This window comes from Acidiplasma sp., from assembly GCF_038728925.1.
Classification (GTDB): Archaea; Thermoplasmatota; Thermoplasmata; order Thermoplasmatales; family Thermoplasmataceae; genus Acidiplasma; species Acidiplasma aeolicum.
Genome location: NZ_JAVYSZ010000002.1, coordinates 1 through 57,671 on the forward strand (window position 1 = coordinate 1; position 57,671 = coordinate 57,671).

General features: G+C 34.1%; 57 protein-coding genes (1 of these 57 running past the window's edge). 29 read left to right on the forward strand and 28 right to left on the reverse strand.

The window, feature by feature from the left end; all coding sequences use genetic code 11:
* The first annotated feature begins 144 nt into the window (after window positions 1–144).
* The 5 genes from QXW15_RS01380 (at window position 145) to QXW15_RS01400 (ending at window position 5,508) form a co-directional block, all read left to right on the forward strand.
* The gene (locus QXW15_RS01380) at window positions 145–1,212 is read left to right on the forward strand and encodes a radical SAM protein (protein ID WP_287950874.1); all 1,068 of its coding nucleotides are present in this window, start codon (window positions 145–147) and stop codon (window positions 1,210–1,212) included.
* 438 nt (window positions 1,213–1,650) lie between these two features.
* Window positions 1,651–3,345, forward strand: a complete 1,695-nt coding sequence (locus QXW15_RS01385; protein WP_048101151.1) for a succinate dehydrogenase flavoprotein subunit — start codon at window positions 1,651–1,653, stop codon at window positions 3,343–3,345.
* Complete coding sequence (locus tag QXW15_RS01390; RefSeq protein ID WP_156150280.1) at window positions 3,341–4,291, forward strand: succinate dehydrogenase/fumarate reductase iron-sulfur subunit; 951 nt, start codon at window positions 3,341–3,343, stop codon at window positions 4,289–4,291. The genes QXW15_RS01385 and QXW15_RS01390 overlap by 5 nt, the downstream gene beginning before the upstream one ends.
* On the forward strand, window positions 4,288–5,157 hold the full coding sequence (locus QXW15_RS01395; RefSeq protein WP_048101153.1) for a CoB--CoM heterodisulfide reductase iron-sulfur subunit B family protein: 870 nt from the start codon (window positions 4,288–4,290) through the stop codon (window positions 5,155–5,157). Before QXW15_RS01390 ends, QXW15_RS01395 begins: the two co-directional genes overlap by 4 nt.
* Complete coding sequence (locus tag QXW15_RS01400) at window positions 5,158–5,508, forward strand: hypothetical protein (RefSeq protein ID WP_048101154.1); 351 nt, start codon at window positions 5,158–5,160, stop codon at window positions 5,506–5,508.
* Here the strand turns inward: QXW15_RS01400 and QXW15_RS01405 are convergent.
* From QXW15_RS01405 to QXW15_RS01415, 3 genes are all read right to left on the reverse strand, one after another.
* Window positions 5,498–6,442 (reverse strand): 2-oxoacid:ferredoxin oxidoreductase subunit beta, encoded by a 945-nt coding sequence (locus QXW15_RS01405; RefSeq protein WP_048101363.1) that lies wholly within the window; start codon window positions 6,440–6,442, stop codon window positions 5,498–5,500. The genes QXW15_RS01400 and QXW15_RS01405 overlap by 11 nt on opposite strands.
* Window positions 6,443–6,453: 11 nt before the next feature.
* Entirely contained in the window at window positions 6,454–8,352 is a 1,899-nt protein-coding gene (locus QXW15_RS01410) for a 2-oxoacid:ferredoxin oxidoreductase subunit alpha (protein WP_287961231.1), read from the reverse strand.
* Between the two features lie 121 nt (window positions 8,353–8,473).
* Window positions 8,474–8,758 (reverse strand): hypothetical protein, encoded by a 285-nt coding sequence (locus tag QXW15_RS01415; protein WP_048101155.1) that lies wholly within the window; start codon window positions 8,756–8,758, stop codon window positions 8,474–8,476.
* Window positions 8,759–8,978: 220 nt separating this feature from the next.
* On the opposite strand from QXW15_RS01415, the gene QXW15_RS01420 reads away from it, so the two are divergent.
* Window positions 8,979–9,950 (forward strand): Gfo/Idh/MocA family protein, encoded by a 972-nt coding sequence (locus QXW15_RS01420; protein ID WP_048101156.1) that lies wholly within the window; start codon window positions 8,979–8,981, stop codon window positions 9,948–9,950.
* An 11-nt stretch (window positions 9,951–9,961) separates the two neighbouring features.
* Here QXW15_RS01420 and QXW15_RS01425 read toward each other — a convergent pair whose 3' ends face one another.
* From QXW15_RS01425 to QXW15_RS01440, 4 genes are all read right to left on the reverse strand, one after another.
* The gene (locus QXW15_RS01425; protein ID WP_287950880.1) at window positions 9,962–10,771 is read right to left on the reverse strand and encodes an aldose 1-epimerase; all 810 of its coding nucleotides are present in this window, start codon (window positions 10,769–10,771) and stop codon (window positions 9,962–9,964) included.
* Window positions 10,772–10,822: 51 nt separating this feature from the next.
* Window positions 10,823–11,629: a hypothetical protein gene (locus QXW15_RS01430; RefSeq protein WP_342789825.1), complete on the reverse strand. Its 807-nt coding sequence runs from the start codon at window positions 11,627–11,629 to the stop codon at window positions 10,823–10,825.
* Window positions 11,630–11,694: 65 nt separating this feature from the next.
* On the reverse strand, window positions 11,695–13,695 hold the full coding sequence (locus tag QXW15_RS01435) for a 4Fe-4S dicluster domain-containing protein (RefSeq protein WP_287954790.1): 2,001 nt from the start codon (window positions 13,693–13,695) through the stop codon (window positions 11,695–11,697).
* A gap of 235 nt (window positions 13,696–13,930) precedes the next feature.
* Window positions 13,931–14,689, reverse strand: a complete 759-nt coding sequence (locus QXW15_RS01440; RefSeq protein WP_342789827.1) for a hypothetical protein — start codon at window positions 14,687–14,689, stop codon at window positions 13,931–13,933.
* Between the two features lie 94 nt (window positions 14,690–14,783).
* Here QXW15_RS01440 and sfsA point away from each other — a divergent pair, with 94 nt between their 5' ends.
* From sfsA to ftsY, 4 genes are read left to right on the forward strand one after another with little or no spacing between them, the layout of a single operon-like run.
* Window positions 14,784–15,494: a DNA/RNA nuclease SfsA gene (gene sfsA, locus QXW15_RS01445; RefSeq protein WP_342789829.1), complete on the forward strand. Its 711-nt coding sequence runs from the start codon at window positions 14,784–14,786 to the stop codon at window positions 15,492–15,494.
* Window positions 15,495–15,527: 33 nt separating this feature from the next.
* On the forward strand, window positions 15,528–16,766 hold the full coding sequence (locus tag QXW15_RS01450) for a phosphoglycerate kinase (protein WP_048101161.1): 1,239 nt from the start codon (window positions 15,528–15,530) through the stop codon (window positions 16,764–16,766).
* A 2-nt stretch (window positions 16,767–16,768) separates the two neighbouring features.
* The gene (gene pfdA, locus QXW15_RS01455; RefSeq protein ID WP_048101162.1) at window positions 16,769–17,167 is read left to right on the forward strand and encodes a prefoldin subunit alpha; all 399 of its coding nucleotides are present in this window, start codon (window positions 16,769–16,771) and stop codon (window positions 17,165–17,167) included.
* The gene (gene ftsY / locus QXW15_RS01460) at window positions 17,167–18,120 is read left to right on the forward strand and encodes a signal recognition particle-docking protein FtsY (protein WP_054964435.1); all 954 of its coding nucleotides are present in this window, start codon (window positions 17,167–17,169) and stop codon (window positions 18,118–18,120) included. Before pfdA ends, ftsY begins: the two co-directional genes overlap by 1 nt.
* Here ftsY and QXW15_RS01465 read toward each other — a convergent pair.
* Both QXW15_RS01465 and QXW15_RS01470 read right to left on the reverse strand, forming a co-directional pair.
* A complete protein-coding gene (locus QXW15_RS01465) occupies window positions 18,112–18,786 on the reverse strand; it encodes a helix-turn-helix domain-containing protein (RefSeq protein ID WP_048101164.1) in 675 nt (224 codons plus the stop codon). The two genes, ftsY and QXW15_RS01465, sit on opposite strands and share 9 nt — an antisense overlap.
* Window positions 18,787–18,850: 64 nt before the next feature.
* Window positions 18,851–19,324: a hypothetical protein gene (locus QXW15_RS01470; RefSeq protein ID WP_342789831.1), complete on the reverse strand. Its 474-nt coding sequence runs from the start codon at window positions 19,322–19,324 to the stop codon at window positions 18,851–18,853.
* Between the two features lie 96 nt (window positions 19,325–19,420).
* Here QXW15_RS01470 and QXW15_RS01475 point away from each other — a divergent pair, with 96 nt between their 5' ends.
* Window positions 19,421–20,368 carry a hypothetical protein gene (locus QXW15_RS01475; protein ID WP_342789832.1) on the forward strand — a complete coding sequence of 316 codons (948 nt, stop codon included), beginning with the start codon at window positions 19,421–19,423 and terminating at the stop codon, window positions 20,366–20,368.
* On the opposite strand, the gene QXW15_RS01480 is transcribed toward QXW15_RS01475, so the two are convergent.
* From QXW15_RS01480 to QXW15_RS01495, 4 genes are read right to left on the reverse strand one after another with little or no spacing between them, the layout of a single operon-like run.
* Window positions 20,363–20,812 carry a YbhB/YbcL family Raf kinase inhibitor-like protein gene (locus QXW15_RS01480; protein ID WP_055032400.1) on the reverse strand — a complete coding sequence of 150 codons (450 nt, stop codon included), beginning with the start codon at window positions 20,810–20,812 and terminating at the stop codon, window positions 20,363–20,365. The genes QXW15_RS01475 and QXW15_RS01480 overlap by 6 nt on opposite strands.
* 22 nt (window positions 20,813–20,834) lie before the next feature.
* Window positions 20,835–22,856: a heavy metal translocating P-type ATPase gene (locus tag QXW15_RS01485; RefSeq protein WP_048101168.1), complete on the reverse strand. Its 2,022-nt coding sequence runs from the start codon at window positions 22,854–22,856 to the stop codon at window positions 20,835–20,837.
* A gap of 5 nt (window positions 22,857–22,861) precedes the next feature.
* Complete coding sequence (locus QXW15_RS01490; RefSeq protein WP_082180421.1) at window positions 22,862–22,999, reverse strand: YHS domain-containing protein; 138 nt, start codon at window positions 22,997–22,999, stop codon at window positions 22,862–22,864.
* Window positions 23,000–23,053: 54 nt separating this feature from the next.
* Window positions 23,054–23,572, reverse strand: a complete 519-nt coding sequence (locus QXW15_RS01495; RefSeq protein ID WP_048101169.1) for a TRASH domain-containing protein — start codon at window positions 23,570–23,572, stop codon at window positions 23,054–23,056.
* A gap of 122 nt (window positions 23,573–23,694) precedes the next feature.
* On the opposite strand from QXW15_RS01495, the gene QXW15_RS01500 reads away from it, so the two are divergent.
* A complete protein-coding gene (locus QXW15_RS01500; RefSeq protein WP_048101170.1) occupies window positions 23,695–24,021 on the forward strand; it encodes a hypothetical protein in 327 nt (108 codons plus the stop codon).
* Here QXW15_RS01500 and QXW15_RS01505 read toward each other — a convergent pair.
* Window positions 24,001–24,825 (reverse strand): twin-arginine translocase subunit TatC, encoded by an 825-nt coding sequence (locus tag QXW15_RS01505; protein ID WP_048101171.1) that lies wholly within the window; start codon window positions 24,823–24,825, stop codon window positions 24,001–24,003. The two genes, QXW15_RS01500 and QXW15_RS01505, sit on opposite strands and share 21 nt — an antisense overlap.
* A gap of 1 nt (window position 24,826) precedes the next feature.
* A complete protein-coding gene (locus tag QXW15_RS01510; protein ID WP_287950894.1) occupies window positions 24,827–25,123 on the reverse strand; it encodes a twin-arginine translocase TatA/TatE family subunit in 297 nt (98 codons plus the stop codon).
* Between the two features lie 355 nt (window positions 25,124–25,478).
* Between QXW15_RS01510 and QXW15_RS01515 the strand changes: the two genes are divergently transcribed.
* Genes QXW15_RS01515 through QXW15_RS01535 form a run of 5 tightly spaced genes read left to right on the forward strand, consistent with a single transcriptional unit; the run spans window position 25,479 to window position 28,481 of the window.
* On the forward strand, window positions 25,479–26,513 hold the full coding sequence (locus QXW15_RS01515) for a twin-arginine translocation signal domain-containing protein (protein ID WP_342789835.1): 1,035 nt from the start codon (window positions 25,479–25,481) through the stop codon (window positions 26,511–26,513).
* 14 nt (window positions 26,514–26,527) lie between these two features.
* On the forward strand, window positions 26,528–27,727 hold the full coding sequence (locus QXW15_RS01520; protein WP_287950896.1) for a cytochrome bc complex cytochrome b subunit: 1,200 nt from the start codon (window positions 26,528–26,530) through the stop codon (window positions 27,725–27,727).
* Window positions 27,717–27,911: a hypothetical protein gene (locus QXW15_RS01525; RefSeq protein WP_054963799.1), complete on the forward strand. Its 195-nt coding sequence runs from the start codon at window positions 27,717–27,719 to the stop codon at window positions 27,909–27,911. Before QXW15_RS01520 ends, QXW15_RS01525 begins: the two co-directional genes overlap by 11 nt.
* 1 nt (window position 27,912) lies before the next feature.
* Window positions 27,913–28,251 (forward strand): hypothetical protein, encoded by a 339-nt coding sequence (locus QXW15_RS01530; RefSeq protein ID WP_048101175.1) that lies wholly within the window; start codon window positions 27,913–27,915, stop codon window positions 28,249–28,251.
* Window positions 28,248–28,481, forward strand: coding sequence for a hypothetical protein (locus tag QXW15_RS01535; protein WP_048101176.1), 234 nt, complete (start codon window positions 28,248–28,250; stop codon window positions 28,479–28,481). The genes QXW15_RS01530 and QXW15_RS01535 overlap by 4 nt, the downstream gene beginning before the upstream one ends.
* Before the next feature lie 42 nt (window positions 28,482–28,523).
* Here QXW15_RS01535 and proC read toward each other — a convergent pair whose 3' ends face one another.
* Window positions 28,524–29,312, reverse strand: a complete 789-nt coding sequence (gene proC, locus QXW15_RS01540) for a pyrroline-5-carboxylate reductase (RefSeq protein WP_048101177.1) — start codon at window positions 29,310–29,312, stop codon at window positions 28,524–28,526.
* A gap of 148 nt (window positions 29,313–29,460) precedes the next feature.
* Between proC and QXW15_RS01545 the strand changes: the two genes are divergently transcribed.
* A complete protein-coding gene (locus QXW15_RS01545; protein ID WP_048101178.1) occupies window positions 29,461–29,841 on the forward strand; it encodes a hypothetical protein in 381 nt (126 codons plus the stop codon).
* 28 nt (window positions 29,842–29,869) lie between these two features.
* Here QXW15_RS01545 and QXW15_RS01550 read toward each other — a convergent pair whose 3' ends face one another.
* The 5 genes from QXW15_RS01550 to QXW15_RS01570 all read right to left on the reverse strand — a co-directional run bounded on the left by QXW15_RS01550 (window position 29,870) and on the right by QXW15_RS01570 (window position 36,680).
* The gene (locus QXW15_RS01550; RefSeq protein WP_055032588.1) at window positions 29,870–30,850 is read right to left on the reverse strand and encodes a homoserine dehydrogenase; all 981 of its coding nucleotides are present in this window, start codon (window positions 30,848–30,850) and stop codon (window positions 29,870–29,872) included.
* 104 nt (window positions 30,851–30,954) lie between these two features.
* Complete coding sequence (gene gyrA / locus QXW15_RS01555) at window positions 30,955–33,327, reverse strand: DNA gyrase subunit A (RefSeq protein ID WP_048101180.1); 2,373 nt, start codon at window positions 33,325–33,327, stop codon at window positions 30,955–30,957.
* A gap of 11 nt (window positions 33,328–33,338) precedes the next feature.
* Window positions 33,339–35,270 (reverse strand): DNA topoisomerase (ATP-hydrolyzing) subunit B, encoded by a 1,932-nt coding sequence (gene gyrB / locus QXW15_RS01560; RefSeq protein WP_048101181.1) that lies wholly within the window; start codon window positions 35,268–35,270, stop codon window positions 33,339–33,341.
* A 62-nt stretch (window positions 35,271–35,332) separates the two neighbouring features.
* Window positions 35,333–36,010, reverse strand: coding sequence for a hypothetical protein (locus QXW15_RS01565; RefSeq protein WP_048101182.1), 678 nt, complete (start codon window positions 36,008–36,010; stop codon window positions 35,333–35,335).
* Between the two features lie 88 nt (window positions 36,011–36,098).
* Window positions 36,099–36,680 carry a hypothetical protein gene (locus QXW15_RS01570; RefSeq protein WP_048101183.1) on the reverse strand — a complete coding sequence of 194 codons (582 nt, stop codon included), beginning with the start codon at window positions 36,678–36,680 and terminating at the stop codon, window positions 36,099–36,101.
* A gap of 81 nt (window positions 36,681–36,761) precedes the next feature.
* Here QXW15_RS01570 and QXW15_RS01575 point away from each other — a divergent pair, with 81 nt between their 5' ends.
* Together QXW15_RS01575 and QXW15_RS01580 are read left to right on the forward strand one after the other, a co-directional pair.
* Window positions 36,762–37,190, forward strand: coding sequence for a bis(5'-nucleosyl)-tetraphosphatase (locus tag QXW15_RS01575; RefSeq protein WP_048101184.1), 429 nt, complete (start codon window positions 36,762–36,764; stop codon window positions 37,188–37,190).
* Window positions 37,191–37,271: 81 nt separating this feature from the next.
* Complete coding sequence (locus tag QXW15_RS01580; protein WP_048101185.1) at window positions 37,272–38,363, forward strand: TIGR04053 family radical SAM/SPASM domain-containing protein; 1,092 nt, start codon at window positions 37,272–37,274, stop codon at window positions 38,361–38,363.
* Between the two features lie 152 nt (window positions 38,364–38,515).
* Here QXW15_RS01580 and QXW15_RS01585 read toward each other — a convergent pair whose 3' ends face one another.
* The 3 genes from QXW15_RS01585 to pheA form a co-directional block, all read right to left on the reverse strand.
* A complete protein-coding gene (locus tag QXW15_RS01585; protein ID WP_048101186.1) occupies window positions 38,516–39,040 on the reverse strand; it encodes a hypothetical protein in 525 nt (174 codons plus the stop codon).
* Window positions 39,037–39,303 (reverse strand): DUF211 domain-containing protein, encoded by a 267-nt coding sequence (locus QXW15_RS01590; protein WP_048101187.1) that lies wholly within the window; start codon window positions 39,301–39,303, stop codon window positions 39,037–39,039. Before QXW15_RS01590 ends, QXW15_RS01585 begins: the two co-directional genes overlap by 4 nt.
* 65 nt (window positions 39,304–39,368) lie before the next feature.
* Window positions 39,369–40,181 carry a prephenate dehydratase gene (gene pheA, locus QXW15_RS01595; protein ID WP_048101188.1) on the reverse strand — a complete coding sequence of 271 codons (813 nt, stop codon included), beginning with the start codon at window positions 40,179–40,181 and terminating at the stop codon, window positions 39,369–39,371.
* Window positions 40,182–40,305: 124 nt separating this feature from the next.
* Here pheA and QXW15_RS01600 point away from each other — a divergent pair, with 124 nt between their 5' ends.
* The 4 genes from QXW15_RS01600 to QXW15_RS01615 all read left to right on the forward strand — a co-directional run bounded on the left by QXW15_RS01600 (window position 40,306) and on the right by QXW15_RS01615 (window position 45,391).
* Entirely contained in the window at window positions 40,306–41,286 is a 981-nt protein-coding gene (locus tag QXW15_RS01600) for a hypothetical protein (protein ID WP_342789842.1), read from the forward strand.
* A 275-nt stretch (window positions 41,287–41,561) separates the two neighbouring features.
* Window positions 41,562–42,545 carry a Gfo/Idh/MocA family oxidoreductase gene (locus QXW15_RS01605; protein WP_342789843.1) on the forward strand — a complete coding sequence of 328 codons (984 nt, stop codon included), beginning with the start codon at window positions 41,562–41,564 and terminating at the stop codon, window positions 42,543–42,545.
* A complete protein-coding gene (locus tag QXW15_RS01610; protein WP_342789844.1) occupies window positions 42,484–45,003 on the forward strand; it encodes a hypothetical protein in 2,520 nt (839 codons plus the stop codon). The genes QXW15_RS01605 and QXW15_RS01610 overlap by 62 nt, the downstream gene beginning before the upstream one ends.
* A gap of 193 nt (window positions 45,004–45,196) precedes the next feature.
* A complete protein-coding gene (locus tag QXW15_RS01615; RefSeq protein ID WP_342789888.1) occupies window positions 45,197–45,391 on the forward strand; it encodes a hypothetical protein in 195 nt (64 codons plus the stop codon).
* Window positions 45,392–45,529: 138 nt separating this feature from the next.
* Here the strand turns inward: QXW15_RS01615 and QXW15_RS01620 are convergent, their stop codons facing one another.
* Complete coding sequence (locus tag QXW15_RS01620) at window positions 45,530–46,690, reverse strand: thiolase family protein (protein WP_342789845.1); 1,161 nt, start codon at window positions 46,688–46,690, stop codon at window positions 45,530–45,532.
* A 1,123-nt stretch (window positions 46,691–47,813) separates the two neighbouring features.
* Here QXW15_RS01620 and QXW15_RS01625 point away from each other — a divergent pair.
* From QXW15_RS01625 to QXW15_RS01640, 4 genes are all read left to right on the forward strand, one after another.
* On the forward strand, window positions 47,814–49,580 hold the full coding sequence (locus QXW15_RS01625; RefSeq protein ID WP_342789847.1) for an enoyl-CoA hydratase-related protein: 1,767 nt from the start codon (window positions 47,814–47,816) through the stop codon (window positions 49,578–49,580).
* Window position 49,581: 1 nt separating this feature from the next.
* On the forward strand, window positions 49,582–50,712 hold the full coding sequence (locus QXW15_RS01630; RefSeq protein ID WP_342789850.1) for an acyl-CoA dehydrogenase family protein: 1,131 nt from the start codon (window positions 49,582–49,584) through the stop codon (window positions 50,710–50,712).
* A 93-nt stretch (window positions 50,713–50,805) separates the two neighbouring features.
* The gene (locus QXW15_RS01635; protein WP_342789852.1) at window positions 50,806–51,960 is read left to right on the forward strand and encodes an alpha-hydroxy-acid oxidizing protein; all 1,155 of its coding nucleotides are present in this window, start codon (window positions 50,806–50,808) and stop codon (window positions 51,958–51,960) included.
* Window positions 51,961–52,659: 699 nt separating this feature from the next.
* Window positions 52,660–53,421: a crotonase/enoyl-CoA hydratase family protein gene (locus QXW15_RS01640; RefSeq protein ID WP_342789854.1), complete on the forward strand. Its 762-nt coding sequence runs from the start codon at window positions 52,660–52,662 to the stop codon at window positions 53,419–53,421.
* Window positions 53,422–53,436: 15 nt separating this feature from the next.
* Here the strand turns inward: QXW15_RS01640 and QXW15_RS01645 are convergent, their stop codons facing one another.
* From QXW15_RS01645 to QXW15_RS01655, 3 genes are all read right to left on the reverse strand, one after another.
* Window positions 53,437–54,885: a 4-hydroxyphenylacetate 3-hydroxylase N-terminal domain-containing protein gene (locus QXW15_RS01645; RefSeq protein WP_405021908.1), complete on the reverse strand. Its 1,449-nt coding sequence runs from the start codon at window positions 54,883–54,885 to the stop codon at window positions 53,437–53,439.
* A gap of 120 nt (window positions 54,886–55,005) precedes the next feature.
* The gene (locus QXW15_RS01650) at window positions 55,006–55,299 is read right to left on the reverse strand and encodes an AMP-binding enzyme (protein ID WP_342789858.1); all 294 of its coding nucleotides are present in this window, start codon (window positions 55,297–55,299) and stop codon (window positions 55,006–55,008) included.
* Entirely contained in the window at window positions 55,289–56,671 is a 1,383-nt protein-coding gene (locus tag QXW15_RS01655) for an AMP-binding protein (RefSeq protein ID WP_342789859.1), read from the reverse strand. Before QXW15_RS01655 ends, QXW15_RS01650 begins: the two co-directional genes overlap by 11 nt.
* A 224-nt stretch (window positions 56,672–56,895) precedes the next feature.
* Here QXW15_RS01655 and QXW15_RS01660 point away from each other — a divergent pair, with 224 nt between their 5' ends.
* A protein-coding gene (locus QXW15_RS01660) for an AMP-binding protein (RefSeq protein WP_342789860.1) crosses the window boundary here: on the forward strand, window positions 56,896–57,671 show its beginning. It continues 871 nt past the right edge of the window; the window shows 776 of its 1,647 coding nt (coding positions 1–776); the start codon lies at window positions 56,896–56,898; its stop codon lies off the right edge, out of view.

Sequence of the window (57,671 nt, forward strand, 5' to 3'; positions counted from 1 at the left end):
ATACAGCTCATTTTATATGTGGATTCCAGGTGTATTTTTAATAGCATTTTTAATATACCTTTACAGGCATTTTGATAAGGATGAGTATAAAAGCAAGCATAAGGAATTAATAGATGATATATTTAACAATAGTTAGGCATAAACATGACATATATTCAGGCAGATGGTTCAATAAAAATAGCAGAAAATTCCAGAATAATGGTAATGGATAATAATTACAGAATAATGTTTTATTCATATAATGGATTTACCGTTAGAAGGAGCCTGCAGAATATATTCATTAAGAATTATATTATAAACGGAAGAAGAATGGTGGAGCGGCTTGGGATTAATGAGGCAAAAAAAATAGTCAATGAGTTTTATTCCTATGCGAGAAATTATACATATATACCGGAACATGTAAATTATGAATTTTTACAGGATGACGCAGAGAAATTAATTAAAATATACGGCAATTTTATACCAATAGTGCCACCTGACCAGTATTTATCGATTTATTTAAAGATAACATCTGGATGCCCATGGAATAAATGTACGTTCTGTGATCTTTACCAAAATGATAAATATAATGTTTTACACCTAAAAGACATAGAATCCGAGATAAATGCATTAAAGGAATATTTTGGCAGTTCCATAACGTCCAGAAGATCAATATTCCTTGGTGATGCAAATGCCATAAATATAGGGTCAGACAGGCTTTTCGAATATTTAGATTTAATTCATAGTAATTTTAATCTTGGAATTTACTCTTTTATGGATGTATTCACAACACTTAAGACCAAAAAATTTGAGGATTTTGTCAGAATGAGGGAACTTGGTATGAAAAGAGTTTATGTTGGTCTTGAAAGTGGGGATCCAGATGTACTGAACATTTTAAATAAAAAAATAGACATAAATGAATCCATAAATTTTATAAACACTGTTAAAGATGCCGGGATAAATATTGGAATTATAATTTTAATAGGCGCCGGAGGTAAAAAACATTCTCAGGGTCATATAAATAATACTGTTAATTATCTTAAAAAAATTAATTTTACACATGGTGATATGATTTATTTATCTGAACTTTCAGAAAATGAACGCTTCCTGAGTGCGCTTAAAGATAAGCCAATGACACCGCAAGAAAAATATGATGAGATGTTTAAATTTAAAAGTTTATCCAGTTTTGGAGTGCCTGTTGTTGATTATAATCTAACAGAGGCTGTGTATTAGCAATGACCTCATTATTTATAAAAATAATGAACATTATAATGTAAATTATATAAATATAATTTTATGGAGCACAACAATAATAATTATTCAAAGGTTAATATTAAGTTTCATAAGTTGTTATAAATTATAACATTTATTGAATATTCAAGCAGTTTGTTCTTGAATTTAGATTTAAAATTTGTTATATAATAATATAAATTTATAAAAGTATGATATTAACAATTATTTTATAATAAAACACCCTGCATAAAAATTTTGGTTTTTTATATTTTTCTTTCATTGTCCTAAACATTTATATTCAATACGGTTACGTTGAAACGTTTTTCTTCATAATTTTATGCTTTAAATCCTAAAATTGTTTTTTCTAAGGTTTAAAAACAAAATCTTATATTTTATGTAATTATACCATAGTATAAACTATATATAGGTGATTATTTAATGGAAAAAAAAGAATATGATGCTGTAATTCTAGGAGGCGGTTTGGCTGGCCTTATGGCGGCAAACACGGTGGCCGAACATGGGTTTACCGTTGCCGTGGTTTCTAAAGTTTTTCCGACAAGGTCTCATTCCGCAGCTGCAGAGGGTGGAATAGCTGCGTACATAAAGGGCAATTCAGACCCAAATGATGACCCTGATTTTATGTCCTATGATGAGGTTAAGGGTGGTGATTATCTTGTGGATCAAAATGCTGCAGAATTACTTTCACAGAAATCTGGGGAAATAATCAATCTTCTTGATCTATGGGGTGCACCATTCAACAGGCAGCCTGATGGCAGAATAGCCCTGAGATATTTTGGTGGGCAGACATATCCAAGAACCAGATTTGTTGCTGATAAAACAGGAATGGCATTATTGCATACTCTCTTTGAGCATGCATCTGGATTTAATAATATAGATTTTTATCCGGAGTATTATGTTTTAGATATTGTAAAAAATGGTAATAATGTAAACGGACTTGTTGCAATGCAGATGAAAAATATGGATCCAATATACCTTAAGGCAAGGGCACTTTTAATAGCCTCTGGCGGTCTTGGCATGATATATAAGCATACAACAAACAGTTATATAAATACCGGTGATGGATACGGCATTGCATTGAGATCGGGCGTTCCATTAAAGGATCCAGAATTCGTGCAGTTTCATCCCACTGGGCTGTATCCCTCTGATATATTAATAAGTGAGGCCGCAAGGGCCGAGGGTGGAATATTAAAGAATAATAAGGGTGAGAGGTTTATGGCCAAATATGCACCCCATAAATTTGACCTCGCACCCAGGGATATTGTATCAAGATCTATGACCATTGAGATGCGTGAGGGCAGGGGTTTTGAGGGTGGCTATCTCGGGCTGGATTTAACACACCTTGGCAAGGAATATATTATGGACAGGTTAAGCCTTGCATATGATGCTGCAAAAACGTTTGCAGGGGTTGACGCAACCGAGGAAATGATACCTGTCAGACCTGCACAGCATTACTTTATGGGAGGTATTGACGTTGATATAACAGGGGCAAATTCAGACCTCAATGGACTTTTTGCTGCAGGCGAGGCTGCATGTGTATCTGTTCACGGTGCAAACAGGCTTGGTTCCAACTCACTTCTTGAAACTCTTGTATATGGCAGGGAAACAGGCAATACAATGGTTGAATTCCTGAAGAATCATAAAAATGTCGAGGCATCAGATGGTACAGATAAAATACTTGATAATGCATATAAATACATTAAGAGGGAAAATGGAGAGCATTTTGGCACGCTCCTGAACGAGCTTAGGGACATTATGTGGGAAAACGTTGGCATATTCAGGGATAAAAATAAGCTTGAGGATGCTGTGAGGAGCATTAAAAAATTAAAGGAAAGGTCATTGAATATGTACGTAACTGATAAAACAACAAATTACAATACAGAGGTCTTCAATGCACTTGAAACAAGAAATATGATAGATGTATCTCTGGCCATAGCGTCTGCAGCTCTTAACAGGACAGAAACCCGGGGTGCACATTTCAGGGATGATTTCCCAGAAAGGGATGATACGAACTGGATGAAGCACACATTGGCATATCTTGCAGATAATGATATAGAAATAAAGTATAAGCCGGTTATAGTAACCAAATGGAAACCGGAACCGAGGGTGTATTGATATGGTGGAGGAAAAGGAAATAACCGTAAATATTAAAAAATACGACGGTAAAAATGATCCTTACTGGAAGACATACAAGGTAAGGGCCGATAGATATACACAGATGACTGAGGTGTTGAGGCGTATAAAAACTGAGCAGGATCCTGCACTTGCATACAGGGCCTCGTGCCATATGGCAGTGTGTGGGAGCTGTGCCATGAAGATTAATGGTTTTCCAAGACTTGCATGCAGAACCATGGCATTTGATGTGATGGACGAAAATAATGAAATTAATCTTGAGGCAATGGATTATTATAAAGGTATTAGGGATTTAATACCGGACATTGACACATTTTATGATAGAATGTATAAGGTAATGCCAAGACTTTATGCAGATGAATCTGTAATAGCAGGTGAAAATGAGCAGAGGATGACCCCATCAGAGCAGAAGGAGGTGTGGAAGTTCCAGGAATGCATATGGTGCGGCCTGTGTGTTTCTGCCTGTCCCTCCGTAAGAATGGATGAAAAATTTCTGGGACCTGCCGCACATGCAAAGGGTTACAGGTTTATTGCTGATGGCAGGGATACAAAGACGGAGGAGAGAATAAATATACTTATGGACAGTGCATGGAGGTGCACATCATGCTATATGTGCTATGAGGTGTGCCCACAGGATGTGCAACCCGTAATTGCAATTAAAAAAACAAAATCATACCTTAATGAATATAAGGGCAATACAGAGGTTACAGAGATGGCGAGAAAGCATGATGACACAGTATTTGATCTTATTAACAATACGGGAAAAATAAAGGAATCAACATTATACCTAAAAACTTTTGGTTTTGGAGAGGCAATTAAGGATATAAATTATATGAGAAAGGAGGGAAAATTAAAATACGCACTTGCAAAGGATAATGATGTAAAAAATATAGATGAAATAAAAAAGATAATGGGTGATAAAAAATGAAGGTGGCATACTATCCGGGATGTGCATCCCATGGAATAGCAAAGGATGTTGATATTGCAACCCAGCTTATTGCAAAGGATTTAAACCTTGAGCTAGTTGAGGTTGAGGACTGGAACTGCTGTGGTGGAGGGTTTATGGATGATAAAAGTGAGGAAATACATACCGCACTTAATCTCAGGAATCTTAACAAGGTAAAAAATATGGGATATGATAAAATGGCAACACCATGCAGTGTATGCCTTAACAGCCACAGAATAGCAGCTGATAAGTATGAAAAGGATCCAGAATTAAGGGAAAATGTTGATGAACGCCTTGGCCGGGCCAACATAAAATATGAAGGTGGGGTGGATTCCGAACATTTTATATGGGTTCTTATTCAGGATGTTGGCATAGATAACATAAAAAGCCATGTAAAGAAACCGCTCACGGGCATTAAGGTTGGAACATACTACGGATGCCAGCTTCTGAGACCCAGCAGTGTGATGGGTTTTGAGCCGGCACACAACCCGCACAGTGTAATGGATCTTGTTGCCGCAACAGGAGCAACACCTGTGGCATTTCCAATGAAGGCTGCATGCTGTGGATTTCCACTCATGGGAAGCAATCCAGATGTTGGATTAAAAATGGCAAATAATATATTCACAAATGCAAAGGGTAACGGAGCTGAAATGCTGGTACACCCCTGCTCACTGTGCCATCTGCAGCTTGATGCCACGCAGCTTAAAATAATGGACAGATTCAATCAGAAATGGACAATGCCAACACTGTATATAACACAGCTTATAGGCCTTTCATTTGGGTACACGCCAGAACAGCTGGGTCTTGGCAAAATAGCCACAAATTACCTGAGGTCGAGGGGATTTTAAATGGATGATCTAAAAAATCTCATGAAGGGTGTTGAGGTAACAGATGTTAAGGACGTTTCAAGAAAACCAGGAGAAAAGCCATTTGCCACCGAAATATTTTATAAAAAAGGAGACCTATTTAATGGAAAGCTGCATGTAAGAAAATCCGACGGCAAAATGTATTTATCTATAATATCCAAAATACCATTTAACTGGAAAAACCTTGTTGGCAATATGAAGTTTGCAGGTCAGGTGGTTGACTCTGCCGGCGGTCTTTTATGGCTTAAGGAAACAGAAAATACATTAAACATTGATCTTGAGTATATAGAAAAATATTTAAATGAATTAAAGGAGAAGAAGGTTAGTCAATAACCTTCTCGTTAAATGTTTTAAATGGATCAACCAGCGTATAGCCATTTTTATCGCATATGTCCTGATTTGCCGGTGGATATTTGAAATAATCCGGAACTATTGATGTTAACCTCTCTGTGAATGGCGGTATTATATTATTCTTATATAATATTCCTATTGGTATTTTATCTCCCCATGTCATTGCAGTTTCATAGGCCCTGCTGAATTTTTCCTCATCCTCCTCAGCGGAATTAACCTCTGGGTCCCACGACTTATCATTTTCAAGCTTGTAAACCCTCTTCCTGTACCAGTCAAGTGTGTTAACATCATTGTATGTTGGGCATGGCTGCAGTACCTCTATCATTGATGAACCCTTATGGTTAAGTGCCTTTATTATTATATCTGAAAGCTGGGCTATTTCAGATGAGAAGGCACGTGCCACAAAGGTATATCCAGATGCCAGTGCAAGCGCGGAAGGATTTATTTTACCTAGTATGCTTGGTCTTGGTATGCTCTTTACCTTTTCTCCAAGCGGCATGGTTGGTGCGGCCTGGCCCTTTGTTAAACCGTAAACAGCATTGTTGTACAGGAGCACAACTATTCCTGAGTTTCTTCTCCCCTCGGCAACGAAATGGCCTGCCCCTATTCCAAGCATATCACCATCACCGCCCATTACCAGTACATTAAGATCTGGATTTGCAAGCTTAACGCCAACTGCATACGGTATCGCCCTTCCATGCAGTGTGTGGGCACCTGCTATATTAAGATAATGCGGTGTTTTTCCGGAACATCCTATACCGGATATGGCAACAACCTTTGTTGGGTCCATATCCATTTTGCTAAGTGCCTGTGTTACTGCGGTAACTATTGCGAAATCACCGCATCCCGGGCACCAGTCTATCGTTACATTATTCCTAAAATTATAACTTCCCTTATTATATACTGTTTTCTGCATTTTTACCACCTTTATGATCCGTTTTTCAGGACCTCCATTTTTGATTTTCCATCAATAATATTCTTTGTGGCAGTTAATACCTCATCTATGGTCATGTGCCTGCCATTATACTTTAAAATATAATTATCTATTTTTATACCGGTATTTAACCTTATTGCCTTTGCCGCCTGTGCTGTCATGTTGCTCTCAACATCTATAACAGTTTTTGATTTACCCAGTATGCTCTCAACAAATTCTGATGGGAACGGCTCAAACATTTTTAAGTAAAGCATGTTTGCATTAATATTCTCCTTCTTTAATTCATCTATTAAATCCATAATCAATGTTTTCTGGCTCCCCCATGTAACAAAAGTTAAATCTGCTTCCTTATTACCGTAGAGCACTGCCTTATCCTCCAATGGTATTTCCATTGCAGCAGTCTCAAGCTTTTTCATCCTCTTCTCCATCATTTTATCCCTGATCTCAGGGTCCTCTGTAACATGGCCAAGTTCATCATGTTCATCGCCGGTCATCCAGAAAACATCCCTGCCAAATACACCGTATGGTGATACACCATTACTGGTATTAAGAGAGTACCTTTTATAGTTATTTTCATCATTATTATACTCTGGAATCTCAATTTTTACCTTTTTAACATCTATTTCTGGGACAAGATCCATGGTATTTGCGAGGGTTTTATCAATTAAATGTATTACTGGTAACTGGTATTTCTGGGCATAATTTAATGCCTTCATTGCATCATATATGCATTCCTCCATATCTCCTGATGATAACACTATTTTCGGAAATTCTCCATGGCCGGTGTTGAGGGCAAAATCCAGATCTGCCTGACCATTTCTTGTTGGGAGGCCTGTTGATGGGCCACCACGCTGATAAAATGTTATAACCACTGGAATTTCTGTCATGCCAGCAAATGATATACCCTCTGCCATTAGGGAGAATCCAGGGCCCGAAGTTGCAGTGGCACTTCTTGCACCGGTGAGTGCCGCGCCATTTGCCATATTTACAGCGGCAAGCTCATCCTCGGTCTGGACAACAACAAGGCCTCCCTTTCTAAGATTTTCCGCCTCCTCTGATAAATACTCTATTTCCTCATGGTTTTCCAGCAGATTGCTTTCATCACTTGCAGGTGTGATTGGATAGTATGTCTGGAATCTTAAACCTCCCATGAGCTTACCTATTGCAACAGAATCATTACCATTTAACAGCATCCGTGGTTTTGCCTCATACGTTTCTAAATTGGCAATATTCTCTCCCAGTTTATCCACAAAGTCATATGCAGCATTTAAAATTTTTACATTGGGTTCTATAACTGCAGGCTTTTTCCTGAATGCATATTTTATTCCGGCGATTGCATGATCCATGTCAAGGCCAAGAAGTGCAAGGGTGACACCTGCACCAAGTGTATTATAATACCTTGTGGATGGCCCTTCCGGAACATTTTCATTTATTACCTTATCAAATGGTATTGAAATGGTTTTTATTCCATGCGAATGATAATATTCGAGAACCCCAGCAGCATTTAACGGAAGATTATTTTTTGATAATTCCTCCTTTATTCTTGCAAGGGTATCTGGTAAAATCATTCTTGCCTGTGATAAATCAAATTTTTCAAATGCTGAATCATATATAACCTTAGAGTTTTTTGAAACATCATGCATATGCTCAAACAATGTATCAGGGTCTAGGGCCACCATAATATCAACCGGGTATTTTAATGATCCGGGCCGCTTTCTCATAATTCTCAAATGAATATAACTGTGCCTTCCCTTTATATTTGAGTGATATTCCCTAACACCAAAAATATAATATCCAGCCAGGGAAAATGCCATATTAATCATATTTGCTGAGCTGTCTATACCCCCTCCCTGGGGACCGCCAACAAGCAGATTTATATCTATTTCGTGCATGCTTATCCCTTAATAAAGGGATTATACACTTAAAAAGATTTCCATCGAATTATAAGTATGAAATTATATATATTATTAAAAGTTGATTGCTATGCGCAATTTTAAAAAATATACTATTTTTTTATATATATTTCATCCATTCCATGACAGGATCATCATCAAGTATTTCGGTTTCTGTTTTTCCCCTGCTGCTAATAGTAACAAATTTATAGAAAACAACATTACCATCTTCAATATTCCCATACATAATATGTTCAACCTGAACTCCGTCAGGAAAGTGCATTGAGGCTTCAGGTGTATTCGGAATAAAATGCAGTTCAACGCTGTTTCCATTTATATATATCCTGAATGATGGGTTTTCCATGACATAATTTTTTAGCTTTTCTATTTCGATTTGTGGCTGCATGAATACACATTTTAAAATTTTATATAAATATTTTAATTGGGCATTAATTATAATGCAATTAATATCAGTAATAATATAATTACAGGTTATTCTGTGGAAGGCCGGTGAATTATGATTTGAATGAATTTCTGGTGTATTGCAAATGGTAAGTCTCATTGTGCTGGCATGAGATATTTCAATGTATAAAAAAATTAATAATCTTTATTATAATTTTATAATTATGAAAATACTTGTGGTGGGCGTAAAGGGATTCGGAAAAATGCATCTATCCGCTCTTAATAGGTTGAATAATCTTGAAATTGATATAGTTGAAAGGGATAATGATGTTATAAATTTTGTAAAATCCAAATATAATATAAATAATGTTTATTCAAATTATGATTCTGCATTGAAAAATAAATATGATATAATAGATTTAATTATTCCACATAACCTTCATCTTGAATTCGGTATCAAGGCATTAAAAACCGGTGCAAATCTTCTAATGGAGAAACCAATATCAACAAATCCATCTGATGGTCTTAAAATCATAAGGGAGGCAAAAAAGAATGGGACTAAATTTATGGTACTAGACCAGTATTTTTTCGATCCTTCAGTTGTTGAGGCAAAAAACATAATAAAAAGCGGAAAACTCGGCAGGATTCACAGCATAATAGTTAGGGACCAGAGATTTTATTCTAAAACCGGCTGGAGGCAGCAGCCAGAATATATAGGTGGTGGATCATTGATAGATGGTGGAATACATTATATTAATACAATGCTTGAATTTGGTGGTAATTATAACAATATAATAGGAAAAAGTATGCATGGGGGATCAAGCCTGAATGGTGAGGATACAACATCTGCGCTATTTCTATTCTCTTCAGGTGCCATGGGATTACTGTATTATTCATGGGCATACATGGAATCACCACAGGTACCTGCATTTGAGGTAATTGGATCTGAGGGATCACTTTATGAGGACCCAAAATCAAGAACAGACTGGGATATAGATACAAAAATAAGGACAGTTTACGGAGATTTATACCTCAATGGCAGAAAAATGAATATTAAAAAATATGATGTTTATACAAGGGAAATAAGTGAATTTATAGACGCTGTAAAGAATAATGAGGAGGTACCATTTAAACCTGAAATGGAATTAAGGGATTTAATTGCCGTCAAAAGAATATACAATAATATGATATCATAAATTTAATAAAATTATTTCAATAATTCTATTTCATATCCGCATTCAAAAATTTCATCCTTTTTAAGATTTATTAATCCAATTTTATTATGGTAAACATCTGGAGCGCCCGTCATTGGTTCTATGGCAATAGATTTTCCTGATGCATACCTTCCATTGTATAAAACAATGTAATCCATATTTTTTCTATGAATTCTAATCTCATGGTCATCATAAATTAACTTTATATCACCATGTAACTTAAAGGCATTATCCAGACTGTAAGATGATAAATCATGATCATTAAGATCAAAATCCGTGTATGTCCCATCAGGAAAGTATGTATCCATGTAATTCATCATTTTTAATTTTCCATTATAATTTAAAGTGTACCTGCCAGAAACCAAAAAATAGGGATGAAAGCCAACCTCAACAGGTATCTGAAGGTCAAGGGATTTTACATAAAAATTTGTTATGAATTTATTCTGTGATATTACATAATTTATTTTTATTTGAGCCCTCCCGGGGTAACCCGGATGCTGAAATATTCCTGAAAAGGTTATTTCATTTTTATTATCTGCATCATATTCAAAATTGAAATCTCTTATCAATCCATGAATGCTATTATTGCCATCGTTTTTAGGCAATTTATACAATTGATTTTTATATTCATATTCCCCATCCCTTATTCTGTTTCCAAATGGAAATAATACTGCAGAACCTCCATGGGTATCAATATTGTCTGTGGATGGCATTAATATTGGCGTGCCATTTAAATACAAATCATGAAGATAGGCACCAGAATTGTTTAATGCTGCATAACTATTATTGTATGATATTTTCATGAATAAATTATATTTCGATAATATTAAAAATTTTGTTTAATAAAATTATATTCAATCGAAGTATCCTAGAACTATTTGAAAGTATAAAAACATGGAAATAAGCATGCTCACAGCAAGCAATAACCATGAGAGCCCAAAAGGTTCGGTAATAATGAATGGTTCTATTATTCCGGCAACGGATATTGATATTAAAATTATTGTATATTTAATCATTTTATGGGCATTTAAATTTAGGGATTGCCTGTGCTTATATACATAACTTACAAGAAGGTAAAGCACAGCAAACATGATAATTGAATAAGCAATTAATAACGGTATTTCAAGATAACCATTAAACATTGCAGGGTCTGCAACCTGCATTAAAAGTAAGAGGGACCCTATTAATCTTTTTATGCCGGATAAATTATAAAAAACAAAGAAAATCATCTCAGAAACCATTGGTATCAGGAAAAGTATGTAAGTAACAGATGCCCCAAAATATGAGAAATAGTCTATAATTCCAGAAAAAATAAACTCTCCATTAATTGCCAGGGATTTTAAAAAAATCGCCATTGAAACCTCTGACCATGTAATCAGTGTTGTTGTATTTACAATTGTTTTTTTAGAAAAATTAACAGATTTTGACCTTGCTATTTTTATAAATGCATACAGAAGAACAATAGTGGATGGATCCATTACAATGTTTACCGCAATAATAACACTAAGAAACGACCTGCTGCTAATATCATAATAAAATAGGGCATCCAGCATGCTGGCCATCATTACCAAAAATATTAATGAAATTACATACGCGGTTACCGTAAATTCTGATGATTTTTTGGTAATATAATCAACTATCCATATAATAAGTGGTGTCATTATTATTTCGGTTAAAATAATATAAATTAAATTATACATAAATCACCGTATATCTTAAAGATATTTTAAATTAGTTTATCCTTTTTAGAACCAGAGGTATCTTTCTTTTTTTCACCGCCAAGCCTTTCCCTTAAATAATTTCTAACATCGTATACAAATATATTATCATGTGGGCATGCCTCTATGCAGTCGCCTATTCCTACACACCTTGAATCCTTGTACGCACCAGTTTTTATAAAACTGCCGGGCATGGAGGAATTTCCAACAGGGCATGCTGTTGCACAATCCCTTGTTTTACATGTAAGGCAGGTATCTGAATCCCTGACCTTTAACTTAAAAAATCCGAATCTGGAAACAAACCTGTTAAAGTTACCCCAGTGACAGTATCCTGTGTTTATGCACGCATAGGATCCAAGAAGGGGCATGGTTATAAAAACTATATACCAGACAACACCGAAATAAAACAGGTAAAGCATGTATTCCGGATCCGTACCATAGAAATAAAATGATGTTATGTGTATTGAATCCAGAAATGATAAAACCGCTGTAATTCCAATTGAGGCATAAACAATCAAGGAAACAGTTTTATAAAGTCTCTGGCCCGATTTATTATTTAGTGTAATTGCCCTGCTTGTTTTTGTCTGCCTGTTGAATTTTTTCATTGAATCATAAAATGTACCCTGATACATAACAGGTGCGGAACAAAATACCGAACATAGCTGTCTTGACCCAAACAATAATGATAATATGCCACTTATAACATATGTTAAAACCATTGGTATGATTAATAATGGAGCAACTGGACCACCAGAACCTATTCCCATGGTCCAACCAATAAATGGAATCATTGAATTGTTTGGAATTAAAAATGATGGAACAATTACAGTGTAAAGTGCATAGGCAAGAAGCATCAGAATTAACCTGATTTTATTTTCAATCTGTTTTGTTGTCCTTATTTTAAATACCACAAGTGACCCCATTTCTATTCCCATCATTATTAAAAACCATGGAGAAAGTGCAACATCAGCGAAAAAGACGATAAAATCATAAAGTGAGGCACTGATAATGTTTATGATGCTTCCGCCTATTGAGGCAAGTCCCATTGAGATTAGATACGTGCCGGCACCATAGTACTGGGCATCAAATGTTAATCCCATGAAAAATTCTGATGTAAAAACCATGGTCATATACAAAACTGACCATCTTCTGGCTGTAATCCAGAAAAATTGTTTATCGTCAAAATTGTATCTTAAAAGACCATTAAGATAAACAATCATATCAATAATCATTGAGGCTGAAATCAGGTAAACGTTTTTACTGTACTGCCATATAAATACCCCCGCCATCATTAATGTATATGCTGCCAAAAGCTGTAGAATGTATTTTCCCTCTGTTTTATGAAGGGATTGCTTTCTATAAAGATATTCAAAAATGTAAATAAAAAAGCCGGTCATTATGGCACCGGAAAGATAAACTGCAATCCCGGCATATAAAGAATTATTTATCGCAGTTGGCATTAATAGCATTACCAGAGACTGCATTGCAAAAATAATAAATACTAATTTTTTCAGAGAATTTTTTAAAATTAAAGACGTTATGAGCATCTCAAATGCCATTGGGAATACAAACCAGTACGTTGATACGGCCTGAAATACTGCATTTAAAGGTTGTAAAAATAAAAAATGCAGGTAACTGTTTGCAGTAATTAGATTAAAATCTATACTCATAATTAATTCATCAAACATAACAAAAAATATTGTATAATAAAATAAAAACGATTTTTTTACAGAACCTGAATTCTGCATAAGATCTGATAAAAATTTAAATAAAAATGGAAGCACCTCCAGCATCATTATTATTACTGAAAACTCAATTGTCTTTAACAGCGATAATATAAATATAAAATAAAATACTGGGGCAATGAGCATGCTGTTCATCATACCCAGAATTAAATAAACAAAAAATTTATTCATGATGTTATCTGCCCTTCTGGATAGGTTGATTGCATAGGCCATTGCCACAGCCATAAGGGCTGTAATTAACCATAATAAATATATTGGATTCATAAAGACTATTAAAGCATTGAATAAAAACTAATAATGATAATTATAGTAAATGTTCTATAAGAAATAAGGATGAATATTAAAGAATAAAGAGTCTTTTAATATTTGATAATTTAATTTTTCTAAAATATACAAGGAGGCATAAACACTTCAAAGAACTAATTTTCTATACAAAATAAAATTAAAAACCTTATTGACAGCTTTTGTTAAACAATATAAAGAAAAAATAAAACACAAATTATAATAATGGATGTGCTGGACGATTATTTGGGGTATTTATGGGATTTATGGGAGGTAATGGTATTACCGGTTGAGGACCATTACCTATCTTAACCGGGCCTGTGGGTGATTTAACAGGTGTTGACGGCTGATTATTAACCTGATTAAAAAAGTTATTAAAATTAATTACAAAGGTAAAATCATTTAAATTCACTGTTGCCTTTGTTAGATTTACACTAACCAGAATGCTATATGATGCTGTACCATTATTAAAGGTGGAGTTTAAAAGAACCGAGGCAATCAGACTTGCATGATTAATAGTTGCATTTCTTATATAAGAATTTACAGCACTGGTATTTATAATGCTAACATTGTATATGGTTACATTATTAAGTGAAACATCTATTAACGTTGCATTATAAATTACTGTATTGTTAATACCATCATTCATAATTGTAACATTATTTAACCTTGAGTTATTTATATATGAATACTTTATCATTGCATTGCTAACATATGTATTATTTAAGGATGCATTTGTTATATATGCATGGTTTATTTTTGAGGAATTTATAGAATAGTTTTTTATATATGCATGGGTAACCGTACCATTTTGAATTGTACCGTTAATGAGATAACCATTATTGGACCCCACTGCCTTTTCGTTTATATAATTTGAATTATTATTTACAGCTGGATTAAATGCCATTTCCACAAATATGGCTGCTATTATTATCGCAATGATTGCAATAATTAATTTCCTGGTTCTATTAATCATATCAATTATATATATCACAAGGTTGTATATAAATTTGCTTATTTATATATGTATAAAATAAAATAATTAAAATGCTTTTAATTATTGTCATATTATGGATGGCACAGGTCCATTTATCGGCATTCATGAAAATACTGTTATTATGAGTTTTGAGAAGATTTATAAAGCAATATTTGTAAAAAGAATAAATAGATTTCTAATGGAATTAAATATGAATAATACTAATATTCTTGCCCACCTGCATGATCCAGGAAGGCTTGAGGAGTTATTATATCCCGGAAATGAAATTTTTATCCGTGAGGCCCACGGGAAAAAAACAGATTACTCGGTAACTTTTATAAAAAATGGTGATGTATACACATTTAATGATTCAAGATTCCATAATAAAATCGCATCCAATTTTATAAGGCCGGGATACATTTCAGAGGTTGTTGTTGGAAATCGCCGTATTGACTTTAAATACAATAATGCATACATAGAGGTTAAATCATGCACCCTTGTGAATTATGGTGTTGCAATGTTTCCTGATGCGGTAAGTGAGAGGGCATCACATCATCTGGATGTACTAATAAATCTTATTAATAAAGGATATGATGCATATGTTTTATTTTTGATATTTAATAGCAATGCCAAATCCTTCGCACCAAATTTTGATCGTGATATAAAATTCTCGAATAAATTTATCGATGCTTTAAAGAGTGGGGTAAAAATGAGATTTTTGGTTTTTGATACAGATCTTAAAAACATATATTATAAAAAAGAAATCTATCTGGATAATAGCTTCATAAATACGTTTATTAAATAAAAAAATTTTATTACAACATGGGAATTACGATTCATGAATAATTACCCATTCTTTACCATGGACGACTTTGATTTTGATAATAAATGCGTGTACCTAAGGATTGATATTAATTCACCCATAAACCCAATTACGCAGGAAATTATGGACGATTCACGGCTCAACTCATATTCTGAAACGATAAATGAATTATCAGATTCAAAACTCGTCATAACCGCACACCAGGGAAGACCCGGGGATGATGATTTTACCTCATTAAAATATCATAGCAGGTATCTATCAAAATTAATGGGCAGGGAAATACTTTTCATAGACTCACTCTTTGGGAGTTCTGTTGATTATGCAGTTTCAAGAATGAAGAAGGGCGATATAATAATGCTTGAAAATACAAGATTTTACAGTGAGGAGGTTTCAATAAATTTCAACAATTTTAACATAATAGAGAATACGCATATTGTAAAAAATCTTTCAAAACTCTTTGATTATTATATAATAGATGCATTTGGTGCAGTTCACAGGCCACATACAAGCCTTATAGGTTTTAAAAAATCCGGCCCAATGATTGCGGGAAGATTAATGGAAAGAGAAATATCAATGCTTGATAAGTTTAAGTATTCAAATCAAAGGCCAAAAATTGCAATTCTTGGCGGTTCAAAGGTATCAGATGCTGTTAAGGTTTCAAGGTCATTTTTTGAAAAGGGCATAGTTGATTACATTCTTTACGGTGGTGTGGCAGCCAATTTATTTTTGCTTGCATCAGGAAAAAACATAGGCAAACGGAATATTGACTTTATAAAAAATAATAATAAAAATTATTTGGAATTAATAGACATGGCTAGAAATTTAATTGAAAAATATCCTGAAAAAATAATATTGCCTGATGATTTTATACTAAATCCATCTCAAAAAAATATCACATTGAAAGATAATGTACCTGATAATGAGCTTCTGGCAGATATAGGTTTTAACAGCATTGAAAAGTTTAAGGATTATATTAAAAGGGCCAAAAATATATTTATAAACGGCCCAATGGGAATGTATGAAATAAATGAATATTCCATAGGAACAAGGGAGATCCTTGATGAGATTTCAAACAGCAGTGCAATGAAAATAGTGGGTGGGGGACATACCATTAGTGCAGTAAATAGATTTGGATTTAGAAAATATATGGATTATGTATCAACAGGTGGTGGTGCATTGATAAATTATTTATCCGGTGATTCAATCCCAGTTATAGATGCATTAATAGAGAATAAAAAAATGTTTGGTGATTAAAAATGGCAGATCAGGAAAATGTTTTGGACCAGCTTGAGTATTTAAAAAATCTCATCGAAAATATAAATGGCCGGATTGAAATAATTGCAAAGACACTTCAGGAAACCTCTGAAACCGCCTCCTTACTGGAAAATAATGAGTATCAAAAGTCAGAGGATGTTAAAATATCAATAGGGTCAGGCCTCTTTGCAAGGGCAACACTAAATACAGATAAAATTCTTGTTCCTGTTGGATCAAATGTTTATATAGAAAAGGATAGGGCGGATGCACTTGAGGATTTGAAGGCAAATATAAAAAATCTAAATGATTCCTATAATAGCCTGATAGAACAGAAGGAGAAGGTTCAAAACAATTATGATGCACTTGTATATGCAATACAAAATGCAAGGGGAAGCAATTAATGTTTGACAAGTTAAAGAAAAAGTTTTCTGAAATATTTTCGAAACAGAATGATAATAATTCAGTTGTTGAAAACGATGTTTCATCAGAAAAACAGGTAAATGAAGAAAATACTGGAAAGGAAGGTAACCAGAGGGTTATTAAAAGATCTGAAATTGATAATCAAATAATGGAAATCCTGCTTGAATCAGATGTTTCCCTGGATTCCGCGGATCTGATTACTGAAAAATTAAAGGAACGTATGGGGAAATTAAAAAGAAGGGTTGACTTTTATTCGGTTGAGGATGAGTTAAAGAATGTTATTAAGGAAATAATATCTGAAAATCAAAATAGATTCGATATACTTAACCCGGGTAAAAAACCATATATAATTTTGTTTCTTGGTATAAATGGAACCGGAAAGACAACAACCATAGCAAAGCTTGCATATTACCTGAAAAATAATGGAAAAAAGGTTGTTATCTCGGCATCCGATACATTCAGGGCAGGTGCCATAGAGCAGATCTCAATACTGGGTAAGAATATAGGTGTGGAGGTAATAAAACATGATTTTAAGAGTGACCCCGCATCTGTTGCATTTGATGCCATAGAGCACGCAAGGGCAAGGTCGCTTGATTATGTTTTAATAGACTCTGCAGGTAGAATGCAGACCAATAAAAATCTCCTTGATGAAATGAAGAAGATAAAGAGGGTTTCAAAGCCGGATTTAACCCTTCTTGTGCTTGATGCAATGATCGGCCAGGACGTTATAGAACAGGCAAATACATTTGCCAGAGAAATTAACTTTGATGGTATTATACTTACAAAACTGGACACTGATGCAAAGGGTGGCGCTGTAATTAGCGTATCTACAGAAATAAAAAAACCAATATTATTCGTTGGCACGGGCCAGAATATGGATGATATTATGCCATTTGACCCTGACTGGTATATAAATAAAATTTTCTCATCTTAACAAATTCATTACCCCGGATATAGATTTATAATCCATATCAGTTTTAATTAATGGTATATTTTCTATTTCAGATAATTTAATTGCGAGCTCATCAACATTTTCCGGTTTTATATAAACCACTGCCGCCGGTTTGAGTGGGTGAGCCCTTATGGCTATCATTGGGCTTCTCCCTATTGAAACATCGGTTATAAAGATTATTCTCTGGCTTGACCACCCATAAAGTTTGGTATACTCAGCATATGAGAACTGAAGTATGGCCTTTATGCCGTCAATCATTGTATAACCCCTTATATTTCTTTTTAAATCCGCCTTTGAGCATGATTTGCCCCTTATCTTGGGAAGAATATATTCTAATGAAATATCATGGTCATAGTCCTTTATATCGAGAAGGGCATCTGATGGTATTCCGCTGTTATACCTTCTTAGTATGTGCCCACCGCGCTTTTCCTCTATGCTTATCATGGCGTTTACAATTTTTTTTATTGATGATGCACCTGGTGATTTTCTTCTGCCTGATTCATAATCGCTGATAACTGATGGGGAAACATTCATAAACCTTGATAGCTCCATCTGTGATATGTTAAATTCCTCACGCCATTTTCTTATTGTTATTCCAGGATTGTCGGAAATTGTAATCTCACCGGCAATTTTTTCAACTATATCCATGCTTATTTAATGACAAACTCAAATAAAAATATATCCATTCGATTATAATTATAATTTATATCGCTTATTTGTGAAAATATTTTTTATTTATTAATCCCAGAAATATTCCCCAGACCATGCCAAAAAATATATGCATGGAATAATAAAACAGTGTGGATGCCTTATGATAATTTTCATAAACATATAGATGCAATAAAAATATATTTACCGGAAGGCTGAAAAGAATAAGTATTAAAAATCCGGCCAGCAAGCCTATTAAAAATCCTTTGCGACTGTTAAAAATATTAAAGGGTTTAATATAAAATGATATTAATGCTGCAAAAAATCCAACAACTGTGCCAACAAGAAAATGCATTAATAATCCAGATGCCTGGGCTGTGATACCATAAAAATGGAAGAGTTTAATTCCTATATCGGTAAACTGTATTCCGATACTAATTCCAGATAATGCATCAAAAATATAAAATGCAGAGGCCTCAAAAATTGCGGCTATGAATCCGGAAACCAAACCAAATAGCAGGTAATTTCTAACTCCCATTTTTAGATATAATTGCATCATTGCTTAAACATATTATGCATAAAAATTTAAAATCATCTTCAATAAAAATATATATGCCATTGGTAATATCAGATAATGGCGTTTGATACAGGTTTATGGCTGGATTCACATCATGCAGGGTATAATTTAAGCAACAGTGGCATGTCTGGTGTTCTTGACATAAAGAAATATTTTAACATCAATGACCATTATACGGAAAAGGATTTTATAAATGAAATAGCCAGCTTGCATGATGTTGACCCTGATAGAATAGTTATTACGCATGGTGCAACAGAGGCCTTTGGATTAATAATGCTTGATTTAATGAGAAAGGGTTTTAAAACCTGTAATGTAAATGTTCCAGAATATGAATTAATATATAAAACACCTGAAATTTATGGTTATAAAAAGGGTGAAGATGGGATATATGCATTAAGCCTTCCAAACAATCCAACAGGTACCATGCCTGAATTAAAAGGCGGTTATAAAACTGCCGTTATAGATGAAACATTTTATGAATTTTATTCTGACCTGAATAAATTTAGGCATGACTCAGGTTATTTAATAAATACATTTACAAAGTTTTATGCCGGGGATGACCTTAAGCTTGGTTACATTATTGCCCCTGATAGGCAATCAGCACTTGACATATATGGTTATAAGGGCCTTGTGGTGGAGAATGTTTCATATATAAATGTGTCTGCAGGCGTTAAGATCTTGAGGGATCATGATAAAATTGCATCATTTGTCAGGGGTATTGTAAGTTCAAATCACAGGATATTAATTAATAACATTGGGAAATTAAAATTCTATAAAAATATAAAGCCACTAAATGTTCCAGTATCCTTCGTTGATTATTCAGAATATACAAAAATGGATTCAGATAAATTAAGCGATATCCTTGCGAAAAATGGGGTTAGTGCTGTTCCCGCAAGATTATTTGGAGTTAATGGAACATATCTAAGGGTATGCATTACAAGACCAGATTTCCCTGAGGCATTTGATAAATTAAAGGAGATTCTTGAAAATATTGAAAAATTATAATCTTTCATATACACCCATATATGTTGTCTTCTCCTTATTTTTTACAGTATTATATGCCTCAGCCACAGAGATTTTGTCCCTGTCTATTCTTTTATCCTGAACATAAAGGTTGAAAAAATATCTGTGCGGGCCATTGCCCTTTGGTGGGCATGGTCCTCCATAACCAGTTTTTCCAAAATCGTTTTTACCCTGATAAAACCCATCCTCGGTTATTGAATTTTTATCAATATCCTCATGCAGTATATTCACAGATGCCGGTATATTGTATATTATCCAGTGGGTAAATAGTCCTACAGGAGCATCAGGGTCATTCATAATAATCATATAATGCTTCCCCTCCGGTATACCTGAAACATGTATTTCCGGGGATATGTCATCGCCATCACACGTAAACCTTACCGGTATCCTTTTACCATTTTCAAATGCATTTATGCTTATCTTCATGTATAAGTTAATTATTTTGTTTTTATAAACTTATTGACCTTCTAATTGATTTCTTTATTCTTAGGGAATTTAAAACAACCGTTGTGGAACTCATACCCATTGCAAGTGCTGCAAGTATTGGAAGCACAAAGTATATGGAAAGCCCGAAGAGTGGAACAAGTATGCCGGCCGCAACAGGTATAAGTGCCGAGTTATATCCAATTGCCCATCCTATGTTCTGCCTTACCTTTTTAATTGTTTTTCTTCCAATGATAATCATATTATAAACGTTTTTTAGGTCATCCTTTAATAGTATAATATCACCATTTTCTTTTGTTATGTCAGAACCTGAGGACATTGATACACCAACGTCGGCAGCCTCCATTGCAATTGTATCATTTATGCCATCGCCAACGAACATTACATATTTTCCATCCCTCTGCATCTTCTTTACTATTTCTGCCTTCTGGTCTGGTTTGATATTATAATAATATTTATTGATATCAAGATCATGTGCAATGTTTACTGTATTCTCCTTGCTGTCGCCGGTTACAATTGCAACATCAATTCCATTTTTAATAAGCTTTTTAACAGCGATTTTTGCACTATCCCTTAATTTATATTCTATTTTTATTTCGGCAAGTTTTTCGTTATTGTAATTTAGCACGGTAAAATTGCCATCCCTGGTAACAGAGATTTCACGGCCATTAAAAGCACCCTTAATGCCAAATCCCGGTATCTCCTTTATATCATTAATTGTATAGGTGTCATGTGGGAGTTCCTTAATGTAATTAACAATTGCACGTGCAGCCGGATGATTCGATGCCTGTTCTATAGAAATTAACATGGAGTTGACAAGCATCTTATCGCCATAATACCTCATGTATGACACATTTGGGCTGTTATTTGTTAGGGTTCCAGTTTTATCAAAGATTACCATGTTTATGTGCGATAAACGATCCATGGAACTTGAATTTTTAATTATTATTCCATTTTCAAGTGATTCATTTGATGATATTAGCAACGTAATTGGTGCAGCAAGTCCTATGGCACATGGACACGCTATAACTATAACTGAAACAAAAACAAGGACAGATATTATTAAGGATATGGGGTCCCCCTCATGATTTAAATAAATAAACCAGAATATTGAAGAGCCAAGTGCTGCTGATATAACAACCGGAACAAAATACGATGAAAATACATCGGCAATGCGCTGAATTTTTGCCCTTCCCATTGCTGCCATCTGTATTAATGAATACAGTTTATTAACAGTTGAATTTGGGCCCACCGCGTTAACTTTTACAATTATGCTACCATTTATATTTTTTGTGCCTGAATAAACATTGTCATTTTCGTGCTTTAGTACCGGCATCTGTTCACCGGTTATCATTGATTCGTCCACCTCTGTTGTACCCTTTATTATTGTTCCGTCCACTGCAATATTCTCTCCGGGTCTTATTAGAATGGCATCCCCTGTTTTAATATTTTCATAGGCCACATCATGTACATTACCATTGCTATACATATGGACACTTTCTGGTATTAATTCCAAAAGCCTGTGGGCAGATGAGTTTGCTGCCCTCTTTGTCAGGCTTTCTATATAACCACCTGTTAGTATCAATGTGATAATAAAAACTGATGCATCATAATATGTGTATTTAACTGGAAAAACATTACCATCAAATGTAATGAATAATGAAAAAATAAATGCCGTTAATGTTCCGAGAGTTATCAGCAAATCCATGTTTCCTGATCTATTTTTAATGGCCCCATACGCACCATGATAGAAGCCAAGTCCGGAATAAAACTGTACTGGCAGTGCCAGCAAAAGCAGTATGTAATTCCTGTACGGTGATACTAGAGCATAATTTAGTATTAATATGGGAATTGAAAATGACCAGGCTACAATTAACCTAATTTTTAACGATTTTTCCTCCCTTTCTGGCTCCCTAAATTTTTCAAGACAGCCAGTTGAGCAGAAGTAATATCTTGTTCCATCCTTATCAAGATAGAGATCAGTATCCTCTGAAACGTACATCCCACAAACAGGGTCTATTGCCATTAAAATTACCTTGTATACTTTACTGGATTCTTAAGGAATTCATCCTTGCAGTGTTCACAGCAAAAGTAATAAGATTTCCCATTATATTCTGCCTCTATCTTTTTATCAACCTTCATTCCGCATACAGGATCTATATTTGCCATAATCTAATTATATATATAGAGTATAAATCGATTTATATTGCATAATGCTAAAATTTAATATTTTTCCAGTGCATTTTGTCTTTTAATAAATGTTGACTTGCATGTATCACAGCAAAAGTAATATTTTTTTCTGTTTATCTCATACGTTTTTGGAATGGATACTATTTTGCCACCGCAGAAATCGCAGTAAAGATCAATATTAAAATTTTCAGACCCCCTCTCTCTATGCCTGGCAATATGTATTTCATCATAATTCAGGTTATTTAAAAAATTTGAATCCGATGAAATGACCATATATTTTCCATTGGTTAGCTCAAAATATTCTGTTAATAATTCCTTTTTTATGCCGTCAAGGCTTTTCACAATGGCAATAATATAATTGCTTTCTGTATTCTGTTTTATATTTACAGTGTAGTTTTCTATCACACTATTTTCCAGTTTTTTTATTATTAATGCAACAGTATTTCTGCTTAAATTTAAATTCCTTGATATTTCTGAAATATTCTGTCTTGAATTTTTAATCAACTCCCTGAGAATTCTCGACTCATTTATTGTAAGATTTTTTGATTCCATGACATATAATTAATTATAATGTATATATTTTTGCCCTATATTGTGCACAATGCATTAAAATATTTGGTACAACACTTCAATATAAATAAAAATGTATTTATAATGTAAAAATATGCTAATATATGTTTGAGTATGATGCAGGAAACGGCAAAATAATGGTAAGTGAGGGTATTAAAAAAATTTTACAGAATAATGTGTTATTATTAAAAATTACACTTGAACAGGGACCATGCACTGACAATATGTGCCAGCTTATAAAAAAACCATCATATGAAATAAATAGTGATTTTAAGTACAAGGATTCGTTTAAAATAGATAAGGATATAAAAATAGAGATTCCTAAGGATATTTATAACTCAATAAGTCATGAAAGGGACAGAGTTGTTATAAAGGATGGAATATCTGGAAAAATTGTAATTAGGGGTCTTTCACTGGTCGGCACTGCCTGATGGATTTTCCGAGCTCTCAAATTTCTTTTCAGCCTTTTCTGCGAAGTATATTCCACCAAAATATAGTGCAATCATTGGTATTGCTATGATTACCATTGTAAATCCTGTTACCCCTGGAGAAAATATCATACCATAAACCAAAGCTCCTATGACAGCATATCTCCAGTTTTCCCTCCAGGTTTTTGCTGTAACTATTCCAAACCTGCTTAAACCTGTCATAAAAACAGGTATCTCAAAGGATAATCCAAAGGCAATTATGTACATGAATAAAAATGATGTAAAGCTTGAAACACTTACTGTTGGCGATGCACCAAGGCCAACATCAAATGCGGTAAATATTCTGAAGAGTTCAGGTGCAATGAAATACACACCAACAAATGCACCTGCGAAAAATAATAATGATGCAGGAATTATTATGGATTTTAAAAGGGCAACCTCGCTTTCCTTTAATGCGGGGGTTACAAATTTAGCCACATGATAAATAATGACCGGCATTGATATCATAACTGCAAGTGCAATACATGTGTAAAAATCAGCCATCACACCATCCACCGGCTTTATTATAAGCAGCTTTGTACCGCTTGGAAGTATATGGTCACGTAACAGTAATAGGGCCTGTGCACCAATATTATCATACGGATCAGGATATATGAAAAGGAATCTGTGGCCCAAAAAAATTATATATTTTACTTGAAATACCACAAAAATTACAAAAAATACGCCAAAAACAGCAAGGATTCTTATTAACCTGTATCTTATCTCATCGGAATATTTTAAGAAATACTGAATTAACTCGTTGTCCATATTAATTTGTCTTTGTTTCGGGTGTTCTGTTTAATTTCTCATTTATCTCCTTTATTATCTGGTCTATTGTCTTATTGTTTGTGTCTATGTTAAGGTCCTGTGCAATTTTCATGTAGTCAACCTGGCCCTCGGGCTTTGGTGCAGAGGAATTCATGCTATTTTTTAATTCGTTTTCTATCTCCATCTGTCCTCTTTTATATTCCCCTGTGGCCTTTCCAAGATTTCTGGCCATTTCAGGTATCTTTTTTGTGCCGCCGAAAATGATAAGGGCAACAACTATAATTATCAACCAATCCATTGGTGCATCAAACATTAATGATCACTAATACTGTATTTAATGGATAATATTTAAATATTTCTAAACGCCAAAACCATTAAAAATGCCTGATTTTATTGATTTTCAAAAATATTTTTTATTCATTTTTATTTAAAATACCGTGAAAAATATGATGAAAATTCTGTTATGTACTACATATAAAAATTATATAATGATATTAAAATTATATAGAAAAAGTAAAAGTTAAGAGCAAATACAGGTAATAATAAGAAGGAAATAAATATAATAAGATGAAAAACGTAATTTTTATTTTATATATTGATAATTTGATTTTTTTAATGACAAAATATTTATATAAACAATAATTAAACTGATCATGAACAAAGGTAATAATGCAGTTCCAGAGCCTGAAAGAAGGGCCTTTCTTAAGGGTGCCGGTCTCTCAGTGGCCGCGCTTCTTGTTGGTGGGCTTTCCTTTGAGAGATATGTTGTTCCAAAGGACCGTGGAATTCCTGTGATGGATAATTATCCACTTGCCATACTCGAGGACCCGCAGGGAAATCCAATTACGGTTGCGAATGTTGAACAGTACGCCGTGTCTTCCACGGCAACCAGTGCAAATATTTTGGTTTTTAATTATCCACTTCAGGATGAGCCGACATTTCTGATAGCTATTAAGGGTGTTAAAATAACAACACCTGAGGATAGCATAGTGCCCACAAGCGGTTTTGCCCCAGTGTCCCCATCCTCAAAGGCTCCAATGACAGGTGTTATTTATGATCCAGTTAATGATATATCTATAATAGCATTAAGTGGGATATGCCAGCATCTTGGGTGTGTGCCACCATTTCTTGATTATCATCCAGGAAAAAGCATACCATTTGAGGCCCAGCTTGTTGGATATAAGACCAACGGCACTGGTGTTTTTGAGTGGCCAACCAATGGCCTTATATATTGCAAATGCCATGGAAGCCAGTATAACCCTGTATGGGGTGGCAGCAATTTATATAATAATGGAGCAGCACCAAGTCCGGCAAACCACTCATTACCGCAGATAATGCTTGCCACAAATAAAGAACCTAGTGCTAGTGATTTTACCGAAAGTTATATTTTCGCCTACGGTATAAACTCCAAAAATGCAGTAATAAGAACTCACCTGCAGTATCCCGGAGGCCAGACCTATGGCCCGCAGGTTAAAAAGGAAAACCTAACAGGCGGAACCGCAATACCAACATCAACACAATCAATTCCCAGCACAATTTATACATACAAGGATACACCTTCAAATATTGAGACCGGTGCTCCAAGCAGCTTTGATGTAAATCAGGTAAATGGCTCTGTGGTTTTATATAAAACAGTGGTTGTAAGCAATTCCGGACCATGGAAGGGTAATTTCCACAGGCTTCCATAAAGGGTGAGTAAAAAATGGAAAAAGCTGAATATGAAAAAAATGAGTATGATTTAACGAAAATAATGGAAGAAGAAAAAGATCTGCCGGAAGGTACATATAAAATAGGATTCAGGTCAGTTACAACCAAAGGTTACAGAATAGATGAGTGGACCGGTGCATGGGTTGCAACGGCTTTAATATATCAGATAGTAACAGGAATTATTATATTCTTTTATTACAGCCAGGTTGACCCCTACAGGGCAACAGAATACATAATAGATGATGTTCCGTTTGGCCATATTATATTAACATCACATCTGTACATGGCATACGCGATGATAGGCCTTGTATACTTCCATATGATGAGGCAGTGGTTTGTGGGATCATACCGTGGAAAATGGAGATGGCTGCAGTGGATTCTCGGTGTCGTTTTATTTTTGCTCACAATACTTACTGCCATACTCGGTTATATGCTGGCAAACACTGCAATAGCAATGGCAGCCCTGCATATAGGAATGCTGTTTATGCAGAGGAGTGTTCTTGGCAGAATACTCCCTGGTGCATTTATAAACTGGCTTGAGGGGATACTTGTTGGTAATTATACAACCACAGCCACATTCTCACATCTATTGGCATTACACGTTGCAGTTTTTTCCACGCTAATGCTTGCAATATTCGCGGTGCATTTCATGCTCTTTGAAAGGTCCGGCCTTGCAAATGACGATAAAACAGAAAAGGGAAAAATGATACCATGGTACCCAACAAATCTTTTATATGCAGTATTCTCTGCAATAATAATCATAGGTGTAATCATAATATTCGCAGCTGCATTCCCACAGAAACTCACACTGGGATACGGTTCCCTTGCATATGGTACTTTTCCAGTTCCTGACTGGTACATTACACCTGTATATAAGCTAATGGATGTCGCAGGTTACGGGTTAAGCACCGGTGGTGTACCATTAATTATTGGCATATTAATTTTCATGCTGATAATACCATTCATAGACAGGTACCATAAAAAAGGTGTCCTTGAAAGGCCATGGATAACAGCATTCGGTGTCTATTTAGTTTTAGGACTTGCAGTTATGACAATATGGGGATACTCACAGCCAGGTCTTACCCAGACAAGGCTTCTAACAGAATACCTGTGGTGGTCACTAACATTGATTTCATTCCTGCCAGTATATGCCATGAGATTTGCAAAGAAGGACGGTGATGCAAATGCAAACTAAGAACATAATTTATTTAATTGGTGTAATCCAGCTTGTGGTCGTTGATCCTCTAATGTGGTATTTCACCCAGGTGAAGCCATACGCATATGAGAGGTACTGGGCCATAACGCTGGTAATAAATTTATTTTTGTTCGCTGCCATAATATTTATGATAATGCAGAGAACCATAAAGGAGAGGGTGTAAAATGGATAAAAAATCATTATATTTATATTATTATGCGATGATTGCCTACTGGATTGGAAGTGTGCCATTTGTACTGTATGCCATACTCATAAAGCCTGTGGGAAAACTTTACCATGAGCAGCCTTACACCATGATATCGCCCGTATTTGGCAATTTCGGTGTATATGAGGAGGGACTTCTGGTAATAGCCCTGGTATTCATCTTCATATCCATTATACTTCTGGGTATATCCATAGCCCATAATAAATCAACCAATGGAAAGATATCAAGAAGGACAATTATAACGCCGATACTGCTTTACATATTTACCTTTGCGGCTTTAGGGGGTGCAATATTATGACGGAATCACCAATGGAATGGTTTAAAAAGATGAAAAAGAGATCAAAATACCTGATGTACACTGGGATAGTATTTCTTATAATTTCAATTCCGACATTTCTGGACTATGACATGTTCCCAAGAATCAATGCCAATGATGGTCCTCATCAGATTGGCAGCTGGGTATCATTCTTCTTTACCTTCGTGGGCTTTATACTCCTAATACTTGCCTTTGGTGAGGAGGATTTATAACCCAAAAAAATTTTTATTTAAAAATTTTTATTAAATTTATTTTTATTTATAATTTTTTGAAAAATCCTCAGATTTTTTATATGCACCCTCAACAGCATCCGCTATGGCGGTTCTTATGTTTCCTTTTTCAAGATAATAAAGGCCAGCAACGGTTGTCCCCCCCGGTGTCATTACCTCATCCCTTAAGTCTGAAGGTGAAATTTTTAATTCCCTGATCAGACTTGCCGTTCCAATAAATGTTTCCAGTGTAAGATATTTAGCAGTATCCTTTGGAATGCCAAGCCTGACTCCAGCAGATATCATTGCATCTATCATTACAGAGATAAAACCAGGGCCACTGCCACTCAAACCTGTCACTGCATCTATATAATCTTCCTTAATTTCAACAGGTGTGCCAAAGGACGATAATATTTCAAGTACTATTTTTTTGTTTTCATCATCTAAATTATAATAACAAAAGGCATTTACTGATTTCTGGACAAGCATGGGAATGTTTGGCATAACCCTGATAACAGGCGATTTATCTAGATATTTATTTATTAAATTAATGGTTATTCCTGCCATAACTGAAATTATAACCTTGCCATTTGCCACATCTTTAATTTCCTCCAGAATTTTTACCGCATTTGATGGTTTTACTGATAATATTATAATATCCCCATTTTTCGCATTTTCATAATTGGATTGAAAAATATTATATCTGCCGTTATTCCATGATTTTAGCCTTTCATATGATCCAGAGCTAAGAAAAATCTCATAATTTTTTAATTTGGCAACTCCAGTTACTATTGATCTACCAACTGTGCCGACACCTATAATTGAAACTTTCATAACTTATAATTGTTATAAAATATATTATTTTGATGATTTTTAACAGGCGTTTTTATCAAATAATAACATTAAATATTTCAGGATAAAAATAATAATTTTAATATAAATCTGACAAAGTCTTAAATAATAACATTATGATATCCAATTAATGATTATATTTAGCCTGATACTTGCATTAATAGCGGTCTTAATAATGATAGTAATAATATCCATTCCAATGTATATAGCCTCAAAAATAGTGGCCAGGAGATCCACCGCGACACTGGGCAATGCGGTTATTTCAACAATTATGACAGCAATTATAATAATAGTGGTTTATGCAGGACTTCGCCTTTTATTCTTTCCAATTCCCATTCTTGGGACATTGCTTGCCTTTCTAATAACATTTATTATTCTTTTATATGTTTATTCGCAGATTTATAGAATAAGCATGGAGAGGGGACTGCTTTTGGTAATAATGCAGGTATTTATATGGTTTGTGCTATTATTTATAACAGGTGTATTCGCTGCAATGGCTGCGGCAATTTAGATTGCCTTTTTTAATCAATATAAAAAATTTATATTATGAGAAGGTCATTAACAACCTGCGCCGCCGTTTCAAGCGGGCCGTCATGCTTTTCAAAGATTGTTATATCATCATTGTTATCTGTTTTTTCCAGATACCCCATTGACAATGAATCCAGGCATGCAAGTGTTTCTTTTCTGTCCAGCTCAAAAATTTTTGATTCTATTGTAATTTCATTCTCATTTTTAATATGTGATAAAACACGGTATATTTTTCCTGATTCCTTCATGTAATTAATATCTTTTAGGTTTTCAATGCCATCATATTTCACATCATTCAATGTGTAATCCTTATTTAGCAGTGCATTGGCTATTATAACCGTTTTTCTGGCACCGTCAAGGCCATTGGTATCGTCATGGTAATCGGTTTCTGCAATCCCCATGTTCTGTGCAGTTTTTACAGCATCATTAAAATCCAGGCCGGCCAGTAACTGTGATAATACAAAATTTATTGTTGAACTTACCTGACCCTTAAATTCAAGTATATTTGATGATTTTAAACAGTATGAATTTAAATTAAATAGTGGTGTGCCACCACCAACAGAAGATTCAAAAAGTATTCTTTTCTTGTTTTTATATGCACCCTCCATAATCTCCTTCCAGTGAAGTGCCAGAGGGGCCTTATTTGAGGTCACAATATTTTTGCCCGATTCAAAGGCTGATGTGTACAATTTCATTCCTGCAATTCCGTCCTTTGTGGCCGGTGACATATCAACAATAACATCTGATTCAAGTGAATAAATCTCATCGAATTTTATATTTTCTGCCAGTTCCCCAAGCTGGTTCCTTTGCTTGTACATTAGAACCTTTTCCAGATCGAGACCATTTTTATCATATACTGTATTTTTTGAATCAGATACAGAGATAACCTCAATGCTTTTGCCATACCTTTCCATAAATAATTTTTTGTTTTCATTTAAAATACCAAGAACTGCCTTTCCAATATGGCCAAGACCTATAATAGAAACTTTCATTGGTGGTTATTGTAACTAATTTTATAAATATTTCTGGTTTATTTTTTATAAAGATGGTAAAATGCACAATTAAAAGGTTAATAATAAATTTATTAAAATATAAATTATAGAACAGATGCGGCTATGACTGAGTCATCATCATCCAGATTTATTAATCTTACACCTGATGTAACCCTTGATAGTATTCTAATTTCATCCGCACTAATTCTTATTGTTTTGCTCTTCTTTGTTATAATTAATATCTCATCCCCATCCCTAACAGGCAGCGCTGTAACTATAGACCCGGTACGGTCACTTTCCCTAAATATAAGATTACCACTGGATCCACGGTGATGTACTGTAAATTCAGATACCTGTGTTCTCTTGCCCATTCCATTTTCAGTAATTGTTAGTACAGTGTCATCATCGTTTACGAGAAATGCATTTATTACCTCGGCACCGTTTAACTTCATTGATTTAACGCCCCTTGATGTTCTTCCTGTGGATGAAACCTCATCACTTAAAAATATTGCAGCCTTGCTGTTTGATGCAACTATAAATATTTTGGAGGGTTTAACAAGATCTGAAACTGAAACCACCTCATCATCCCTGTCAAGATTAATGATTTTTACACCAGATTCCCGCATGTTAAGTATCTCCCTGACAGGTGTTTTTTTAATAAAACCATTTTTTGTAACTATTATAAGGAATGATTTTTTATCCTCAGGAGACCTCATTATCTGCCTTACTATCTCCCCGTCAAGCAGCTTAAGGAATGTTGAACCGGAAACCCCAACTGCCGTCCTGGATTTTTTCTCTATAGTATATGCCTTTGCACTGAGCACCCTTCCGGTGTTTGTAAAGAAATAAAGGAGGTCATGCGACATGCATGACAGTATGCTTCTCACACTATCCTCACGCCTTGTTACAGTCACAATGCCCCTGCCACCACGCTTTTGTGTATTATACTCCTCAGATGACACCCTTTTAATTAGTCCGTTATTGCTTAATATTAAAATTGACTCCTCGTTTGGAATCAGATCCTCATCATTTCTTTCAACAAGTTCACGGTCAAGTATTTTTGTCCTTCTTTTGTCCCCATAAAGCCTTTTTAGTTCAATCATTTCATTTTTTAGGACCTCCCTTCTTTTGTTCTCATTATTTATTATTTCATTTAATTTTATGATGTTCTCCCTTATTGATTTTAATTCATCCTCTATCTTCTTAATTTCAAGACCTGTTAATCTCTGCAATCTCATTTCCAGTATTGCCACAGCCTGTTTCTCTGAAAGATTTATTTCTGACATCAGCCTGTTCCGTGCCGTATCAACATTTTCGGAACCGCGAATTATTCCTATGACTTTATCTATGTTCTGAAGTGCAATGCTTAATCCAGTCAGTATGTGTTCCCTTTCCCTTAACCTATTTAAATCAAATATTGACCTTTTTTTAATTATTTCCAGCCTGAAGTTTATAAAAGTGTCTATCATTTCCTTCAGGTTCATTGTAACCGGCTGGTTATCCAAAAGCACGAGATTGTTAACTCCTATTGATGTTTCAAGCTGTGTGTGTTCCAGCAGCTGGTTTATTGTTAATTTTTTCTCATCATCGTCCTTAACCTTAATAACTATCCTTATGCCATGCCTGTCGCTTTCATCCTTAATATCCAATATATTGCTGATAACATCATTTTTAACAAGATCCGCCACATTCTGAATATAAACTGCCTTATTCACACCATATGGCAGGCTTGTGATTATTATCTTCTTTTTCTCCTCTGAAATCTCTCCCTGGCACAGGACCTTTCCGTGGCCGGTTCTGTATATGTCAAGCATGTCACTGCTTTTGTAAACAATGCCACCGCCGGGAAAATCCGGACCCTTAATAAAACCTAAAAGTTCATTAACAGAACATTGTGGATTATCAACAGAATATATAATTGCATCTGCAACCTCGTTAAAATTATGTGGTACCATGTTTGTGGCCATTCCCACCGCTATTCCAGATGTACCATTAATCAGCAGCTGTGGTATCTTTGATGGAAAATATAATGGTTCCCTTAATGAACCGTCAAAATTCGGCATGAATTCTACAGTATCCTTATCTATGTCCTGCATCATATCCTCTGCAATTCTCTGGAGCCTTGCCTCTGTATACCTCATGGCAGCCGGGGAATCGCCGTCTATTGATCCAAAGTTACCCTGCCCATCAATTAATGTGTATCTTAATGAAAAATCCTGTGCCATTCGAGCCAGTGCATCATATATTGCCATATCGCCATGTGGATGATACTTACCCATGGTTTCTCCAACAATACGTGCAGATTTTTTGAATGGTTTATCGTGGGTCACATTCAGCTCGTACATGGAATAAAGTATTCTACGCTGTACAGGCTTCAACCCATCCCTGAAATCAGGTATTGCCCTGCTGACTATGACACTCATTGCATAATCTAAATATGATGTTTTAATTTCTTCCTCTATAGGTTTTACAAGCATTTATCTCACCCTCATATGTCAAGATTCTTTACGTACTTTGCGTTTTCCTCAATGAATTTTCTTCTGGGCTCCACCTTTTCACCCATTAATATGCTAAATAATTGATCTGCATAATAGGCATCCTCTATTGTAACCTGCACAAGCTTCCTCGTTTCAGGGTTCATCGTGGTATCCCAGAGCTGTTCCGGGTTCATCTCACCCAGACCCTTAAATCTCTGTATTATTACATTGCCACCAAGCTTTTTAATCAAATCATCCTTTTCATCCTCGAAGAAAACATAGTGTATGTCATTCCCCTTTTGAATTCTGTATAATGGAGGCTGGGCAAAATATACATGGCCCTGATCAATAAGATCCTTCATAAATCTGTAAAAGAATGTTAGCAGGAGTGTCCTTATATGTGCACCATCCACATCCGCATCGGTCATTATTATGATTTTATTATACCTTAAATTCCTTATATCAAATTTATCCTTTATATTCGTTCCTATGGCTGTTATTAAATTTTTTATTTCCTCATTTTCAAGAGCCTTATTGTCATTTGCCTTTTCGACATTAAGTATTTTACCCCTCAATGGGAGTATTGCCTGGAATTCCCTGTTTCTTGCCTGCTTTGCAGATCCACCTGCAGAGTCACCCTCAACTATGTATATTTCCGTTATTTTTGAATCGTCTGATGAGCAGTCTGCAAGCTTACCGGGAAGGCTTCCGCTCTCAAGTGCAGTTTTTCTCCTTACAAGGTCCTTGGCCTTTCTTGATGCCTCCCTTGCAGCTGATGCAGCAAGAACCCTTCTTATAATGGCCTCAGCAACAAGGGGAAATGATTCAAAGTATTCCTTAAGGTATTTTTCTGTTATTGATGAAACAATATTTTTAACTGCACTGTTCCCAAGCTTTTCCTTGGTCTGTCCCTCAAACTGTGGATTGTACATCTTTACATGCAGCACTGATACAAGACCCTCCCTGGTATCATCTCCGGTAATCGCTGAAACCCCCTTTATTAAATTTTTATTCTTTGCATAGTCTATAATTGCCCTTGAGACGCCGGTATGAAAACCTGTAAGATGCGTGCCGCCCTCCGGTGTTTTTATGTTATTTACAAAGCTTTCTGATATTTCAGGGACATCGTTATTATACTGCATGGCGAATTCAACGGTGTAATCTTTATATTCTTCATAGCAGTGTATTGGATCCTTATTTATTACCTCCTTTCCCTGATTTAAATACTGCACATATTCTACCAGGCCACCATCGAAATGAAATGATTCTGATTTGTTTGTTCTAAAATCTGATAAATTAATTGTAATTTTTGGATTAAGAAATGCAAGGTCCATTATCCTTTCACTTATGACGCTGTATGAAAAATCTGTGCTGTCAAATATTTCCTTATCAGGATAAAATTTTATTATTGTTCCATGTTCTGGATATTTTATAACAATATCTTTAATATTTTCATCATTTTTTGCCTCATCAGGGGTTAATGTAACCAGACCTGACACAGGAATGCCCCTCTCAAATCTTTCATAGTATATCTTACCATCTTTTTTTACAAGGGCAATTAAGTATTCTGAAAGTGCATTAACCACATGAACTCCCACACCGTGAAGGCCGCCGGTAACCTTATATACCTTTTTATCAAATTTTGCACCGCTATGAAGCTCTGTCATAACGATTTCCAGGCCCGGCCTGTTATACTTAGGATGTATATCTACAGGAATTCCCCTTCCATCATCCTCCACAGATATTGATCCATCCCTATATATTACAATATTTATATTGGATGCAAATCCTGCCATGGATTCGTCTATACAGTTATCTACTACCTCATAAACCATGTGGTGCAGGCCCTCTGTCCCAGTTGAACCTATATACATGCCAGGAACCTTTCTGACAGCCTTTAAACCTTCCAGTATTTGTATCTGTGATGAATCATATTTATCCATACTAAATCCTATAATAGATGCAATCTATACTTATAAAGTTTATACAGAATCAATGTTTATAATTATTGTACCTCATTTAAAATTTTTATGAGCCCCTTTTTGTCACCCGGGGTGGATAAAATAACCGCTTTTATTCCATAAGATTCAAGTGCATCACAGTAATCCTTTAATGAATTTTCATTTATGTATGGCTGTTTTATTGATCCTATGGTTTCTGAATTTCTTTCTGTTTTTATGATAATATAAGGAATTATTTTAGATGCATCTAAATTTTCAAGCATTTCCGGTTTTTTAAGATTAAGGGCAAGATAAAATGATGCATTTGATTTCATTCTTTCCTTTATTTTTGCATAACTGTAGGAAAAACTTATTATCAATCCCGCATTAACATTACTTTCAGCAGCAATTGATGCGGCGGTTTCAGATGATATCTCATTTAATCTTTTTCCATATTTTGGTTCATCACCCATGGTAAAAACAATTGATGATTTAATCATTTTTGCAGCTTTTATAATTGAATGTACATAAAGTTCACCAACGCTGTTAAGAGCTTGATTTATAATTATATCCTTTTTAAAATATTTTTCCCGTATCATGTATCCTATTAGAATCGGCGGTATTTTTGGATAACCAAGTGGATTATCAGGTATGTTAAATCCATCAAAGCCCTCCATGTTTTCTATTTCTGATTTTAAATTATGTTCTTTTACGAATGGATAAATTTCTGCCAGAAGTCTCATTATTTTGTATAAACATAACCAAATATAGATTTTTGGAATTTATATAAATAAATTAATACTTTTATTTTAAAATGATTCCAGGTAATATTTATTTTGAAAATTCCAGTAATTTCGTTGATTTTTTTGATAATATTGCCAGAATTGCATCATTATTTTTTTTATCAAGCTCCTGTAATGCACCCTGTGGCTGTATGCTTACCATATTGTCCTTTAAATCATTGAATGAAATGGAATTCCTTAAAAGTGCGTCTATGTAATATCCGGCCTCGTTAATTCCTGAGGATAAAATTTTTTCAAATGCATTAATTTTAATCTCGCATATATCTCCAAACAGATAAACCTTTGAAAATTGCAATCTTAAGGGTCTAAAATTATCTCCATAATCAGGAATTATATCTGATTTATCCAGAATATATTTACCGGATGCGAATCCAAAGCCAATTATTCCTGTTTTAATTTTATATGGCATATTTATATATTCGGTATGCATCGAATGGAGCAAAAAAACACTTGAATTTACATCTATTTTATTATACATGGATTTTAACCTTGGTTTATCCCTGAACCCCCATGTTCCGGTATAAAGGAAGTTAAGCCAGTCCTCCGGTGGACCTGTTAGTTTAATAAAATTTTTGTCCATTAATAAAGTATTAAGATTCTCATCTGACATTTTTAACTTATTTTGTATGTTTAATTTATATTTAAAATTTAAAAATGCCAAACAATATAAGGGATACAACAATCAGTAATCATGGAGCTTAATGAATACAGTTACGGCATTATACTTTATAAAAAAAATTCCAGTTTAAAGTTTTTGCTTTTAAAAAGATCTGAGGGGTGGCTTGATTTCCCTAAGGGGCATATTGAAAAAAATGAGACAGAAATTGAGGCTGCAATCCGGGAAACATTTGAGGAAACTGGAATTAAAATTAATCCTGATGATATTGATAGGAAATTTTCATATTCAATGTGCTACAAATTTCAAAGGGGAAATGATATGGTAATAAAACATGTAACAATGTTTTTGTCAGAAATAAATGATGATGCCAGTATTAGGATTTCTGCGGAGCATTCAGGATATATGTGGCTTGATTATAATGATTGCATGAAAAATTTAAGCCATGAAAACCAGAGGGAAATGATCAAAAATGTATATGAATATTTAAATACTCGAAAATAAATTATATTAAAACCTATACTTTTTTTAAAATTCTTTCAGTTTTTTCATTCTCATTATATATAAATAATAAATATATTAATTATGTATAATTATAATAACAAGCCAATACTTGTTTTTTATGAAACAACAAAGGCATGTGATCTTGCATGTAAACACTGCAGGGCATCAGCCATTGAGGCAAGGCTTCCAGACGAGATGACTGTTGATCAATCAGTTAATTTTGTTAAATCCATTAGAAATTTTGGAAAACCATATCCAATATTGATTTTAACTGGCGGGGATATGCTTAAAAAGGAGGGGCTTGAGGAGATACTTAGAACAGCATATGAATATAAGATTCCAGTTTCTGCCAGCCCCGCTGCCACTGCAAGGCTTAATGATGAATCATTTGAACTTCTTAAGAAATACAATGTACTTTCAATATCACTAAGCCTTGATGGACTTAGGGAAACACACAACTGGCTGCGCGGGTATGATTGGGTGTTTGATAAAACAATGGAGGCAATTAATACCGCCAGAAATCATAAAATGCCCGTGCAAATAAATACTGTTGTTCTAAAAAAGAATATAATGGAACTCCCGGATATTCTTAAATTATTAATAACTAATAATATAAGGGTGTGGGAGGTATTTTTCCTTATAAAAACCGGCAGATCAATAGATTTCGAGGATTTAACCCCACTGGAATATGAGGATGTAAACCACTGGCTTTACTACATCACATCATACAATATGACTGTAAGAACTGTTGAATCTCCAATATTTAGAAGAATTGCAGACGAAAAGGAAACATATCACGGTACATCACTTTACAGGGAACTAATAAGAAAAACCCATGAGCTTCTGGGCTTGCCTGATGGAAAACCGCACGTGCACATGGAAAAAACCAGGGACGGTAAGGGAATTATTTTTGTATCCCATAACGGTGATGTTTATCCAAGTGGATTTTTACCGGTTGTTCTTGGAAATGTCAAGAGAGAATCAATTGTCCATATTTATCAGAATAATGACATTTTAAGGCGTTTAAGAAATCCCGAAAATTTGGAGGGACTGTGTGGAAGCTGTGGTTATTCTGATGTATGTGGTGGTTCAAGGGCCAGGGCATATGCAACCTTCAACGATATTTTTGCCGAGGATCCTGCATGCATAAATACATATAATTTTATTAAATAAATAATAATATGCACAAAATTATGTAACTTATTAAATGCCTGCCATATTCGATAGTTTTAAGAATCAATAATATATTTAATTAAATTAATATATTTATACATATATTTTGCATGGTGACTCCACGCATGTCTGTACAACATAGTATAAAATGATTAAACTATTAACTTTAAATAAAATCCGGCGACGGTAACTATTATGCCTATTAAAATCATAATTAAAACCCATAATTTTGCACTGCCGGCTGTTGTTTTGCTTATAAACAGTCCAAGAACTCCCAGTGATATGTATGAAAATGCCAAGGGTATAATTATATTATTTTTTATGATTAAAGAGGAAAGAAGTGGAATTAATGCACCTGCAAAACCGCAAAGGGCTGCCATTAACGAACCTGCAATGGATTCAAGAAATATTCTATCACCCAGCTTCCCCTTTAATAAATAAGATGTGGATCTTAAATTAAGCTGCAATGCCGTTCTGTGAAGTTCCTCATTCAAACCTGCATACTGTGCTATAAAATAACTAAAGGTACCTGCGAAGGCAGACCCAAATGAGATCTTGAATGCCAGAAATATGGATATGCCATTATGTGCCAAGATGCCACCAGATGCAAGTATTAGGGCAGTTATTATTCCATCAGATAATCCAATGCTTAATGGAAATAAAAATTTGTTTTTCATTTTACTATGTGCTTCCCGGCAACCACTTCATCAATTGAATGTATGGCACACCCCATATCCTCTATAGTTTTTATTAAATAATTATAATTAATATTCATGCCCTCAACTATTATACTTGTGCCCATTGTTTCCATATCCATCTCGGTAACTGTTATTTTTACGGCCTCCACACCAGGGACCTCCTCTATTGATCCCGCAAGTTCTGTAAGCGTTGGCCTGTTCAAACCCTTGTCAACATCCAGCAAAATTCTCCTAAGATTCATAAGTTTTTCTAACTCCTGTATCTAATTTATTATTAGATATAATATTAATCACACATATTAAAATTTTATGAATTAAAATTAAATGATGCATCCTTATATGTTCCCAAAATCTTTAAAGTTCCTGCAATATTTTTTATTTCATTTATTGCATTTTCTGTATTTTTATTATTTTCTATATCGACAAAGAATATATAATTAAAAGGATTAAATTTAACCGGCCTCGATTCTATTTTTGACATATTTATTGAATACTTATCGAAAATGGAAAGAACCCTGTAAAGGGCACCTGGTGTGTTTGATGTTGAGAACACCATGCTTGTTTTGGTTTTACCATCTGGCTTTTCGGGAGATTTGGATAATAGGAAAAATCTGGTATAGTTATTTTTATTATTTTCAATTTCCCTCTGGATAATATGCATACCATATATGGACGCTGCCAGCTCACTGGCTATTGCCGCCCTGGCTTTATCCTTTAAACCTTTTACAATTTCCACACTTCCTGCGGTATCATACTCACTTACAGGTATAAAATTATGCGAGAAAATGAAATCGGAGCATTGTGCAAGTGCCTGAGGGTGTGAGTGAACGTATCTTATATCATCTATTTCACTATCCGGAAATCCAATCAAACAGTGGCTTATCCTAAGGTAATATTCCTTTACAATAAATAAATTATCCCGGTAAAGATTGTCATACGTCTCACTGACTGCACCCTCAATTGAATTTTCTATAGGAACCACACCTAAATCAATCTCCCCTTTATTTATGCCATCAAAAATTGACCTTATAAATTTGTATGGAACGTATTCGCCCTCAGCCAGTCTTTCTGCGGCTATATTACTGTATGCTCCCTTTTCTCCAAAATACCCAATCTTCAAGCCGACCACTATCTTATATTTATATTTAACTTTTACTTTTAATTAAATAAGTAAACAAAAATAGGGCCAGACTGTCTCTGATTATCTGGCAAAGACTTTAAATATAATAAAATTATTAAATTTTATGAAAAATGTAACATCTACCAAAGGTTCCATAATGTTTTATTTAATTCCCTCTGTAATTTCCCTTGGCTTTTTTTTATATCTTACCATTTTTATTAGCATGAAATTATTTCAGTATATTGCTATATATTTTATAGCCCCAATTTTTTCAATTATAATCACATTACTTGTGCATCATTCAATAAAGAAGAATATTAAAAACAGGTCAACAATCTTAAAATTTTCATTACTGGTATTTGTTTTTTCTTATATATTACTGGAATCTATTTTTCTCATAATAAATATTCATACCCTTTTTTCAATTATTTTGCTCATTCCATTTGACCTAATAATAATTGCCATACCGTTTTACATTAATTACAGGGATAAGATGCCATACAATGGCATTCCGGGAGAATACAGCACTGATTTAACAACCAGATTAAGGGAAGTTACAGGAGATGAGGATATAGAAGTGTATATTTCTGAATTTAGCCGTGCAAATTTATATGGCGCAACCACCAGAGGCAATGACTGGAATTTAATAATTTATAAAAGTGCATTTGATAAATTCAATGAACCTGAACTTTTATTATACATGCTCCAGATTTATTACAGTAAAAAGTTTAATATAAATAAAATCATGCTTCGTGACATCTTTTTATGGTTTGTATTGATTGCAGATATGTTATTTATATCATATATACTTTCAATAGATTTGCCAGATAAATACGGAATTTATTTTCTTCCACTTTTAGCCTTATCTGTTATTCTTATTATCTTAACCCCTCTTATTATTAATAGAAAAATTATTGATTTGAATAATGTTGTGGACAAAAAAATTTTGGAAAAAGCTGAAGACATGGAAACATTAAAATCCATGATTCTGACGCTTGCCGATCGGGAACCTTTAAGGCCGCTACCACAATACCAGTATAACAGATATAAGCAAAGATTGCTCAAGAATGCTTACACCAGGATAAAAAACATAGAAAAATCATAAGTGCTGGAGCTTTAATATAGGCAATGTATACTGTTGCAGGCTGGTAATTGAATATGGCATCTTATTATCACGAAACACCATTTCCATGAATTCATAAGGATAATAATAGAGATTTTATTTTATCTATTCCCGCTTTAGTATTGAATAATTAATTATTATACGTCTTCCTCACACAAATGTTTTCCTTTATGTATTCAGGTAATGCAAAAATTTATTAATATTAATCAGTTGTATTCGTAAAGGAATATTTTAATTCCTATATAATAATGATAATTATGTCAGTTGAAATGAATGAAAATATAAATGTGGCCATTGTCGGATATGGTTATATTGCAAAGTATTGGGAAAAGGCCATACTAATGAATGGTAAAATGAATATCGTGGGAATTTATGATAAGAATATATCTACTAACATAACGGGACATAGTTTTTATAAAACTTTATCAAACCTGATTGATGATGATCGAATAAAAACGTGCATAGTATGCACACCGACAGATAACCATTACACAACTTCATCTCAAATTTTATTATCTGGAAAAAACATAGTGGTGGAGAAACCTTCAGTTCTAAATATAAATGAATATAATAATTTATTAAAAAGTGCCAAGGTAAATCATGCATTGATTTATAATGCATTTCATTTTGTATATTCGCCTGAAATTGTCTGGTTTAGGAAATCACTAAAAGAGCTTTATAAAAGTTATGGGAAAATAGGAAGTTTCTGTTCCTATTTTTCTGATCCATATTATATTGGAGGTGAATTACAAAATAAAGCTTTAAGTCTTTTAGGGAGCTGGGTTGATAGTGGGTCTAATATTTTAAGTATGCTATATTCCATTTTTGACGATATAAGTTTGGAATCACTAACATTTGGTGATAGTTACTCTGGAAACTTTTCTGATTTATTTTCAATTGCTTCCATGATGTTTAATGACTCTAAAAATGGTACCGGCTTTGGACATACAGTTACCAACTGGGTTTCAAACTCCTCACTTAAATACACGGATTTTATGTTTCCCGAAACAAATGTAAAAATTAGGCTAAACCATTCAGAACTTAAGGTTACACTCACAGATGATAAAGGAACTAAGATTTTGTTCTCATCTTCTGAGACTGATAGATTATTAGCACATTACACAGGACTTGTGGATGATGTATATAAATCACTGTCTGCAGGCAGGGGTAATGAAGATTATGGAAAAAGCATATACAGTACAATGTACGGCATTCAAGATTTGGGTGGTGGCATTGCCTGAGAGCAAGTTTTCAAGAAAAACACAGCAGGCTATTAAAAAGTTTACGGATAGAATAGAACCAGTGATGGTATTCAATCAATGGTTGGAGGCGATAACTGCAGGTAAAATAACCAGAAAGGTTCTGGTTTATTACGGTGTGGGCGGAATAGGAAAAACACGGCTTATATCTAAACTAATGGATGACGTGGATAAAAGAAATAAAGAACAAAGTAAAATTAAAATAAATATCATATTTGCCGGAATGGATATAAATGAATACAACTCCCCATCTGCAGTTCTGCTTGGACTTAGAAAACAAATAAAATTCCCATGTGTTCTTTTTGATTATGGCCTTGTTAAATACCTCTCCTCAATAGGAAAAACTGCTGATCAGATTAAGGAGTTTATACCTAAAAATAGCGTTATTTGGGATGTAACAGGTGAAATTCTTGAGGCAATACACATTCCTGTGGGGCTTATAGATAAAATTGCCATAAAGCTCAGGGAAAAGTACTCAATACAGTTTAAGGAATATCATAATGAAATTGAGGCCATTGATTCATGCAAAAGAAATCCGGAGGAAATATCTGAAAGGCTTCCACACCTTCTTGGAATAGATATTTCAATAGCTGCAAAAAGTAAAAATTCAATATTTGCCATATTTCTTGATTCATATGAATCAATATATAGGCGCCAGGATTTCCAGCTCGCAAATAATGATCCTGATGAATTTATACAGGAATTAGTACTTTCTTCTAAACAAACATTATTTATAATAGGGAGCAGGGAATATATAAAATGGGAGCAAAAGGACCCATCATGGAATGAAATACTTGATCAGCACATACTTGATTATCTCAGTGATCAGGATTCTGATTATTTCCTTAGATCCGTACCAATTTTAGATGAATCCATTAGAAAATCCATAATAAGCAGCAGCAAAGGACTTCCACTATACCTTGACCTCTGCGTTGAAATTTATTTGAGAAATAAAAATAATATGACTGCATATGATTTTATAATTCCAACCAATGAAATTATACCTAGGTTTCTATCACACCTTTCAGATGATGAAAGAACACTTTTCATTGCATTATCATACATTCATTTTTTTAATTTTAACATCTTTGAAATTCTTGTAAAGGAGCTTAATATACCAATTGCCATATCTGACTTTGACGAAATAACCAGCCATTCATTTGTATTAAAAGTTGACAATCTGGAAGGTATATACAAAGTACATGACAATTTTTATGAGTATGTTATAAACAATCCCACAATAAGTGGTAAATCGAAGATTATGGAAAAAATTTTTTCAGGTGTTATAAAATATCTTAATGATAATAAAAAAAATATACCATATGATGCAATGGTGGTTTTTTATCCCAACGTTCTGAATCTTCTTTCCTACATGTCGGAATCGGGTATAGATATTGGAGAGAAGTTTATTGAACTTTCAATATTTATTGTTGATGCGGGGTACTGGAATGTTGTCGGAAGCATATCAGCCCAAATACTTAAAAGGCATCCCAATGATGATCGTATTCAGTTCCTTTTTGCTGTCTATCTAAGGAGAATTGGAATGCTGGAAGACAGTATTAAAATTCTTGAAAATATTAATCCAGAAAATCCATTATTTGGTAACTTTAAGGATTATATATCATATTACAAGGCCGATACATTGCGTGTTATGGGCAGGTATAAAGATGCACTTTCTATATTTAATGGGATCTCAGAAAAGTATAGAAATAATAAAGATAATGAAATTTATCTTAAATCACAAAATCAAATAGGAGATATTACATTTCTTTTTGGTAAATTTCTAGACGCTTTGAATATTCTGGAATCTGGATATGGGGAAAATAAGATGAATACTGTACAATTTGCAGAGATGCTCAGAATAGAGGGTCATATCTATCGTTTTAATTTTATGCTGGAAGATGCAATTGCTAAATATTTCAACTCCATGGAACTGGCAAGAAAACTCAACGTTTTAGGTCTACAGGGTAAATTGTATAACAATCTTGTCGAGGCATACTGCTGGTTAGATCCTAATGAGGCGATTGAGTATGGAAAAAAATCAATAGAAATAAATAAAAACCTGAATGCTCCCGTGGAATACGGTAAAACCTATGCTGCATTATCTATAGCAAGCTCCATGAAGGGTGATTTTATTTCCAGCTTAAAATATTCTGATATGGCACTGTCAATTCAGGAGCAAGTTAAGTATCCTGGTGGAATGGTTTATGCCCATGGAAGTTATTGCTTGATATATATTAAAACCGGTGATAAAAATAAATTTATGGAACATTACAATGAAATGAAAAAACTTGTTAAAAATCTTGGTGCAGAGAAGTATACAATGCTTCCTTATTATATATATTTAAATGATGCAGAACTTAAGGAGACATTCAAAAATCTGCAGTGGCTTGATTATGAAAAAACTCTGAAAATTGTAAAAACAATATTAAATGATTAGATTTAATTATAAAATTAATATAAATATTGGTAAGCTTGTACTATAACCAAGGGAATTATAATCATTATATGGATATAAAATAGTATTTATATTGCAGAAATAAATAAAATGCAGACTATGGCCTGCATAGATACCATTTAATGCATTAATTAACCAGATATATTACAAGGGTCAGGAATACGGAATAAATGTAATAACACATGAGGAATCATACACATCCAAATGCTCCTTCCTTGATAATGAAACAATAGAAAAGCATGAAATATATCTTGGAAAGAGGATAAGCAGGGGAATATTCAAATCTTTGAATGGAACATTAATACATGCAGATTTAAATGCATCATATAATATTATAAAAAGGCAATCCCTGAAGCATTTGATGAGATAGAGGGTATTGGGTTGTATCCAGGAAGTTTAAGCATACCAAAATTCATTGGCATGATAACTTCTAAAGGTGTATGTTAACATGGTTAACAGAAACTGTAACCTAGCATAATTATAGGTTTATGGCATTTAAGTAAAGTACTTATTCTAATCTCTCTATAATTGCACCGTTGGCCATGCCACCTCCCTCGCATATGGCTATCAAGCCATATCTGTATTTTTTATCATCCATTATATTAAGAAGGGTTGAAACTATCCTGGTGCCAGTCGCACCCAGTGGGTGCCCAAGTGCTATTGCACCCCCGTTTATATTTACTTTATCATGATCCACCCTTAATTCCTTTTCCCATGCCAAAACAACCGATGCAAATGCCTCGTTAACCTCAAAAACATCTATGTCATCCAGTGTTAATCCTGTTCTCTTTAGAACTTTTTCAGTGACAGGAATTGGGCCGGTGAGCATGGTTACCGGATCAACACCAACAGCTGTAACGTTTTTTACCACAGCCCTTGGCTTCAGGTTGTACTTTTCAACTGCAGTTTCAGATGCAAGAATTGCCACACTAGCACCATCAGATATCTGGCTGGCATTTCCTGCAGTAATCATCCTTAAATTGGGGAATGCGGGTGGAAGTTCGTTCATTTTTTCAAGATCGGGTTTTTCACGCACACCCTGATCATAATCAAGTATGGTATTTCCATTATATTTTACTGGGATCATTTCCTTTTTAAGTAATTCTCTGGCCTTTGTGGCCCTGATATGGCTTTCATAGCTCAGTAAATCCATCTCCTGTCTGGATATTTCGAACTTCTTTGCTATAAGCTCGGCACCGTATGCCTGGCTGAACCACTCATTGCCGAGATTATATCTTCTTCTTAAACCCTCTGTTATTGGATTCTCCTTTTCGATGGTGCTTAACATTGGAACCCTTGTCATGGATTCCACACCTGAGGCTATCGCAATATCATAATCCCCGGACATAATTCCATTCCTTGCAAATTCGAGGGCCTGAAGGCTTGAACCACACTGCCTGTCAATTGAAACACCCGGGACAGATTCAGGTAATCCCGCAGATAACCATGCATTTCTGGCTATGTTTCCTCCCTGATTGCCGGTCTGGCTTACACAGCCTGTTATAAATTCATCAACATTTTCTGGGTTTATTGAATTATAATCCAGTACCTCACGGGTCAGATTTCCAAGGAGGTCAACTGGATGCACATCCTTAAGCGCGCCATTTCTTTTACCTATAGGGGTTCTCTTTGCATCTATTATATAAACATTTGAGATATTGCCATTCATATTATAATATATTTGGCATGGCCTTTTATATCTTTCGAGCAGGGAATAAGTATTTTTAATATTAAAAAGATGGCATTTTGTTGAGTATACATGCCTACATTGGTTTAAATTTAGCTATGATATGGATAAAAATAGTGTTAAAAATGAACAGATAGCAGGTTAAACCATATAAATTTCATTGATTTATTAGGCTTGGTTTATAATAATTTTTCCGGAATTTACATTCATATTTTTGTAAATTGTTATCAAATGAGAATAAAGGTACATTATTAATTTTTGATATAAATGATATTATTATATCATTGAAATTTTTGAATTCGTAAATATTATTTGAATTATCTATTATATTAATAATATAATCATTTTTTATCTCTATTACCTTTGATTGATAGGAATTATAAATTTCAACAATCTTATTTTTTATAATTTTAAAAGGAATACCAATTCTTGATTAAACATATATAAATTCATTTATAACCATTTCTGGTATTATTATAATGCCTATTTATTTAGTACCTCTTTACATCATTGTGGTATTCCGAATCCTCAATGAATTCATAGATTAATACATTTGTATCTATTACGGCTTCCGTCCTGTTTTTCCCTGTATTCCTCATTTGCTTTGTCTATTTCAGCATTTGTTAATTTTCTTCCAAGCCTATATGTCAATTTGAGTTTATCTTTTTCTATGTTTTTATTTTTATTGCAGTTCCTTAATTTTTCGTTTATTAATAGAGAGAGTTTTTTTATGTACCATATCTTTCTATAGATTCATCAATAAGTTCTTTGTATATATTATCATCCAAAATGATGGTTGTTTTTACCAATTATATTATAAATCGCAATAAATATTTTATGGTAATATGGTTATATGGGCATATAATTCTATATCTCTTTATTATTTAATAATTATATCTGTATGATAGTAATTCTCCTGAATATAGACTTTAATTTTAGTTATGTTATGTTTTACCGGAAAAATATATTAGAATAAAAACGTTTAATTCATGGTACTATGATTAAAAATATTGGAATTATTTTGTATTCCCGGAAAATCAATCAGGAATTTTTATCGCTATGTAGAAGATTACAGTATAAATCAATTTTTTATTACACTTCAGGAATGAATAAAAATAGTGTTAAAAATGAACAGATAGCAGGATTAAACCATATAAATGTCATTGAAAATATAAATGATATAATGCCCGCAGAAATAATTTTCTTTTTTATAAATTCAGAAGATAATAATGCTGTGGAGATTCTAAATAAGTTGAGAAATTCTTTTCATGGCATATTTTGTATTATTCCAGAAAATTTAAAAACCCTTTTATCAGAAGAAAATCCAATTGATTTATCAGGATTGAATATAATAAATTTTCCGGAACTTACATTCATGCCATTTACCGAACTTTTGCCAGACAGATACATTGGACATAAAAAAACACATGAAATTATTAATCTCCTTAAAGAAATTGGATATAATACCGTTTTGATAAAAAATGTTTCTGGAATTAATGTACTTGATAGATTTCAAGCTAATTTTTTTAGTTCTGGCATTCAGTTGATTAATAATGGATTTGATAAAAAAACCATTGATGGTGTATTAAAATTTAGATTTGGATTTACTCATGGTATATTTCAGCTTATGGATGTATTTGGAATTGATAAAGTATTTGGCAGGTACGCATCCCTGGGGCTAAATATACCAGATATCCCTGAAAATATGTACAATGCATATCATCACAATAAAGATATGATTAATGGTTTCAGGAATTATATTGATAGAACCAGCCTAATTCCAGAAGATGATATTTATGACATAAATCCATACGATGTAATATCACCTGTAATTAACCTTGCATCATTTCTTGTTAAGTATGTAAAGCAAGCAGATCTGGATATGTTCCTTAAACAGGATTACGGCTCTCAAAAAGGAATATTTTCCATGGCCGACAGCATAGGAATAAATAATATAGTTGAAAACCTTGATAAAAATTACAAAAAATACAGGCTTAATTTATATAAACCATGTGGAAAATTATTAAAAATGGTTAATAAAAAAAATCTGGGTACATTGACAGGTACAGGTTTTTATAAATATAACCCTGAAATAATGGATTTTGGCCCTGTAAAGTATAGATCTGTGGATAATTATGCTCATATTCTCATGGACAGGCCTGAAACACTTAATGCACTGAATGATCAAATGTGGGAGGGATTACGGCTTGCCCTGGAGAGGGCAAATAGTGATGACAATGTTCTTTCCATTATTATTACAGGATCAGGCAGGGCATTTTCTTCAGGTGATGATATAAGAATGATGGAAAACTGGCAAGATTCAATGGATGCGCCATTATGGCTGGATCATTATGCCAACCCATTGATAGACACAATTAACAGCACAAATAAACCAATAATATCCATAGTTGATGGTATTGCCTTCGGTGGTGGCTGTGAGCTTAACATGCTGTTTGACATTGTAATAGCCAGTGATAGATCAGTTTTTTCTGTTCCCGAGGGATTAATTGGTGCACTTCCACCAATTGCATCTTCTCACGGTATTTCACTTATGGGAAGAAGGTTATTTAGATATCTTTTAACATCAGAATGGATTAATGCCAGGACTGCCAGGGATATAGGCATTGTGGATCTTGTTGTCCCAGCTGAACAACTACCATTTATGATATATGAATTTACTGAAAAAATTCGAAGAAATTCACCAATGTCCATTAAAAATACAAAGAAAATCATAAATGAATATAAGATAAAATTTAGGGATCTTGAAAGGCTTGCCGGTAATTATCTTGCCATAAATGCCAGCTCTCAGGATTTTAAAAACGCCCAGAGGGCATTTATTAATAAGGAAAAAATAAAATGGAGGGGTAAATAAAATGGATCTTAGTGGAAAACTCAGTGATGAGGAGAACCTCATAAAGAATAACTTTGATGAGTACTGTCAGAAAAATTATGTTCCAAACTATCAGCATTATCTTGATAATCGCGAATTTCCAGTGAAGATTATGAAGGATTTATCCGGGATGCTGTTGCCGCTGACACTTCCCATGGATGTTAATGAAAATGTTGATGATGTAATGCTTGGAATTATTTCCGAGGAGATGGGGAAATATGAGTTCCCATTACCTGCTTTTCTGACCATGCACTTTTCAAGGCTGCTTCCACATATAGGTGATGAAAGTTTAAGGGAAAAATATATACAAAAGTATTTATCAGGTAATTCTGTTATATGCGGGGCATATACAGAACCGGGGCATGGTTCGGATGCATATCATATAACAACCGAGCCCCATAAATCAGAAAATAAATATATAATATCAGGGGAAAAGGCCTTTGTCAGCAATCCAGGTATTGCTGATATTTTTATGGTTTCAACCAGAACTGGCAGTGGTATAAGCATTATTATGCTGGACAGTTCCATGGATGGAATTGAAACATATGAAATAGAAAATATGGCACATATGTTTAAGGGCGAATTTGGTGGCATCAGAATGAATAATGTAGGGGTTCCAGATACCCATCTGGTTGGAGAGGAAAATAAGGGATTTAAGCTTTTAATGGATATTCTTTCAATACAGAGAGTTCATGTTGGTTTATATGCGATTGGCATAGCCGAAAGTGCACTGACTGAAGCCATTGAATATGCAAAGATGAGGAGGGCATTTGGGATGCCAATATCAAAATTTGAGGCCGTATCATTCAGGCTGGCCGATGATATGGCAAAAATAGAGTCAATTAGGGCACTTGCCTACAGGGCACTTTCCATGGAGAACCATGGCATTGATAACAGAATAGAGAGTGCGGCTGTTAAGGGGTATGGATGTGAGGTGGCGTTCAATGCTGTTAGTGATGCCCTTCAAACACTTGGTGCTGCTGGATATTCAAAAACATCATCCCTGGAGAGAAAATTCAGGATTTCAAGGGGATTTCTGCTTGGTGATGGCACTCCAGACATACAGAAATTAATTATATCCAGAAAAATATTTGGTAAGGAGTTCAGCCCATAAATTAACAAACCCAGATAAAAGTGGTAAGAAAAATTAACATACTTTTATATAATTTATACTAAACTTTTATATTATATTTACAATAACATTATTATGAATTATGGAATAGAATCGCAGCTAAAAATATATACCAAAACCAATGAAAATTATGATTTACCAGTCTCAATAGAGGACTGGAGAAGACTTGCAATGGAAACCTTAAATAAAAATGCTTGGGGATACCTAGAGGGTGCTGCGGGAAATGAGGATACAATGAATGAGAATAGAAAAGCATTCTTAAGATATTATATCAGACCACGATATTTAAGGAACGTTGAAGGTAGGGACATTTCCATAGAATTATTTGGTAAAAAATTTGATACCCCATTTATACTCGCCCCAATAGGTGTGCAATCAATACTTCATAAGGATGCTGAAATGGCCACTGCAAGGGCTGCAGCAAATTTAAAAATGCCATTTGTTTTGAGCACGGTTTCATCTGTAAGCATAGAGGATATAGCTAAGGAAAATAAAAATAGTGAAAAATGGTTCCAGATTTATCCAGGAAGGGATAAAAAAATAATGAAGAGCATGATAGAACGTGCTGATAATTCTGGATACAGCGCTATAATGGTAACTGTTGATACAACAATGCTTGGCTGGCGCGAAATAGATTTAAAGAATGCATATCTCCCATTTTTGGAGGGTGAGGGAATTGCAAATTATTTAACTGATCCTGAATTTAGGTCAAGGCTTGGAAAAAATCCTGAGGATAATATTCAGGATGCAATAGAGGAATTTTTATTTGTATATGTTAATCCCGGATTTACATGGGAGGATTTTTCAGAAATAAGGAAATGGACTGACCTGCCATTAATTATTAAGGGTATATCTTCATATATGGATGTAAAAAAGGCATTCGAATTAAAAGCCGATGCTGTGGTTATATCAAACCATGGTGGCAGACAGGTTGATGGGGCTATCCCCTCAATAGATGCGTTAAATGAAATAACAGGAAACAATAAAATAAATGGAAGTATATTATTTGACAGCGGAATAAGGCATGCAGCAGATGCCGTGAAGGCCCTTGCTCTTGGGGCAAAGGCAGTTTTAATAGGAAGGCCCTATGCATATGCATTATCTGTTGCAGGTCAGCGTGGTGTTGAATGCTATATGAATTATTTGAGGTCTGAAATGGATCTGGAAATGGGTCTTGCAGGCTATTCATCCATAAAGGAATTAAACAGGGATTGCATATACATAAAATAATTTAATGATATAAGGAATATTCATATATTTCATTTAAATTGTAATGAAATATAATTATAGTTAAATTAATTATACAAATACATATAAAGAATTCAATCCTGTTGTTAAAAACTATTATAATTATAAGAAGAATGGGCGATTTAATTGACATAAATAATGATAATGCTCCAATAAACCATTGAATATAATATTCTGTAATGAAGAAATAATAAAGATTTAAAGGATTTGTAGATAATAAATTAAAGAATTATAAAAGATAATATTCGAAAATTATAATAAATTGGCATAAGGTCTAGTGATTATATATAATAAAGCTTAAGTAGAAAATTAATGTTGGTATGCCAATATTTTAACGAATTAAAATCAATAAAATGCAGATTATTTTGACCTGATATATAAGGCAGAATATCTAAAATTAGGACTAAAAAATTGTAGATTACCAGAAAAACATATATCCAAAATAAGAAACATTTTTTTAAAAATATTTCTGTATAATGTCTTTAATGCCCTATTTGGCAAACGTTATCATCTTATTCATCTGGCCATGATTCTAAAACATATCAACACAATGAATGATTTCCATGACAGTAATATATTCAAGAAATGGAAGGATCTTTTAGATAAAAACAAGTATAACAGAAGGGAAATTACATTTTTACTTAGGGTTAATTTAATATTATACTTATATATTTTAGCAAAATGGATGAGGTTATTATAAATAAAAAGGACAGAATAACCATAGTAACAATTAACAGACCAAATGTAAGAAATGCCGTGAATTATAAAACATCCAAAATGTTAGAAAATGCCATGGAAGAATTTAATTCAGATAATGAACAGCATGTATGCATTATAACAGGGAATTGCGGTAATTTTTCATCAGGTGCAGATTTATCTGATGCGGAAAAAATGAGTGGAGAAGTACTTAACAAAAACGGTCCAATGGGTTTTACAAGAATGTTTTTTCAGAAGCCATTAATAGCTGCAATAGAGGGTTACTGTGTTGCAGGAGGTCTGGAAATGGCACTCTCTGCTGACATAAGAATTTCTGGAAAGGATGCAAAATTTGGATTTCTTGAAAGGCGGTTTGGTGTTCCCTTAATAGATGGTGGCACACAGAGATTGCCGAAGATCATAGGGGTTGGGAGGGCACTTGATATGATATTAACTGGCAAGCTTATATCTGCTGATGAAGCCTATAAAATTGGGCTGGTGAATTATATAACAGATAATGGAAGGGCGCTGGAAAAGGCCATTGAAATAGCAAAAATTATGGATTCATATCCATGGGATACATTAATAAATGACCGTCTTTCACTTTATAATGGGCTTTATGAACCGTTGAATAAGGGTTTAAGAATAGAAGCTGAATTTGGTAAAAAAACCATTGATGGCGGTGCTGTAAGGGATGGCGCAAAAAAATTTATTTCAGGTCACGGGAGACATGGCAAAATGGATTAAAATTATTATTTATAATTATAGTTTATCCCTTATCCCTGCAGAATACTCACCGAGCGCAATGCTATTTGAATAATCATATGATCTGGTTAACTCAAGTATGCTGGCCTCTATTGATCCCTCTGCGTGAATCATTCCTGCAAGATATAATGACCCAAGGGATGAAATAAATTCCCTTAAAGTCTGGAATAATTTAATTCTGTTTATGGTTTCATTTCTATCCCTGCCTGTTAAATATTTTAATAATATATCTTTTTCATCGGGATTCTCAAAATCTTCATATGATGGCATTGTTGCAACCATACCACCGGCAATATCAACTATATTTTTAATTACATCGGTATAATTCTGATTTGCAAAAAGCTTTCCAACATTTGTATATATTATATTTGGAATGGCAATGCCGGAGATATTATCATAATTGCATTTATATGCCGCTGCTATTGCATTTGCCCTTAAATTTTCCTTATATTCTATAAGAACGGAAAGGTTTCTTTTTATATTAGATTTATCGGAAACGCCGTTGTATTCTGCAAGCAATTTGCCGGTGCCAATTAAAAAATCAGCAAGTGCTGCCCTGTATGAAAGTGCTGTGAATCTGTGAAACGTGGGGAACATCATGGCAAGAAGCCCTGCAAAATCATATTCACCGTTAAGGAATATTCTGTTATTTGGTATAAATACATTGTCAAATACCGTTACTGTTTCGACCTCCATGTTTTTTCTTCCAATTACTGAAAGGGTGTCATTTTCAACCGTTTCAACCTCCTTCATTGGTCTGGCAAACATGGTAATTCCCCTTGCATTTGCAGGTATAGCAAATGATACTGCATAATCCTTATCTGAAGAATTCATGCTTCTTGTTGGCAGTACTATAAGTTCGTTCGCTGCAATAGACTGTGTTGTATGTGCCTTTGCGCCTGATACATATATGCCGTTTTTGTCCCTTTTTGTTATGTGCAGGTACATATCAGGGTCCTTCTGCTCTGACGGCCTTAATGATCTGTCCCCCTTAACGTCAGTCTGTGCAACCGCAAGGCCCAAATCATTTTTGGCAGCATTATTATAAAAATTTATTACATTTTCATAATAATTGGTATGATATTTTTCATCCACCTTTCTTGATACATACATCAATGCAAAAATGGCATCTGTTCCTATTGCCTGAATAATATTAAACTGCCCCCTCCCCAATCTGGTCGTTTCATATATAAGCTCATGCCTGCGCATTAAGTCCTCCGTATTTCTTGGGATTTTGAAAAATGAACTTGTAACACCCAGATTATTATCATTATAGCAGGTAATTTCTTTATAATCAGAATCTGACTGTAATTTATATATTGAGGATGCATGATCAACCGGCACCTTCAATACATGATGATCCACAACGTCTGTAACCTTCCTTCCACGATAGTAGACAACCCTGCCATCCTTAAGGCTATTTATATAATCCTCAGCTGAAATAATCATGTGAATTCATTACCAATAATTATATATCACTTGCCATTATCCAATTACTAATAATTAATCAGGAAACATAAAAAAATAAAAGTTTGATATTTATAAAAATAAAATAAGCAAAAATTATTATCTATTACCCATTTCCTTTAGTTTTTTTATTATATAATCTTTCATGTTGAATGTGTCATCAGTAATAGCCTGATCCCTTAGCAAATATTTTTGGACTCTGCCTGTTGGCGTCCTCGGCAGGGATTCCACAAATCTAATATAGTTTGGAATCCAGAAATTCGGCATATTTTCCATACAAAAATCTATAATTCTTTCTGCATTTAGATTTTTAATTTTAGGCACAATTGCTATCATGACCTCCTCATCATGATCCAGTTTTACAGGATATGCTGCTGCATCCCTAAATTTCATCCATCTTCAATAATATCTGTTCTATCTCAAATGATGATATATTTTCTCCCCTTCTTCTTATTGAATCCTTTTGCCTATCAACGAAATAAATATTACCATCACTGTCATATTTACCCAGATCTCCAGTATGAAACCACAAGCCTCTGAATGCGTTGATGGTTGCCTCAGGCATTTTATAATACTCCAGGAAGGTTACATATGGCAGTCTGGGTCTAATTACTATTTCCCCAGTTTCTCCCGGCTTTACTGGAAATCCGTTTGGATTCTGAATCTCAACATCGAATGGTGGAGCAGGCATACCACAACTACCTGGTTTGTTTTTTTTATTAATCACATCACTGTATGGGCTTGTGACTGGAATTCCAGCCTCAGTGCTGCCATACCCACCAGTTATGTAGATATTAAATCTTTTCTCAGCCATTTCCCATACTTCCTTAGAAGCATATGCAATGGCAATAATCCTTTCATGGTCTTTTTCCTCAGATGATTCCGGCTGCTTAATAAGCATCTCAAATATGGGCCCCACGGCATGAAAATGCGTGATTCCATATTTTTTTATATCTTTCCAAAAATTTAGGGGATCAAATTTTTCTACCAGAACAATGGTGGCATTAGCCATAATTCCAGATATTGCCGCCAGATCAAGGGCCATTATATGAAATAGGGGCAGGTAAATATAAACAACACTGTCAGCTGAAACACCTCCAGCATCTATCATATCAAGTGCAGTTACAATGAATTGTGCATTGCTCTCCACAACAACCTTTGAACGGCCAGTGGTACCTGATGTAAGTATCATCGCGGCCGGATCATGGCCTTTTAATTCTGTATATATATTTTCCTTCCCATCTGAAAGCAATTCATTTAAAGTTATCATATTATCAATGCCGACGTTAATATTGCTTTGATCACCAATTAAAATTAAATTTTCCACTGATTTTAAATTTTCTTTAATTTCCAAATAATTTTTTAAAAGTCTAGTATCAACAAATAAAAATTTTGTTTCAGGCATATTTATGTTATATATTAATGGCTCTTTTACAAATCCTGTATTTATGGTAACCGGTATACAGCCGGCCTTAAGTATACCAAGGTATGAAAATAACCATTGGGGAGAATTTAATGCATATATACCTATTCTGTCTCCTTTCTTGGCCCCCATCTTAATAAGTCCCGTAGCAATTCTTGAGCTTATTTCATCGGTTTCTTTATATGAATACCTTTCATTATTAAAAAGAATCAATGTTTTGTCTTTATTTTCCTCAGCTTTTCCTTTTATTAGATCCACTACGGACGGATATAACTCCAAGGCCTGCATATATACATCTTCCTCATAAAAGCCGGTTTTCACTGTTGGATCTGGTGGAAACATATAAAATCTAGCTATTAGAACTTTATAAACCTTTTTTAGTATACAAAAAAATAAAATTAATGTAATTAGCTTTTTATATTCTATTTTATCAATATTTTCATAATTAGATGCAATTGATGATCATAATTTGATTCACTCAAATTAACGGTTAGACATGGAGTCAATCCTTGAATGTAATAAGGTAATATTAAATATATTTATATATAAACATTGGTTAATTTTTTATGGAACATTATAAATGGTTTAGGATATGGCCAAACTATCTTCCATATACCATAGACTATCCTGACATGAACATATGGAAAATGATGGAAATTTCATCAATGCTATACGGTTCTAAGGACGCCATAATATATTATGGCCATAGAATAAAATACAGCGAAATTTATGCCGATATTAATAATCTGTCCTTGTTTATAATATCTAAAGGAATTAAGAAGGGAGATAGGGTTGGAATAATGATGCAGAATTCTCCACAGTTTATAATTTCTTTCTTTGCCATAGCGGGTGCAGGTGCCACCATAGTTTTAATGAGTCCTGCACTGGATTACAGCACTGCAAGTTACATCGCAAAAGAAACTGGCATGAAAATGATAATAACAACCTCCGAATTAATAAAAATACCGGAAAAATTGCATGATGAATTAAATATAATTATTATTTGCGGAAACTTAAGAGATTATATAAAAAAACCGGATATACCTGTTCCTGAATTCATAACCGCAGAACATAAAATTGTTGGAATACCATGGGAGGAGGCAATAAGTCATAAGGATGGTAAAATAGACCCCAATTCAGAAATGGATGATGAGGCTTTAATAGCATACACATCAGGAACCACCGGAATACCAAAGGGATGTGTTCATACAAATAAATCTGTAATAGCAAATGCCATTGGTGCCTCTGTATGGAGAAGGTTAACCTCATCTGCCAATGAACTTGGTGCTGCGCCATTTTTCCATGTGACAGGCCTTGCATTTTCAATGCTTTCTCCCATTTA

Excerpts from the sequence above, each read along its gene's own strand:
- QXW15_RS01380 (WP_287950874.1), top strand. The coding sequence starts at position 145 with ATGACATATATTCAGGCAGATGGTTCAATAAAAATAGCAGAAAATTCC.
- QXW15_RS01385 (WP_048101151.1), top strand. The coding sequence starts at position 1,651 with ATGGAAAAAAAAGAATATGATGCTGTAATTCTAGGAGGCGGTTTGGCT.
- QXW15_RS01395 (WP_048101153.1), top strand. The coding sequence starts at position 4,288 with ATGAAGGTGGCATACTATCCGGGATGTGCATCCCATGGAATAGCAAAG.
- QXW15_RS01400 (WP_048101154.1), top strand. The coding sequence starts at position 5,158 with ATGGATGATCTAAAAAATCTCATGAAGGGTGTTGAGGTAACAGATGTT.
- QXW15_RS01405 (WP_048101363.1), bottom strand. The coding sequence starts at position 6,442 with ATGCAGAAAACAGTATATAATAAGGGAAGTTATAATTTTAGGAATAAT.
- QXW15_RS01410 (WP_287961231.1), bottom strand. The coding sequence starts at position 8,352 with ATGCACGAAATAGATATAAATCTGCTTGTTGGCGGTCCCCAGGGAGGG.
- QXW15_RS01415 (WP_048101155.1), bottom strand. The coding sequence starts at position 8,758 with ATGCAGCCACAAATCGAAATAGAAAAGCTAAAAAATTATGTCATGGAA.
- QXW15_RS01420 (WP_048101156.1), top strand. The coding sequence starts at position 8,979 with ATGAAAATACTTGTGGTGGGCGTAAAGGGATTCGGAAAAATGCATCTA.
- QXW15_RS01425 (WP_287950880.1), bottom strand. The coding sequence starts at position 10,771 with ATGAAAATATCATACAATAATAGTTATGCAGCATTAAACAATTCTGGT.
- QXW15_RS01430 (WP_342789825.1), bottom strand. The coding sequence starts at position 11,629 with ATGACACCACTTATTATATGGATAGTTGATTATATTACCAAAAAATCA.
- QXW15_RS01435 (WP_287954790.1), bottom strand. The coding sequence starts at position 13,695 with ATGAATCCAATATATTTATTATGGTTAATTACAGCCCTTATGGCTGTG.
- QXW15_RS01440 (WP_342789827.1), bottom strand. The coding sequence starts at position 14,689 with ATGATTAATAGAACCAGGAAATTAATTATTGCAATCATTGCGATAATA.
- sfsA (WP_342789829.1), top strand. The coding sequence starts at position 14,784 with ATGGATGGCACAGGTCCATTTATCGGCATTCATGAAAATACTGTTATT.
- QXW15_RS01450 (WP_048101161.1), top strand. The coding sequence starts at position 15,528 with ATGAATAATTACCCATTCTTTACCATGGACGACTTTGATTTTGATAAT.
- pfdA (WP_048101162.1), top strand. The coding sequence starts at position 16,769 with ATGGCAGATCAGGAAAATGTTTTGGACCAGCTTGAGTATTTAAAAAAT.
- ftsY (WP_054964435.1), top strand. The coding sequence starts at position 17,167 with ATGTTTGACAAGTTAAAGAAAAAGTTTTCTGAAATATTTTCGAAACAG.
- QXW15_RS01465 (WP_048101164.1), bottom strand. The coding sequence starts at position 18,786 with ATGGATATAGTTGAAAAAATTGCCGGTGAGATTACAATTTCCGACAAT.
- QXW15_RS01470 (WP_342789831.1), bottom strand. The coding sequence starts at position 19,324 with ATGGGAGTTAGAAATTACCTGCTATTTGGTTTGGTTTCCGGATTCATA.
- QXW15_RS01475 (WP_342789832.1), top strand. The coding sequence starts at position 19,421 with ATGGCGTTTGATACAGGTTTATGGCTGGATTCACATCATGCAGGGTAT.
- QXW15_RS01480 (WP_055032400.1), bottom strand. The coding sequence starts at position 20,812 with ATGAAGATAAGCATAAATGCATTTGAAAATGGTAAAAGGATACCGGTA.
- QXW15_RS01485 (WP_048101168.1), bottom strand. The coding sequence starts at position 22,856 with ATGGCAATAGACCCTGTTTGTGGGATGTACGTTTCAGAGGATACTGAT.
- QXW15_RS01490 (WP_082180421.1), bottom strand. The coding sequence starts at position 22,999 with ATGGCAAATATAGATCCTGTATGCGGAATGAAGGTTGATAAAAAGATA.
- QXW15_RS01495 (WP_048101169.1), bottom strand. The coding sequence starts at position 23,572 with ATGGAATCAAAAAATCTTACAATAAATGAGTCGAGAATTCTCAGGGAG.
- QXW15_RS01500 (WP_048101170.1), top strand. The coding sequence starts at position 23,695 with ATGTTTGAGTATGATGCAGGAAACGGCAAAATAATGGTAAGTGAGGGT.
- QXW15_RS01505 (WP_048101171.1), bottom strand. The coding sequence starts at position 24,825 with ATGGACAACGAGTTAATTCAGTATTTCTTAAAATATTCCGATGAGATA.
- QXW15_RS01510 (WP_287950894.1), bottom strand. The coding sequence starts at position 25,123 with ATGGATTGGTTGATAATTATAGTTGTTGCCCTTATCATTTTCGGCGGC.
- QXW15_RS01515 (WP_342789835.1), top strand. The coding sequence starts at position 25,479 with ATGAACAAAGGTAATAATGCAGTTCCAGAGCCTGAAAGAAGGGCCTTT.
- QXW15_RS01520 (WP_287950896.1), top strand. The coding sequence starts at position 26,528 with ATGGAAAAAGCTGAATATGAAAAAAATGAGTATGATTTAACGAAAATA.
- QXW15_RS01525 (WP_054963799.1), top strand. The coding sequence starts at position 27,717 with ATGCAAACTAAGAACATAATTTATTTAATTGGTGTAATCCAGCTTGTG.
- QXW15_RS01530 (WP_048101175.1), top strand. The coding sequence starts at position 27,913 with ATGGATAAAAAATCATTATATTTATATTATTATGCGATGATTGCCTAC.
- QXW15_RS01535 (WP_048101176.1), top strand. The coding sequence starts at position 28,248 with ATGACGGAATCACCAATGGAATGGTTTAAAAAGATGAAAAAGAGATCA.
- proC (WP_048101177.1), bottom strand. The coding sequence starts at position 29,312 with ATGAAAGTTTCAATTATAGGTGTCGGCACAGTTGGTAGATCAATAGTA.
- QXW15_RS01545 (WP_048101178.1), top strand. The coding sequence starts at position 29,461 with ATGATTATATTTAGCCTGATACTTGCATTAATAGCGGTCTTAATAATG.
- QXW15_RS01550 (WP_055032588.1), bottom strand. The coding sequence starts at position 30,850 with ATGAAAGTTTCTATTATAGGTCTTGGCCATATTGGAAAGGCAGTTCTT.
- gyrA (WP_048101180.1), bottom strand. The coding sequence starts at position 33,327 with ATGCTTGTAAAACCTATAGAGGAAGAAATTAAAACATCATATTTAGAT.
- gyrB (WP_048101181.1), bottom strand. The coding sequence starts at position 35,270 with ATGGATAAATATGATTCATCACAGATACAAATACTGGAAGGTTTAAAG.
- QXW15_RS01565 (WP_048101182.1), bottom strand. The coding sequence starts at position 36,010 with ATGAGACTTCTGGCAGAAATTTATCCATTCGTAAAAGAACATAATTTA.
- QXW15_RS01570 (WP_048101183.1), bottom strand. The coding sequence starts at position 36,680 with ATGTCAGATGAGAATCTTAATACTTTATTAATGGACAAAAATTTTATT.
- QXW15_RS01575 (WP_048101184.1), top strand. The coding sequence starts at position 36,762 with ATGGAGCTTAATGAATACAGTTACGGCATTATACTTTATAAAAAAAAT.
- QXW15_RS01580 (WP_048101185.1), top strand. The coding sequence starts at position 37,272 with ATGTATAATTATAATAACAAGCCAATACTTGTTTTTTATGAAACAACA.
- QXW15_RS01585 (WP_048101186.1), bottom strand. The coding sequence starts at position 39,040 with ATGAAAAACAAATTTTTATTTCCATTAAGCATTGGATTATCTGATGGA.
- QXW15_RS01590 (WP_048101187.1), bottom strand. The coding sequence starts at position 39,303 with ATGAATCTTAGGAGAATTTTGCTGGATGTTGACAAGGGTTTGAACAGG.
- QXW15_RS01600 (WP_342789842.1), top strand. The coding sequence starts at position 40,306 with ATGAAAAATGTAACATCTACCAAAGGTTCCATAATGTTTTATTTAATT.
- QXW15_RS01605 (WP_342789843.1), top strand. The coding sequence starts at position 41,562 with ATGTCAGTTGAAATGAATGAAAATATAAATGTGGCCATTGTCGGATAT.
- QXW15_RS01610 (WP_342789844.1), top strand. The coding sequence starts at position 42,484 with ATGGAAAAAGCATATACAGTACAATGTACGGCATTCAAGATTTGGGTG.
- QXW15_RS01620 (WP_342789845.1), bottom strand. The coding sequence starts at position 46,690 with ATGAATGGCAATATCTCAAATGTTTATATAATAGATGCAAAGAGAACC.
- QXW15_RS01625 (WP_342789847.1), top strand. The coding sequence starts at position 47,814 with ATGAATAAAAATAGTGTTAAAAATGAACAGATAGCAGGATTAAACCAT.
- QXW15_RS01630 (WP_342789850.1), top strand. The coding sequence starts at position 49,582 with ATGGATCTTAGTGGAAAACTCAGTGATGAGGAGAACCTCATAAAGAAT.
- QXW15_RS01635 (WP_342789852.1), top strand. The coding sequence starts at position 50,806 with ATGAATTATGGAATAGAATCGCAGCTAAAAATATATACCAAAACCAAT.
- QXW15_RS01640 (WP_342789854.1), top strand. The coding sequence starts at position 52,660 with ATGGATGAGGTTATTATAAATAAAAAGGACAGAATAACCATAGTAACA.
- QXW15_RS01650 (WP_342789858.1), bottom strand. The coding sequence starts at position 55,299 with ATGAAATTTAGGGATGCAGCAGCATATCCTGTAAAACTGGATCATGAT.
- QXW15_RS01655 (WP_342789859.1), bottom strand. The coding sequence starts at position 56,671 with ATGTTTCCACCAGATCCAACAGTGAAAACCGGCTTTTATGAGGAAGAT.